55 protein-coding genes and 1 pseudogene (1 of these 56 only partly in view) are annotated in these 55770 nt (G+C 70.5%); 39 read left to right on the top strand and 17 right to left on the bottom strand.

The annotated features are described in order from the left end of the window. Positions 1 to 42, bottom strand: partial view of a hypothetical protein gene (locus MKL09_RS14765; protein ID WP_244021184.1) — the start only. 597 nt of this gene lie to the left of the window's left edge; only the first 42 of its 639 coding nucleotides appear in the window; its start codon is at positions 40 to 42; its stop codon lies off the left edge, out of view. A 2-nt stretch (positions 43 to 44) separates the two neighbouring features. Further along, entirely contained in the window at positions 45 to 269 is a 225-nt protein-coding gene (locus MKL09_RS14760; RefSeq protein WP_244021183.1) for a DUF2188 domain-containing protein, read from the bottom strand. Positions 270 to 488: 219 nt separating this feature from the next. Between MKL09_RS14760 and lipA the strand changes: the two genes are divergently transcribed. Both lipA and MKL09_RS14750 read left to right on the top strand, forming a co-directional pair. Next, positions 489 to 1484, top strand: a complete 996-nt coding sequence (gene lipA / locus MKL09_RS14755; protein ID WP_244021182.1) for a lipoyl synthase — start codon at positions 489 to 491, stop codon at positions 1482 to 1484. Positions 1485 to 1500: 16 nt separating this feature from the next. After that, a complete protein-coding gene (locus MKL09_RS14750) occupies positions 1501 to 1956 on the top strand; it encodes a type II toxin-antitoxin system RatA family toxin (protein WP_244021177.1) in 456 nt (151 codons plus the stop codon). Between the two features lie 5 nt (positions 1957 to 1961). On the opposite strand, the gene MKL09_RS14745 is transcribed toward MKL09_RS14750, so the two are convergent. Together MKL09_RS14745 and MKL09_RS14740 are read right to left on the bottom strand one after the other, a co-directional pair. Continuing rightward, entirely contained in the window at positions 1962 to 3179 is a 1218-nt protein-coding gene (locus tag MKL09_RS14745; protein WP_244021174.1) for an FAD-dependent oxidoreductase, read from the bottom strand. A gap of 21 nt (positions 3180 to 3200) precedes the next feature. Next, positions 3201 to 3698, bottom strand: a complete 498-nt coding sequence (locus MKL09_RS14740; protein ID WP_244021172.1) for a CinA family protein — start codon at positions 3696 to 3698, stop codon at positions 3201 to 3203. Between the two features lie 101 nt (positions 3699 to 3799). On the opposite strand from MKL09_RS14740, the gene MKL09_RS14735 reads away from it, so the two are divergent. Next, on the top strand, positions 3800 to 4198 hold the full coding sequence (locus MKL09_RS14735) for an MAPEG family protein (RefSeq protein ID WP_244021170.1): 399 nt from the start codon (positions 3800 to 3802) through the stop codon (positions 4196 to 4198). Between the two features lie 337 nt (positions 4199 to 4535). Here the strand turns inward: MKL09_RS14735 and MKL09_RS14730 are convergent, their stop codons facing one another. Further along, positions 4536 to 5867: a bifunctional 2-C-methyl-D-erythritol 4-phosphate cytidylyltransferase/2-C-methyl-D-erythritol 2,4-cyclodiphosphate synthase gene (locus MKL09_RS14730; RefSeq protein ID WP_244021168.1), complete on the bottom strand. Its 1332-nt coding sequence runs from the start codon at positions 5865 to 5867 to the stop codon at positions 4536 to 4538. Between the two features lie 170 nt (positions 5868 to 6037). Here MKL09_RS14730 and dusB point away from each other — a divergent pair, with 170 nt between their 5' ends. The 3 genes from dusB to ntrC are packed head-to-tail and all read left to right on the top strand — an operon-like array spanning position 6038 to position 9708. Beyond that, the gene (gene dusB / locus MKL09_RS14725) at positions 6038 to 7060 is read left to right on the top strand and encodes a tRNA dihydrouridine synthase DusB (protein ID WP_244021159.1); all 1023 of its coding nucleotides are present in this window, start codon (positions 6038 to 6040) and stop codon (positions 7058 to 7060) included. Next, entirely contained in the window at positions 7057 to 8199 is a 1143-nt protein-coding gene (locus MKL09_RS14720) for a two-component system sensor histidine kinase NtrB (protein ID WP_244021157.1), read from the top strand. Before dusB ends, MKL09_RS14720 begins: the two co-directional genes overlap by 4 nt. A 48-nt stretch (positions 8200 to 8247) precedes the next feature. Next, entirely contained in the window at positions 8248 to 9708 is a 1461-nt protein-coding gene (gene ntrC / locus MKL09_RS14715) for a nitrogen regulation protein NR(I) (RefSeq protein ID WP_243965482.1), read from the top strand. Positions 9709 to 9771: 63 nt separating this feature from the next. Here the strand turns inward: ntrC and MKL09_RS14710 are convergent, their stop codons facing one another. Next, the gene (locus tag MKL09_RS14710) at positions 9772 to 10107 is read right to left on the bottom strand and encodes a hypothetical protein (protein ID WP_244021155.1); all 336 of its coding nucleotides are present in this window, start codon (positions 10105 to 10107) and stop codon (positions 9772 to 9774) included. 41 nt (positions 10108 to 10148) lie between these two features. Here MKL09_RS14710 and MKL09_RS14705 point away from each other — a divergent pair, with 41 nt between their 5' ends. Next, a complete protein-coding gene (locus MKL09_RS14705) occupies positions 10149 to 10322 on the top strand; it encodes a hypothetical protein (RefSeq protein WP_244021153.1) in 174 nt (57 codons plus the stop codon). On the opposite strand, the gene MKL09_RS14700 is transcribed toward MKL09_RS14705, so the two are convergent. Continuing rightward, entirely contained in the window at positions 10280 to 10513 is a 234-nt protein-coding gene (locus MKL09_RS14700) for a type II toxin-antitoxin system HicB family antitoxin (protein WP_244021151.1), read from the bottom strand. The two genes, MKL09_RS14705 and MKL09_RS14700, sit on opposite strands and share 43 nt — an antisense overlap. Before the next feature lie 348 nt (positions 10514 to 10861). Between MKL09_RS14700 and metC the strand changes: the two genes are divergently transcribed. The 9 genes from metC to MKL09_RS14655 all read left to right on the top strand — a co-directional run bounded on the left by metC (position 10862) and on the right by MKL09_RS14655 (position 21275). Beyond that, positions 10862 to 12052 carry a cystathionine beta-lyase gene (metC, locus tag MKL09_RS14695; protein WP_244021150.1) on the top strand — a complete coding sequence of 397 codons (1191 nt, stop codon included), beginning with the start codon at positions 10862 to 10864 and terminating at the stop codon, positions 12050 to 12052. Between the two features lie 84 nt (positions 12053 to 12136). Further along, positions 12137 to 13858: an ArnT family glycosyltransferase gene (locus MKL09_RS14690; protein ID WP_244021148.1), complete on the top strand. Its 1722-nt coding sequence runs from the start codon at positions 12137 to 12139 to the stop codon at positions 13856 to 13858. Then, positions 13855 to 14622, top strand: coding sequence for a glycosyltransferase family 2 protein (locus tag MKL09_RS14685; protein WP_244021146.1), 768 nt, complete (start codon positions 13855 to 13857; stop codon positions 14620 to 14622). The genes MKL09_RS14690 and MKL09_RS14685 overlap by 4 nt, the downstream gene beginning before the upstream one ends. Further along, the gene (locus MKL09_RS14680) at positions 14616 to 14951 is read left to right on the top strand and encodes a lipid-A-disaccharide synthase N-terminal domain-containing protein (RefSeq protein ID WP_244021144.1); all 336 of its coding nucleotides are present in this window, start codon (positions 14616 to 14618) and stop codon (positions 14949 to 14951) included. The genes MKL09_RS14685 and MKL09_RS14680 overlap by 7 nt, the downstream gene beginning before the upstream one ends. Next, positions 14948 to 15550: a pyridoxamine 5'-phosphate oxidase family protein gene (locus MKL09_RS14675; RefSeq protein ID WP_244021142.1), complete on the top strand. Its 603-nt coding sequence runs from the start codon at positions 14948 to 14950 to the stop codon at positions 15548 to 15550. Before MKL09_RS14680 ends, MKL09_RS14675 begins: the two co-directional genes overlap by 4 nt. Before the next feature lie 260 nt (positions 15551 to 15810). Further along, positions 15811 to 17520: a methyl-accepting chemotaxis protein gene (locus MKL09_RS14670; RefSeq protein ID WP_244021140.1), complete on the top strand. Its 1710-nt coding sequence runs from the start codon at positions 15811 to 15813 to the stop codon at positions 17518 to 17520. Positions 17521 to 17659: 139 nt separating this feature from the next. Then, the gene (rarD, locus tag MKL09_RS14665; protein ID WP_244021137.1) at positions 17660 to 18559 is read left to right on the top strand and encodes an EamA family transporter RarD; all 900 of its coding nucleotides are present in this window, start codon (positions 17660 to 17662) and stop codon (positions 18557 to 18559) included. A gap of 50 nt (positions 18560 to 18609) precedes the next feature. Then, positions 18610 to 20997, top strand: a complete 2388-nt coding sequence (locus MKL09_RS14660) for a response regulator (RefSeq protein ID WP_244021135.1) — start codon at positions 18610 to 18612, stop codon at positions 20995 to 20997. Continuing rightward, entirely contained in the window at positions 20994 to 21275 is a 282-nt protein-coding gene (locus MKL09_RS14655) for a hypothetical protein (RefSeq protein ID WP_244021134.1), read from the top strand. Before MKL09_RS14660 ends, MKL09_RS14655 begins: the two co-directional genes overlap by 4 nt. Before the next feature lie 31 nt (positions 21276 to 21306). Here the strand turns inward: MKL09_RS14655 and MKL09_RS14650 are convergent, their stop codons facing one another. Continuing rightward, on the bottom strand, positions 21307 to 22332 hold the full coding sequence (locus MKL09_RS14650; protein ID WP_244021133.1) for a P1 family peptidase: 1026 nt from the start codon (positions 22330 to 22332) through the stop codon (positions 21307 to 21309). Between the two features lie 110 nt (positions 22333 to 22442). Here MKL09_RS14650 and MKL09_RS14645 point away from each other — a divergent pair, with 110 nt between their 5' ends. Both MKL09_RS14645 and MKL09_RS14640 read left to right on the top strand, forming a co-directional pair. After that, the gene (locus tag MKL09_RS14645; RefSeq protein WP_244021132.1) at positions 22443 to 23312 is read left to right on the top strand and encodes an NAD(P)-dependent oxidoreductase; all 870 of its coding nucleotides are present in this window, start codon (positions 22443 to 22445) and stop codon (positions 23310 to 23312) included. A 302-nt stretch (positions 23313 to 23614) separates the two neighbouring features. Next, the gene (locus tag MKL09_RS14640; RefSeq protein WP_244021131.1) at positions 23615 to 25333 is read left to right on the top strand and encodes a methyl-accepting chemotaxis protein; all 1719 of its coding nucleotides are present in this window, start codon (positions 23615 to 23617) and stop codon (positions 25331 to 25333) included. Between the two features lie 267 nt (positions 25334 to 25600). Here MKL09_RS14640 and MKL09_RS14635 read toward each other — a convergent pair whose 3' ends face one another. Both MKL09_RS14635 and MKL09_RS14630 read right to left on the bottom strand, forming a co-directional pair. Further along, positions 25601 to 27310, bottom strand: coding sequence for a methyl-accepting chemotaxis protein (locus tag MKL09_RS14635; RefSeq protein WP_279605881.1), 1710 nt, complete (start codon positions 27308 to 27310; stop codon positions 25601 to 25603). A 616-nt stretch (positions 27311 to 27926) separates the two neighbouring features. After that, the gene (locus tag MKL09_RS14630) at positions 27927 to 28778 is read right to left on the bottom strand and encodes a S49 family peptidase (protein ID WP_244021130.1); all 852 of its coding nucleotides are present in this window, start codon (positions 28776 to 28778) and stop codon (positions 27927 to 27929) included. A 226-nt stretch (positions 28779 to 29004) separates the two neighbouring features. Between MKL09_RS14630 and MKL09_RS14625 the strand changes: the two genes are divergently transcribed. The 8 genes from MKL09_RS14625 (at position 29005) to MKL09_RS14590 (ending at position 35261) form a co-directional block, all read left to right on the top strand. After that, positions 29005 to 29307 (top strand): hypothetical protein, encoded by a 303-nt coding sequence (locus MKL09_RS14625; RefSeq protein WP_244021129.1) that lies wholly within the window; start codon positions 29005 to 29007, stop codon positions 29305 to 29307. 176 nt (positions 29308 to 29483) lie between these two features. Continuing rightward, positions 29484 to 32267 (top strand): DNA gyrase subunit A, encoded by a 2784-nt coding sequence (gene gyrA, locus MKL09_RS14620; protein ID WP_244021128.1) that lies wholly within the window; start codon positions 29484 to 29486, stop codon positions 32265 to 32267. Positions 32268 to 32328: 61 nt separating this feature from the next. Beyond that, positions 32329 to 32832, top strand: coding sequence for a pantetheine-phosphate adenylyltransferase (gene coaD, locus MKL09_RS14615; RefSeq protein WP_244021127.1), 504 nt, complete (start codon positions 32329 to 32331; stop codon positions 32830 to 32832). Positions 32833 to 32859: 27 nt separating this feature from the next. Beyond that, positions 32860 to 33408, top strand: coding sequence for a peptidylprolyl isomerase (locus MKL09_RS14610; protein WP_244021122.1), 549 nt, complete (start codon positions 32860 to 32862; stop codon positions 33406 to 33408). 9 nt (positions 33409 to 33417) lie between these two features. Next, a complete protein-coding gene (locus MKL09_RS14605) occupies positions 33418 to 33915 on the top strand; it encodes a hypothetical protein (protein ID WP_244021117.1) in 498 nt (165 codons plus the stop codon). 66 nt (positions 33916 to 33981) lie between these two features. Then, positions 33982 to 34443: a peptidylprolyl isomerase gene (locus MKL09_RS14600; protein ID WP_244021116.1), complete on the top strand. Its 462-nt coding sequence runs from the start codon at positions 33982 to 33984 to the stop codon at positions 34441 to 34443. 130 nt (positions 34444 to 34573) lie between these two features. After that, positions 34574 to 34960 (top strand): type II toxin-antitoxin system RelE/ParE family toxin, encoded by a 387-nt coding sequence (locus tag MKL09_RS14595; protein WP_244021115.1) that lies wholly within the window; start codon positions 34574 to 34576, stop codon positions 34958 to 34960. Further along, positions 34938 to 35261: a helix-turn-helix domain-containing protein gene (locus MKL09_RS14590; RefSeq protein ID WP_244021114.1), complete on the top strand. Its 324-nt coding sequence runs from the start codon at positions 34938 to 34940 to the stop codon at positions 35259 to 35261. Before MKL09_RS14595 ends, MKL09_RS14590 begins: the two co-directional genes overlap by 23 nt. Here the strand turns inward: MKL09_RS14590 and mobA are convergent. Together mobA and apbC are read right to left on the bottom strand one after the other, a co-directional pair. Next, positions 35212 to 35868 carry a molybdenum cofactor guanylyltransferase MobA gene (gene mobA, locus MKL09_RS14585; RefSeq protein WP_279605880.1) on the bottom strand — a complete coding sequence of 219 codons (657 nt, stop codon included), beginning with the start codon at positions 35866 to 35868 and terminating at the stop codon, positions 35212 to 35214. The genes MKL09_RS14590 and mobA overlap by 50 nt on opposite strands. 7 nt (positions 35869 to 35875) lie before the next feature. After that, positions 35876 to 37024 (bottom strand): iron-sulfur cluster carrier protein ApbC, encoded by a 1149-nt coding sequence (apbC, locus tag MKL09_RS14580; protein WP_244021113.1) that lies wholly within the window; start codon positions 37022 to 37024, stop codon positions 35876 to 35878. Positions 37025 to 37199: 175 nt separating this feature from the next. Here apbC and MKL09_RS14575 point away from each other — a divergent pair, with 175 nt between their 5' ends. Together MKL09_RS14575 and MKL09_RS14570 are read left to right on the top strand one after the other, a co-directional pair. Beyond that, on the top strand, positions 37200 to 37517 hold the full coding sequence (locus tag MKL09_RS14575) for a DUF1778 domain-containing protein (protein WP_244021112.1): 318 nt from the start codon (positions 37200 to 37202) through the stop codon (positions 37515 to 37517). Continuing rightward, positions 37514 to 38038 carry a GNAT family N-acetyltransferase gene (locus tag MKL09_RS14570; RefSeq protein ID WP_244021111.1) on the top strand — a complete coding sequence of 175 codons (525 nt, stop codon included), beginning with the start codon at positions 37514 to 37516 and terminating at the stop codon, positions 38036 to 38038. The genes MKL09_RS14575 and MKL09_RS14570 overlap by 4 nt, the downstream gene beginning before the upstream one ends. A gap of 23 nt (positions 38039 to 38061) precedes the next feature. Here the strand turns inward: MKL09_RS14570 and MKL09_RS14565 are convergent. Continuing rightward, positions 38062 to 38283, bottom strand: a pseudogene (locus MKL09_RS14565) (hypothetical protein); the annotation flags it as partial. A 143-nt stretch (positions 38284 to 38426) separates the two neighbouring features. On the opposite strand from MKL09_RS14565, the gene MKL09_RS14560 reads away from it, so the two are divergent. The 8 genes from MKL09_RS14560 (at position 38427) to MKL09_RS14525 (ending at position 49838) form a co-directional block, all read left to right on the top strand. Further along, complete coding sequence (locus MKL09_RS14560; protein ID WP_244021110.1) at positions 38427 to 38930, top strand: pyridoxamine 5'-phosphate oxidase family protein; 504 nt, start codon at positions 38427 to 38429, stop codon at positions 38928 to 38930. Positions 38931 to 39071: 141 nt separating this feature from the next. Then, positions 39072 to 40364: a nicotinate phosphoribosyltransferase gene (locus MKL09_RS14555; RefSeq protein ID WP_244021109.1), complete on the top strand. Its 1293-nt coding sequence runs from the start codon at positions 39072 to 39074 to the stop codon at positions 40362 to 40364. 354 nt (positions 40365 to 40718) lie between these two features. Further along, a complete protein-coding gene (locus MKL09_RS14550) occupies positions 40719 to 42170 on the top strand; it encodes an MmgE/PrpD family protein (RefSeq protein ID WP_244021108.1) in 1452 nt (483 codons plus the stop codon). A gap of 458 nt (positions 42171 to 42628) precedes the next feature. Continuing rightward, on the top strand, positions 42629 to 44650 hold the full coding sequence (locus tag MKL09_RS14545; RefSeq protein WP_244021106.1) for an AI-2E family transporter: 2022 nt from the start codon (positions 42629 to 42631) through the stop codon (positions 44648 to 44650). A 95-nt stretch (positions 44651 to 44745) separates the two neighbouring features. Continuing rightward, complete coding sequence (hisN, locus tag MKL09_RS14540) at positions 44746 to 45534, top strand: histidinol-phosphatase (protein WP_244021105.1); 789 nt, start codon at positions 44746 to 44748, stop codon at positions 45532 to 45534. A gap of 46 nt (positions 45535 to 45580) precedes the next feature. After that, the gene (locus tag MKL09_RS14535; protein ID WP_244021103.1) at positions 45581 to 46678 is read left to right on the top strand and encodes a hypothetical protein; all 1098 of its coding nucleotides are present in this window, start codon (positions 45581 to 45583) and stop codon (positions 46676 to 46678) included. 462 nt (positions 46679 to 47140) lie between these two features. After that, a complete protein-coding gene (locus tag MKL09_RS14530; RefSeq protein ID WP_244021101.1) occupies positions 47141 to 48586 on the top strand; it encodes a YcjX family protein in 1446 nt (481 codons plus the stop codon). A 223-nt stretch (positions 48587 to 48809) separates the two neighbouring features. Beyond that, a complete protein-coding gene (locus MKL09_RS14525) occupies positions 48810 to 49838 on the top strand; it encodes a YcjF family protein (protein ID WP_244021099.1) in 1029 nt (342 codons plus the stop codon). Between the two features lie 10 nt (positions 49839 to 49848). Here the strand turns inward: MKL09_RS14525 and MKL09_RS14520 are convergent, their stop codons facing one another. The 4 genes from MKL09_RS14520 to MKL09_RS14505 all read right to left on the bottom strand — a co-directional run bounded on the left by MKL09_RS14520 (position 49849) and on the right by MKL09_RS14505 (position 52161). Beyond that, positions 49849 to 50079, bottom strand: coding sequence for a hypothetical protein (locus tag MKL09_RS14520; protein WP_058194309.1), 231 nt, complete (start codon positions 50077 to 50079; stop codon positions 49849 to 49851). A 75-nt stretch (positions 50080 to 50154) separates the two neighbouring features. Further along, positions 50155 to 50343, bottom strand: a complete 189-nt coding sequence (locus MKL09_RS14515; RefSeq protein ID WP_244021097.1) for a hypothetical protein — start codon at positions 50341 to 50343, stop codon at positions 50155 to 50157. Positions 50344 to 50426: 83 nt separating this feature from the next. Beyond that, positions 50427 to 50978 carry an RBBP9/YdeN family alpha/beta hydrolase gene (locus MKL09_RS14510; RefSeq protein WP_244021095.1) on the bottom strand — a complete coding sequence of 184 codons (552 nt, stop codon included), beginning with the start codon at positions 50976 to 50978 and terminating at the stop codon, positions 50427 to 50429. Positions 50979 to 51087: 109 nt separating this feature from the next. After that, entirely contained in the window at positions 51088 to 52161 is a 1074-nt protein-coding gene (locus tag MKL09_RS14505; RefSeq protein WP_244021093.1) for a UV damage endonuclease UvsE, read from the bottom strand. 121 nt (positions 52162 to 52282) lie between these two features. Between MKL09_RS14505 and MKL09_RS14500 the strand changes: the two genes are divergently transcribed. From MKL09_RS14500 to MKL09_RS14490, 3 genes are all read left to right on the top strand, one after another. Further along, positions 52283 to 53467, top strand: coding sequence for a YihY/virulence factor BrkB family protein (locus MKL09_RS14500; protein ID WP_244021091.1), 1185 nt, complete (start codon positions 52283 to 52285; stop codon positions 53465 to 53467). Positions 53468 to 53585: 118 nt separating this feature from the next. Then, positions 53586 to 53996, top strand: a complete 411-nt coding sequence (gene msrB / locus MKL09_RS14495) for a peptide-methionine (R)-S-oxide reductase MsrB (RefSeq protein WP_244021089.1) — start codon at positions 53586 to 53588, stop codon at positions 53994 to 53996. A 320-nt stretch (positions 53997 to 54316) separates the two neighbouring features. Next, a complete protein-coding gene (locus MKL09_RS14490) occupies positions 54317 to 55309 on the top strand; it encodes a hypothetical protein (RefSeq protein ID WP_244021087.1) in 993 nt (330 codons plus the stop codon). Positions 55310 to 55770 lie beyond the last annotated feature (461 nt).

Genomic DNA, 55770 nt, shown 5'->3' with positions numbered 1-55770 from the left:
ACAGTTGATGAAAACCGAGCGCTCAAAGGCAGCTTCGGCCACGGTCAGCCATTCGGCTGGCCGGACTCGGCCCTGTAGGAGTCGCGCTCGCGGATCCGACCATCCGGACCATGGATGAACAAAATGGTCCTCTGCTTGCGCGCGACCTCGCGGCCCTTCGCGATCGCCTCCGCCTGGGTCTCGAAGGTCTTCGACGCCTTCGCAGCCCCTGCACGGCGGAGGCTCCAGCGCGATCCACTCGGCGAAACGTGCTGACTCGGCTTGCCCATTCTAGAAGGCCCCTTCGATCGGGATGCATCATAGGGATGATTCCCTCACCGTTGAAGATCTGGCTTCGGCTGGGCGTTGAGTCGTCGGACAAGCTGTCTGCGCGAAGGCGCGCTGCAGCGTCGCGCCGGTTTGCGGGAGGGCGGTAGAACCTCTAAGTCAGTCCTCTCTGAACGACCGCGCCTCCGGGCGCTTCCCCGCGGTGTGGCAGCCCTCGACCTATGGCCGTCGTCCTCGACATCCTGAAGAACGATCCGCGCTCCGCGCGCCTGCGCCACCCCGAGAAGGCGCACCGGCCGGACCAGCCGGTCCAGGCCAAGAAGCCGGACTGGATCCGGGTCAAGGCGCCGGGCTCAAAGGCCTGGACCGAGACCCAGAAGATCGTGCGCGAGCACGGCCTGGTCACGGTCTGCGAGGAGGCCGGCTGCCCGAATATCGGCGAGTGCTGGGAGAAGCGGCACGCCACCTTCATGATCATGGGCGACACCTGCACGCGGGCCTGCGCCTTCTGCAACGTCCGCACCGGTCTGCCCAACGCGCTGGACGCCCTGGAGCCCGAAAAGATCGGCGACTCGGTGGCCAAGCTCGGCCTCCACCACGTGGTGATCACCTCGGTGGACCGGGACGACCTGAAGGACGGCGGCGCCCAGCATTTCGCCCGGACCATCGCGGCGATCCGCCGGGCGAGCCCCGGCACCACCGTGGAGATCCTCACCCCCGACTTCCTGCGCAAGGACGGCGCCCTGGAGGTGGTGGTCGCGGCCAAGCCCGACGTGTTCAACCACAACCTGGAAACGGTGCCGGCCAAGTACCTGACGGTGCGGCCGGGCGCCCGCTACTTCCACTCGGTGCGGCTGCTGCAGCGCGTGAAGGAACTCGACCCGACGATCTTCACCAAGTCCGGCATCATGGTCGGGCTCGGCGAGGAGCGCAACGAGGTGCTCCAGCTCATGGACGACCTGCGCTCCGCCGAGGTCGACTTCCTCACCATCGGCCAGTACCTGCAGCCGTCGAAGAAGCACCACGAGGTGGTGCGCTTCGTGCCGCCCGACGAGTTCAAGACCTACGAGACCACTGCCTACGCCAAGGGTTTCCTGCTGGTCTCGGCCACGCCGCTCACCCGCTCGTCGCACCATGCCGGCGAGGACTTTGCCAAGCTTCAGGCGGCCCGGCTCGCCAAGCATGCTGCCTCGCACGCCCCCGCCCTCTCGGCCTGAGCACGTCGGAACAGAAATGCCGTCTTTCCGGGTTACCCGTACGGTGCGGCATTCGCCGCAGCAGATGTACGATCTCGTGGCCGATGTGGAGCGCTACCCGGAATTCCTGCCGCTGTGCGAATCCCTGCGGGTGATCCGCCGCCAGGATATGCCGGAGGGCGGGCAGGTGCTGATCGCCGAGATGGGGGTCGGCTACAAGGCGATCCGCGAGCGCTTCACCACCCGGGTCAGCCTCGATCCAGGCCACCACAAGATCGTCGCCGAGTATATCGACGGCCCGTTCCGGCACCTCGAGAACCGCTGGTCGTTCAAGGAGGCGCCGAACGGCGGTTGCGCCGTCGACTTCTTCATCACCTATGAGTTCAAGAGTCGGACCCTCGGGCTCCTGATGGGCACGATGTTCGACCGCGCCTTCCGCAAGTTCACCGACGCCTTCGAGGGGCGGGCGGACCGGATGTACGGCACCGTCTGAACACGTCAGCTCTGGACCGGGGCGGACACATGCTCCGGCCGCACGCCCATCCCGATCATCCGGGCGGGCAGGGCCTGGAGCATCGGCAGCCGGTCGAGGATGCGCAGGGCCAGCGGCGCCCGGAACGGCGCGTCGGCCCTGAGCGCGGTGGCGATCACCCGAGCCTGGATCATCCGTTGCAGCGCCTGCGTGGCCCGGACCGGAAAGAGCCGCCGGGCCTGAACGCGGGCGAGGTCGGCCTCGGCGACCGGCCCCGCCCGCAGGGGCCCGGCCAGGATGTTAGCCGCCGCCACCGCGTCCTGGATCGCCAGGTTGATGCCGACCCCGCCGACCGGCGACATCGCGTGGGCGGCATCGCCGATGCAGAGCAGGCCGGGACGGTGCCAGCGCGCCAGCCGGTCGACGGTGACGGTCAGGAGCTTGACGGCCTCCCAGTCGGCGATGGCCTCGGTGCGGTCGGCCAGGAACGGCGCGATCTCGGCGACCGCCGCCCGGAAGGCCGGCAGCCCCTTGGCGCGGAGCGCCGCGTCGCCGCCCTTCGGGACCACGTAGGCGCATTGCCAGGTGTCGCCCCGGTCCAGCGTGATCAGGATGCGCCCGGGCCCGAACCGGCCGGCCGCCGCCTCCGGGTCGCCGTCCCGGCGGGGCAGGCGGAACCACAGCACGTCGATCGGCGCCCCGAAGGCCCGGGGCACGAAGCCGGCGCGTTCGCGCATCGCCGAGTGGCGCCCGTCCGCGCAGAGCACGAGGTCGGCCCGGATCTCCATCGGCCCGTCCGGCCCCTCGGCCCGCACGCCCGCGATCCGGCCCTCCGCCTCGATGAGGTCGCGGGCCTCGGTCCGGCGGATCAGCCGGAAACCCGGATAGTGCTCCGCCTCACCGGCCAGAAAATCCAAAAAGTCCCATTGCGGCATGAAGGACAGGAAGCGGTTGCGGGTCGGCAGCCGGCTGAAATCGGCGACCCGGTAGCTCCGGCCGTCCACGACCCCCGAGAAGCTCTCGACCCGCCGCTGGGGGAGGGCGCGGAAGCGCTCGGCGAGGCCCAGCTCGTCCATCAGGTCGAGGGTGGAGGGGTGGATCGTGTCGCCGCGGAAGTCGCGCAGGAAATCCCCGTGCTTCTCCAGAACCGTCACGCCGATCCCGGCCCGGGCGAAGAGCAGGCCGGCCATCATCCCGGCCGGGCCGCCGCCGACGATGCAGAGCTGGGTCTTCAGGCTGTCCATCGGACCCTCCCTGCGAATGGATCAGTCCGCCAGCGCCCCTTCGAGCAGGCCGAGCGCGTCGGCAACCGCCGCGCGGCGGATCTGTCCACGGCCGAGATCGCCGTAGCGCCGCTCCAGGTGGCGGCGTCCGCCCTCGCGCTGGGCCAGACCGAAATGCACCAGCCCGACCGGCTTGTCGGCACTGCCGCCGCCGGGGCCGGCGATGCCGGTGATCGCCACCGCGACCGCGGCGCGCGAGGCGGACAGCGCTCCGCAGGCCATGGCCCGGGCCACGTCCTCGCTGACGGCGCCGTACCGCTGGATCAGGTCCATCGGCACCCCGATCGCTTCCGCCTTGGCCTCGTTCGAGTAGGTGACGTAGCCGCGCTCCAGGACGGCCGAGGACCCGGGCACCGCGGTGAGCAGCCCCGCCACCAGGCCGCCGGTGCAGGATTCGGCGGTGACGATCGTCCGCCCGGCCGCCGCGTAGGCCGCGACCAGCGCCTCGGCGCGTTCGAGAAGCTCCGTGTCGTCGATCATCGCGCGAGGCTCGCCCTGGGCCGGAGCGCCCTATCTCGTGTTGTGCCGCAAGGTAGGCCCCGGCTCAAGGACCGGCCGCCCCAACAGGAGACCCCAACCCGATGATCTTCCCCGCGACCACGGCCTTCTACGCTGCGCTGCTCGCCCTCGTGTATCTCGGCCTGTCCGGCTGGGTGATGGGATCACGCGTCGCCGGCAACGTCCTGTTCGGGGACGGCGGCGACGAATCCATGCTCAAGCGGGTCCGCTCGCACGCCAATTTTTCGGAATATGTCCCGCTGGCGCTGATCCTGGTCGGCCTGCTCGAAGCCGGCGGTAGCGGCCACGGCCTCGTCCAGGGGCTTCTGATCGCCCTGCTGGTCGGCCGCATCCTCCACCCGATCGGCATGTTCGCCGCGCCCAACTCCCCCCGCCAGTTCGCCTGCCGGGGCGGCGGGATTTTGCTGACGCTGGCCGTGCTCGCCATCGCGGCGATCGCGCTGCTGCTGCGGGCGGCGTGATTTTCTTTTTTGAGAGGGGATTCGCCTGGTCACGACTGGCGCCCCTCCAACCAATCCCCTCATCCTGAGGCGACGGAGCGAAGCGAAGGCCTCGAAGGAGGCCTCCAGCCGGCCGCGCGATCTCTGGAGGGCTCCTTCGAGGCTCGCTGCGCTCACACCTCCGGATGAGGGAGTGAGTGGGATAGACCTTGTGGGGCGCGCCAGCCGGCATAGCTGGTTGGCCGGGCTTCCGCCCACGCCAAGCGGTCGCGAACCGTGACAGGCGCATAAGGGCAGAGGCAGGATCCACGCTCGTCTTCCCTCCCCGCAAAGGGGGGGAGGAAAGCGTCGGCGCCCCTCACCCCTGCCGCATCGCAGTCTCGGCCTCGGCGTCGAGCGCGGGGCCGTCCTCCTCGGGCAGGCGGATCGTGGCGGCGGCCTGGGCGGCGAGGCCCTCGGCGCGGCCGACGAAGCCGAGTTTTTCCGTGGTGGTCGCCTTGATCGAGACGGCGGTCAGCGGCACGCCGGCGATGGCGGCAATGCGGGCGCGGATCGCCTCCCGGTGCTGGCCGATCCGCGGCGCCTCGGCGAGCACCGTGATGTCGAGGTGGTCGATCCGGCCGCCCCGCGCCCGGACCAGCCCGCAGGCATGGGCCAGGAACTGGTCGGACGAAGCACCGCGCCAGCGCTCGTCGGAGGGCGGGAAATGGGTGCCGATATCGCCGTCCGCGATGGCGCCGAGCAGCGCGTCGGTGAGCGCGTGCAGCGCCACGTCGCCGTCGGAATGCGCGAGCACGCCGCGATCGGCCGGGATCTTGATGCCGCCGAGCCAGACATGGTCGCCGGACGTGAAGGCGTGGACGTCGAAGCCGGTGCCGAGGCGGGTGACGTAGGCGGTCATGGCGCGGGCTCCGGGCGCGGGTAATTCGGATGGGTCGGACGCGAAGGCCCGGTCCGCCTCGATCAGGTCGGCGGGCTGGGTGATCTTGCGGTTGGCGATGTCGCCGACGAACACCACCACCGGCAAGCCCGCCCATTCGGCGAGCGCCCCGTCATCGGTGAAGCCGTCGAGGCCTTGCACGGCGGCGTCGCGATGGGCGCCGAGCAGCGGCGCGAAGGCGAAGGCCTGGGGGGTCTGGACCGCGCGGAGATGCTCCCGAGGCGGGGTCTCGTGCACCCGGCCGATGCCGGGGGCGATCTCGGCGACGCGCTTGACCGTGTCGGTCACCGGCACGCCGGGCACCGCGGCGCCGTGGTCGCGCCCGGCCGCGATCGCCCGGGCGATCAGGGCGGCGTCGACATAGGGGCGGGCGGCGTCGTGGACCAGCACGATCTCCGGCGCCGCGCCGGCCGCCAGGGCTTCGAGCCCGGCGCGAACCGAGAGCTGGCGAGTCGCCCCGCCCTCGACCGGGGCGCCGATTTTTGTTCGGAGTTCGGGAGCGAGCTCGTCCAGGCAGCTGAGGAAGAAATCCGCGGCGTCGGCGGCGATCACGGGCTGGATCCGGTCGATCGCGTCCTGGGCGGCCAGCGCGGCGAGCGTCCGGGTCAGGACCGCTTGGCCGCCGACCCTGCGGTACTGCTTGGGGGTGCCGCCGCCGATGCGGATGCCGCGGCCAGCCGCGACCACCACCGCGGCGACGCCGGACCCCGTCTCGACGGGTCCGGTGGCAGGCGTGCCGGTGGCGGGCATGGGCGGCGAACTCGTGGAGACCGGGAAGCGGACGGCAGCGGGCGCGCGGGCCTGCCGTGCTGCCGAACCTCTGCCGGTGAGGGTGCCCGTCGTTTAAGCGGGGGAGGGCGCGAAATCAACGCGCGGCCCCCGCTTGCCAGCGGACCGCATTTGCCTCATTGTTGTGCAGAATGGCGACTGATCATTATTTAAGCGCGCTGCGCGGGGGACGAACGGCAGGTAGGGGGGATTCTTCCGCCCCGCTCTGCCTGCTCGCGCCCCTGTCGGGAGTCACCGACCTGCATATGCGCCGGATCGCCCTACGGTGCGGCGCCGACGCGGTGGTGTCCGAGATGGTGGCGGCGCGCGAGTTCGCCCGCGGCGCCGGCGAGGCGACCCTGCGGGCGGACGGCTCGGGCGTCGACCTGCACGTGGTCCAGCTCGCCGGCTGCGAGGCAGAGCCCATGGCCGAGGCCGCCCGGCTCGCCGAGGCGGGCGGGGCCGACGTGATCGACGTGAACATGGGCTGCCCGGCCAAGATCGTCACCGGGATCGCCTCGGGCTCGGCGCTGATGCGCGACCTCGACCATGCCGAGCGGCTGCTCGCGGCCGTGCGCGGCGCGGTATCGGTGCCGGTCACCGTCAAGATGCGGCTGGGCTGGGACGACGCCACCCGCAACGCCGTCGATCTCGCGACCCGGGCCGAGCGGCTCGGGCTCAACGCCGTCACCGTCCACGGCCGGACCCGGCAGCAATTCTACACCGGCGTGGCCGACTGGGCCGCGATCCGCCCCGTGGTCGAGGCTTTGTCGATCCCGGTGATCGCCAACGGCGACGTCGTCGACCTCGCAAGCGCTCGGGCGTGCCTCGCGGCCTCCGGCGCGGCCGGGGTGATGATCGGGCGGGCGGCCACCGGGCGGCCCTGGCTGGTCGGACAGGTGGCGGCGGCGCTCACCGGCCGTCCCGCGGAGCCGCCGTCCCGGGCCGAGCAGGCCGCGCTGGCGGCCGCGCATTACGCCGGCCTGCTGTCGCTCTACGGCCTCCGCATGGGCGTGCGCCACGCCCGCAAGCATCTGGCCGCCTATGCCGAGACCGGCGGGGCGCTGGAGCCGGCCGAGCGCACCGCGCTCCTCACCACAACCGATCCCGAGGTGGCGCTGGCGTTGCTCGCCCGCGCGTTCGGGGTTGCCGAGATCGTCCGGGAGGCCGCGTGAGCGAGGACGCCTTTCCGCACGATCCCGGCGGCCGGCGCGCCCCGGCCGGGGAGGCCGTGCTCAACGCCCTGCCGCTGCCGGTCCTGACCATCGGCGGCGACGAGCGGATCCTCCATTGCAACCACGCCGCGGAGGCGTTCTTCGACTATTCCGCGCGCCTGATGCAGCGCCGCCGCCTGCGCGACATCATCCCGTTCGCCTCGCCGATCATCGCGCTCGTGGCCGAGGTCCGGCGCCGCCGCGCCAGCGTCAGCGAGTACCGGGTCGAGCTGACCCAGCCCCGCCTCGGCCTGGAGCGCAGCGTCGACGTGTTCGCGACGCCGCTCGCCGACGACGACGACGCCGTGGTGATGATGCTCCAGGAGCGCACCATCGCCGACAAGATGAACCGCCAGCTCACCCACCGCGGCGCCGCGCGCTCGATGGTGGCGCTCGGCGCGATGCTGGCCCACGAGATCAAGAACCCGCTCGCCGGCATCCGCGGCGCCGCGCAGCTCCTGGAGGGCACCGGCGCCGAGGAGGACCGGATGCTCACCCGGCTGATCTGCGACGAATCCGACCGGATCGTCCGCATCGTCGAGCGGATGGAGCTGTTCGGCGACGAGCGCCCGTCCGATCGCGGCGCCGTCAACGTCCACGGGGTGCTCGATCAGGTGAAGCGCTCGGCGCAGTCGGGGTTCGCGCGCCATATCCGCTTCGTCGAGACCTACGATCCGTCGCTGCCGCCGGTGCTCGGCAGCCGCGACCAGTTGATCCAGGTGATCCTGAACCTCGTGAAGAACGCCGCCGAGGCGATCGGCCCCGACGCGGTCGAGGGCGAGATCACCCTGTCCACGGCGTTCCGCACCGGCCTGCGCCTGCAGGTGCCGGGCTCGCGCGAGCGGGTCAGCCTGCCGATCGAGGTCGCGATCCGCGACAACGGTCCGGGCATCTCGGCCGAGCTGCTGCCCGACCTGTTCGACCCGTTCGTGACCACCAAGGCCCAGGGCTCCGGCCTCGGACTTGCATTGGTGGCCAAGATCGTCGGCGACCACGGAGGCATCGTCGAGTGCGATCCCGCCCCCCGCCGCACGACGTTCCGCATCCTCCTGCCGATGTCCAGCGCCCGCGACGGGCGCGAATCGGCGGTCGATCCGTGATGTCGCCTTGTGTTTCGGCCACCCGGCCGGAGGTCTGAGTAGAGAGTCATGCCGAACGGCCACATCATCGTCGCCGACGACGACGCCGCCATCCGCACGGTGCTGAACCAGGCACTGTCCCGGGCCGGCTACGAAGTCCGCTCGACGGGCAATTGCGCCACCCTCTGGCGCTGGGTCGCGCAGGGCGAGGGCGACCTCGTCATCACCGACGTGGTGATGCCGGACGAGAACGTGTTCGACCTGCTGCCCCGCATCAAGCGGGTGCGGCCGGAACTGCCGATCATCGTCATGAGCGCGCAGAACACCTTCATGACGGCGATCCGCGCCTCGGAGCGGGGCGCCTACGAGTACCTGCCGAAACCCTTCGACCTGAAGGAGCTGATCGCCATCGTGGGCCGCGCGCTGTCGCGGCCCCGCGGGGCGCCCGCGGCCGGCGCGCCGCCCGACAACGAGGACATCCCGCTGGTCGGGCGCTCGCCCGCCATGCAGGAGATCTACCGGGCGCTCGCCCGGCTGATGCCCACCGACCTCACCGTGATGATCACCGGCGAGTCCGGCACCGGCAAGGAGCTGGTCGCCCGGGCGCTGCACGATTACGGCCGCCGCCGCACCGGCCCGTTCGTGCCGGTCAACATGGCCGCGATCCCGCGCGACCTGATCGAGTCCGAGCTGTTCGGCCACGAGAAGGGCGCCTTCACGGGCGCGCTCCAGCGCTCGGCCGGCCGGTTCGAGCAGGCCGAGGGCGGCACGCTGTTCCTCGACGAGATCGGCGACATGCCGATGGAGGCCCAGACCCGGCTGCTGCGCGTGCTCCAGCAGGGCGAGTACACCACGGTCGGCGGGCGGGTTCCGATCAAGACCAACGTCCGGATCATCGCGGCGACCAACAAGGACCTGCGGATCTCGATCCAGCAGGGCATTTTCCGCGAGGACCTGTTCTTCCGCCTCAACGTCGTGCCGCTGCGGCTGCCGGCCCTGCGGGAGCGGTCCGAGGACGTGCCGGACCTGATCCGCCACTTCTTCGTGCTGGTCGAGCGCGAGGGCCTGACCCGCAAGTCGCTTGACGGCGACGCCATGGAGCGGCTCAAGCGCTACCGCTGGCCCGGCAACGTCCGCGAGCTGGAGAACCTGGTCCGGCGGCTGGCCGCGCTCTATCCGCAGGAGACCATCACCGGCCCGGTGATCGAGGCCGAGCTCGACACCCTGCCGCTCGCCGCCCCGGCCTCGGCCAACGGCAGCGCCCGCAAGGCCAATGGCGAATCCGAGAGCCTGTCCAGCGCGGTGGAGCGCCACCTGTCGGATTATTTCTCGGGCTACCGGGACACGCTGCCGCCGCCCGGGCTCTATCACCGGATCCTGCGGGAGATCGAAGGCCCGCTGATCGGCGCGGCTTTGGCGGCCACGCGGGGCAACCAGATCCGCGCGGCGGAGCTGCTGGGGGTCAACCGCAACACCCTGCGCAAGAAGGTCCGCGACCTCGACCTGCAGGTGTTCCGCACCGCCCGGTAACGGGTTCCCAAAGGGCCTGCGGCCCTTTGGCGGGGGTGTCGGGGCGCGCAGCTCCGAACGCGCTCAGCGCCGCGGCAGGATCGGGTCGCCGCGCATCAGGGCGTTGAGCCGCTCGGTGTCGAAGCCGTTCGGGATGCTGGGCACGGCCGCCTTCGGGGCCGGCGCAGCCTTCACCGGCGCCGGGAGCGACCCGGTCGCCGAGGGCTCGGCCTGGGCGGCGCGCACCACGGCCGGCGGCGCCAGATGGGCGAGCCGGTCGGCGCTGACGAGGGCGACGATCGCCGTCGAGACCAGCACGAGGACGCCGCCGAAGAGAGAACGCAGGATACGCACGCAGACGACCCGGAACGCGACTTGAGACGGCAACAGATTACCCGCCGGCCCGTTAACGAAGCTCACCCCATGTGTCCGGGATGGGTGCCAATGTTCGGGAGGCGATATTGACGAACGTCCAGGCCACCGCGAGCGACAGCCCGTTCATCCAGGGCCGCAACGCCCGCCTCTACGGTAAGCCGGCGAGCGAATGTCCCTATCCGGAGGGCTCCGAAGAGCATGCCGGCTGGATGCAAGCTTACGAGGAGGCCGCCACCTCAGATCCGGCGGAGAAGCCGTGAGCGGTGGGACCGGGTGGGCGCAGCGCGATATAATCGTCGACCGCTTCGCGGAACGCGGCCTCGAGCGCGCGTCTGCTCTCGCCGTGGAAGCTGATGACGTCGTTGATATGGGCGATCTGGCCGAAGAGCAGCCCATCCTCGGCGTCGAATTCGACGCGGGCTGAGAAGCCCCGATAGGTCAGCATGTCCACGGCGATACTCCTGGCGGGCGTCGTTGAAACTATCGCTTCCGCACGGTGTGAAAAGGGCAGCGTACCTTCAAACCACCGCGTCATTCCGGAGCCGCATAGCGGAACCTGGAATCCAGAACCGCAGGTCGATCAGAACTTTGCACTGTCAGCGGCTCTGGATTCCGGGCTCGCCTGCGGCGCCCCGGAATGACAAAGCGGGTTTGACAGCCGTCCGGTGCGTCCCAGAGTTCCAACGGAATGCACAACCTCCGTGTCGGCCGAGAAAGCCTCTCGATCGCGCCTCAGGCTTGACCTCGCCCGAACCGGCGGGCTTCGTGCATTGCAGCGCAACGCGATCGTCGAGCCCCAATGTCCCTGACGCCCAAGCCCGAGTCGAAGCAAACATTCGGGGCGGCGACTTGCCTCGTCCATGCGGGCCGGGATCCGGGCGCGCAGCACGGCTTCGTCAACACGCCGATCTATCGCGGCTCGACCGTGCTCTACCCGACCTACGACGCGATCAAGCACCGGCGCGGGCGCTACAATTACGGCACCTCGGCGACGCCCACGATGGACTCGCTCACCGACGCCTGGACCGAACTCGCCGGCGCCGCCGGCACGGTGGTGACGCCCTCGGGTCTCTCGGCACTGACCGTCGCCCTGATGGCCGCGGTCTCGGCCGGCGATCACCTGCTGGTGACCGACTCGGCCTACCGCCCGACCCGGCAGTTCTGCGACGGCGTCCTGGCCCGGTTCGGCGTCGCGGTCACTTATTACGACCCGACCGTGGGGGCCGGCATCGCGGAGCTGATGCGCCCGAACACCAAGGCGGTGCTGGTCGAGGCGCCCGGCTCGCAGAGCTTCGAGATGCAGGACGTCCCGGCGATCGCGGAGGTCGCGCATGCGCAGGGCGCCTGCGTGATCATGGACAACACCTGGGCGACGCCGCTGCTGTTCCCGCCCCACGCGCGCGGGGTCGACATCGCGGTCGAGGCGGGGACCAAGTACCTGAGCGGCGGGTCCGACCTTCTGATCGGCCTGGCCTCGGCCAACGCCGCGTATTACCCGGCACTGCGGCGCACCTTCGATCATCTTGCCCCCTGCGCCGGTGCCGAGGACATCTTCCTGGCGCTCCGGGGCATGCGGACCATGGCGCTGCGCCTGCGCGAGCACGGACGCGTCGGGCTGGAGATGGCCCGCTGGTTTCAGGCGCGGCCGGAGGTGCTGCGGGTGCTGCATCCCGGGCTGCCGGAGGATCCCGGCCACGCGATCTGGAAGCGCGACTTTGCCGGCGCCTCCGGGTTGTTCGGGGTGATCCTCAAGCCGGTGCCCGAGGCCGCGGTCGCCGCCATGCTGGACGGGCTGGAGCTGTTCGGGATGGGTTTTTCCTGGGGCGGCTTCGAGAGCCTGGTGATCCCGTTCGACTGCGCCGGCTACCGGACCGCCACCCAGTGGGCCCCGGGCGGCCCGGCCCTGCGCTTCCACATCGGGCTGGAGGACATCGCCGACCTCCAGGCCGATCTCGACGCCGGCTTCGCCCGCCTGCGGGCGGCGTCCTGACGGCCTGCGCCGTCGTCGCGCGCGATGACGGAGGGATGACGGCGCATTTGACCTTCCCGTCCGATCCTGATTGACCGGCCGGGCATGAGCACGAGCCTCTCCGCCGACGGCGTCCCGCGCCTCGCCTCTGTCGACCGGACCGGCCGCGGGCTCGACGCGCTGAGCCTGACCCATGCCCGCGCCGTCCTGGCCCTGCTGGCTTTGTGCCTGCTGCTGTTCCTGCCCGGCCAGATCTCGCTGCAGCCGATGGACCGGGACGAGCCGCGCTTCGCCCAGGCCTCGAAGCAGATGCTGGAGAGCGGCGACCTCGTCGACATCCGCTTCCAGGGGGAGGCCCGGCACAAGAAGCCGGTCGGGATCTACTGGGCGCAGGCCGCCGCGGTGGCGGCGGGTGAGGCGCTCGGCGTCCCCGACGCACGCCGGCAGATCGCCCTGTACCGGATCCCGTCGCTGATCGGCGCCACCGCTTCGGTGCTGCTCGCCTACTGGGCGGCCCTGGCGTTCCTGCCCCGCCGCCTCGCGCTGCTGGCCGCCGCCCTGTACGGCGCCGGGCTGATGCTCGCGGCCGAGGCGCATCTCGCCAAGACCGACGCCCTGCTCGCCGCCTGCGCCACCGCCAGCCTCGGGGCGCTCGCCCGGGTGTGGCTGGCATACCGGGCCAGCGGAACCGTGGGCCGCGCGGTCTTCCCGGCCTTCTGGCTGGGGATGGCGCTCGGCATCCTGGTCAAGGGGCCGATGGTGCCGCTGTTCGTCGTGCTGCCGGCGCTGATCCTGTCGGTGGTCGCGCGCTCGGGCCGCTGGCTGCTCGCCCTGAAGCCATGGGCGGGGCTGGCGCTGACGCTGCTGCTGGTGGCGCCGTGGTTCGCGGCGATCGCCTGGAAGAGCGGCGGCGCCTTCTACGCCGAGGCGGTCGGGCACGACATGCTCGGCAAGGTTGGCGGCGCGGCCGAGCGCCACTGGGCGCCCCCGGGGGCCTACACGCTGGCGTTCTTCGCGACCTTCTGGCCGGGCGCGGCCTTCGCGGCGATGAGCCTGCCGCTCGCCTGGCGCGCCCGGCGCGAGCCGGCCTTCGCGTTCCTGATCGCGGCGGTGCTGCCGGCCTGGCTGGTCTTCGAGGCGGTGCCGACCAAGCTGCCCCATTATGTCCTGCCGCTGATGCCGTGGCTCGCGATCCTCACCGCCCTGGCCCTCTCGCGCGGCGCCCTCGACCCGCGTCTGCGGGGCGCGCGGGCGACCGCCCTGCTGGTGCCGGCGATCCCCGTGGGCCTGACGCTCGGCCTGTGCCTGGCCGGCTGGCGGCTGGACAGCCATACGCTCCCCTGGACCGCGCTGCCGCTGCTCGCTGCCGCCTGCGCGGTCGCGGCTCTGGCCTGGATGGCCTTCGCGGGCGGCAGGCCCGAGCGCGCCCTGGTGCTCGGAATCGTCGCCTCCTGCCTGCTCGGGCCGGCGGTGCTGGGCGTGGCGCAGCGTGCGCTCCCGGCCCTGAAGGTCTCGCCGCGGCTGGCCGCCCTGCGCGACCGGATGAGCTGCCCGAACCCGCAGGTCGCGAGCCTCGGCTACCGGGAGCCGAGCCTCGTCTTCCTCACCGGCACCGACCTCGCCCTGCCGCCGGACGGCGCCGCCGCTAGGCAGTTCCTGGAGGCGGGCGGCTGCCGGCTGCTGTTCGTCGAGGCCCGGGACCGGGACGACTTCAACGCCGCCTGGCCGGTGGCGCGGGGTGCGCCCGCGCCGCTCGCCGAGGTCGAGGGTTTCAACCTCAATACCGGCCGGCGGGTGTTCGTGACCGCCTACGCGGTGGCCCCATGACCGGCGCCCCGAACCTCAGCGTCGTCGTGCCGGTGAAGAACGAGGCCGGCAACATCGCCCCCCTGGTGGCCGAGATCGAGGCCGCCTGCGCGCCCCTCGGCTTCGAGCTGATCTACGTCGACGACGGCTCCACCGACGCCACGCCGGTCGCCCTGGCGGCGGCCCGCGCCGGCCGGCCGTGGCTGCGGGTGGTGCGGCACGCGCGGGGCGGCGGTCAGTCGGCGGCGGTGCGCAGCGGCGTCCTGGCGGCGCGGGCGCCGATCGTCGCGACCCTCGACGGCGACGGCCAGAACGACCCGGCCTTCATCCCGGCCCTGCTCGCCGCCCTGGAGGCGGGCGGCGCGCAAGCCGGCCTCGCCCAGGGGCAGCGGCGCGGGCGCAAGGACGGGCGCTTCAAGATGCTGCAATCGCGCATCGCCAACGGGGTGCGCGGGCGCATCCTGAAGGACGCCACCCGCGACACCGGCTGCGGCTTAAAAGTGTTTCGCCGCGCCGTGTATCTCCGGCTGCCCTATTTCGACGCCCTGCACCGGTTCATGCCGGCCCTGGTGGTGCGCGAGGGATTTCTTGTGGTCCACCACGACGTGATCGACCGGCCCCGGCTCACCGGACTCTCGAATTACGGCCTGTTCGACCGCCTTTGGGTCGGGCTCCTCGACCTCGCCGGGGTCTGGTGGCTGATCCGGCGCAAGCGGGCCGATCCGCAGCCGCAGGAACTCTTCGCTCCGGCCGCCGCGCCCGCAGACCAGGATGTCGGATGCTGATCCAGCTCGCCCACGATCTGCCGGACTATTTCTACGACGTGTTCGTCACCCGGCTCGATTTCTGGGTGGTGTTCGGCATCGTCGCCCAGATGGTGTTCGGCTCGCGCTTCATCCTGCAATGGATCGCCAGCGAGCGGGCCGGGCGGAGCGTGATGCCGCTCTCGTTCTGGTTCCTGTCGATCCTGGGCGGGCTGATGACCCTGGTCTACGGGTTCGTCCGCCGGGAGCCGGTGATCATCATCGGCCAGGGCCTGTCCACCGGCATCTATCTGCGCAACCTCGCGCTGATCTTTCGCGAGCGCCAGCGGCGGCGGGGCGGCACCGCATGACCCGCGCACCCCTGCCGGATTTCTACGACGACCTCGACGCCACCTTCGGCGAGCTGTGGCGGCTCCTGGCAGAGGGCGCCGCGCAGGGTCGGAGCGGGTTCCACCTGCCGGTGCTGGCGACCCTCGGGCCCGGGGGCGGCCCGCGGCTGCGGACCGTGGTGCTGCGCGCCGCCGATCCCGACGCCGGCACGCTCCGGTTCCACTGCGACCGCCGCTCCGACAAGGCCGCCGAGATCGGGGCGAATCCCGCCTGCGCGCTCACAGCCTACGACGCACCCGCCAAGATCCAGATCCGGATCGAGGGCCGGGCGGTGCTCCATACCGACGACGCCGTCGCGGAAGCCGCCTGGGCGGGCTCCCGGGCGATGAGCCGGGTCTGCTACGGCGCCGACCCCGCGCCGGGCACGGCCCTGCCCACGGGCGGCGCCTACACGCTGCCGGACGAGGAGACCGCGGCCACGCTCGGCCGACCGCACTTCGCCGCCGTGGTGGTGCGGGCCGAGCGCCTGGACTTCCTCTATCTCGACCGCCGCGGCCATCGCCGGGGGGCTTGGCGGAGGGTTCTAGCCGGCTGGACCGGCGGCTGGATCGCACCCTGACCGACCCCGGCGCGCGACCTGCGGTCCGGCCGTCGCGGGGCGGCAAAAATACAGATGAAATTAAAATAACGATGCAATTATACTTGTCGATTTCAATAAATAATGCAAATTTTTTGCTTTTCCCAGTTCAATAATAAGTGAATGCGCCGGATCACGTGCAATTTATTCTCGATTCTGATCAATAATATTTTTATGATGAGGAAAAAATTTAATATGCGCTATGATAGTACGATCATTGCAAGCAGCACGCAGGTTGTGCCATGAAATCGATCTCTAATATTGGCATCACGCCAAAACTTATTTCAATCATTGCTATTATTAGCGTGATATTTTTCGGATGTGCCTGGTATACGTCTCAAAAGATTGCAGCGATCGACGATGCGTACACGAGCCTGCTCGCGCAGGATGCCAGGGCGGCCGTCAAGATGGCGCGCGTGAACCGCAGCGTCATGCACCTCAGCTACGTCGCTTTCCGCGCCGTAGCCGAAGCCGGCACGCCGGAGGGGAGCCGCGCCGGCGACACCCTCGACAGCCTCGACAGCGCCGACGTCATCGTGCCGGAAGCGACAAAGCTGCTCGAAGGCGCACGTCAGGACGCCCCGGTCTTCCGTGAGCGCATGGACCGCGTTGCGACGCAGTTCGACGCCTATGCCCGGATCATCCGCGACATCCGCGACCTGACCGCCAAGGGCCAGATCGCCGAAACGTTGACGCTGGCACATCGGACGGCAGACCCCCTCCGGACGGAACTGATCGCGTCCGTCCGCTCACTGGTGCGCGATATCGATGCTTCGGTCCAGAAGCGGTCCGACGACCTGACCACCGAGACCAACGCGACGCGCTCCCTGCTGCTGAACGTGTCGCTCCTCGGCATCGCGGCGGGCATCGTCGGCGGTATCCTGGTCGTGGTCTTCGGCGTGACGCGCCCGATCCACCGGCTGACGGCCGTTCTGCGGCGCATGGCGGACGGGGAGATCGACGCCGAGATCCCCGAAGCACGGCGCGGCGACGAGATCGGCCTGATCGGCCGGGCCGTGGAGGGCATCAAGGCGCTGGTGGCCCAGAAGGCCGCCGAGCAGGCCGAGATCCGGCGGCTGGCCGACGAGGCGGCCGCGGAGGCGCGCCGCCGGGCCATGCTGGACCTCGCCGACGGCTTCCAGGGCACGGTCGGCCGGATCATCGGCCAGGTCTCGTCCTCGGCGACCGAATTGCAGGCCACCGCCCAGACCATGACCGCCACCGCCACGCAGACCGCCAGCCAATCCACCACCGTGGCGGCCGCGGCCGAGGAGGCCGCCTCCAACGTCAACACCGTGGCGAGCGCGGCCGAGGAGCTGGGCTCGTCGGTCCAGGAGATCGGCCGGCAGGTCGATGGTTCGGCCAAGCTCGCCCAGGGCGCGGTGTCCGAGGCCGACCAGACCGCGACCCTGGTGCAGGAACTCAGCGCCGCCGCCGCCAAGGTCGGGGACGTCGTCAGGTTGATCACCGACATCGCGGCCCAGACCAACCTGCTGGCCCTCAACGCCACCATCGAGGCCGCCCGGGCCGGAGAGGCGGGTCGCGGCTTCGCGGTGGTCGCCGCCGAGGTGAAGGAATTGGCCAACCAGACCGCAAAGGCCACGGAAGAGGTCGCCGGGCAGATCGGCCAGATCCAGAGATCCACCGGCGCGGCCGTCTCGGTCATCGCGGGGATCACCAACCGGATCCGGGAGATCGAGACGGTGGCGACCTCCATCGCGGCCGCGGTCGAGGAGCAGGGCGCGGCGACCCAGGGGATCGTGCGCAACGTCGGACAGGCGGCGCAGGGTACCGGCGCGGTGACCAGCACCATCGTCGGCGTGGCCTCGGCCGCCGAGGAGACCGGCAGGGCGGCGGGCCAGGTGCTCGACGCGGCCTCCGAGCTGTCGCGCCAGTCCGAGCATCTCAGCGGCGAGGTCGGCCGCTTCCTGGCGACGATCCGGGCCGCCTGAGCCCGTCGCCGAACCGCCTCCGTCCGCCCGGGATGTCAGCCCTGCACCGCCCCCCCTGTCGGGCGGGGGCGGCCGGGCGTAAAGCCTCGGCACCGTCCGCTCGCCCGGGTCCGATCGGCGGGTCGACCGGGAGGACACTGTGGGCCTCGTCTACGCGCTCGCCGCCTATCTGAGCTGGGGCCTGCTGGTCCCGGTGCATTTCCGTATGCTCGGGGCCTTCGGCCCGAACCACATCCTGGCCGAGCGGATCGTCTGGTCGAGCCTGTTCGCCGGTGCGCTGGCCCTGGCGCTCGCGTCGCGCAGGCGCCTCAACCTGCCGCTGCCCCTGTGCCGCCGCCACGCCCTGCTGGCGGTCTCGGCCGCGATGATCGGGGTGAACTGGCTGCTCTACCTCTACGCGATCGACCGCGGGCACCTGCTCGACGCGAGCCTGGGCTACTACATCAATCCCCTGGTCAGCGTGGCGTTCGGGCGCATCGTGCTCGGCGAGCGGCTGCGGCCGCTGCAGGCCGTGGCGGTGGGGATCGCGGCGGTGGGCGTCGCGGTCGCGGTCCTGTGGGCGGGGGAGTTGCCGGCCCTGTCGCTGTCGCTCGCGGTGAGCTTTGCGCTCTACGGGCTCGTCCGAAAGATCGTCGGGGTCGACGCGCTGGTCGGGTTCCTGGCCGAGACCCTGCTGCTCCTGCCGCTGGCGATCCTGTGGCTCGTGTTCTCGCCCGAGCCGTTCCTGCCGGCGGAGCCCAAAAGCCTCGCGCTGCTGATGCTGACGGGGGTGACCACCGCGCTCCCGCTGATCTGGTTCGCCGCCGCCGCGGTACGCCTGCGCCTGACCACGCTGGGCCTGCTGCAATACGTCGCCCCGACCTGCCTGCTCGGCCTGAGCGTCCTGGCCTATGGCGAGCACGTGGAACCGCCCCGGGCGGCGATGTTCGTCCTGATCTGGGCGGCGCTCGCCCTCTACAGCGTCGACGCGCTGCGCGGCCGGCGGCCGGTCGAACCTGTGGTCGAGGTCCGGTCGGATCCCGACCCGATGCGTGTATAAGGCAGTCCATGCGCCCCGCGGGGCGCGCGAGACGGGATACCGGCGGGCCGATGAGCGAATCCGAGGGCGGCCGAGGCGTCGTCACCGATGCCGATTACAGGAATCTCGCCGAGACGCTGCCGCAGCTCGCCTGGATCGCCGAGGCCGACGGGACCATCGTTTGGTACAACCAACGCTGGTACGACTACACGGGCAGCACCCTGGAGGAGATGCGCGGCTGGGGCTGGCGCGCCGTCCACCATCCCGACCACGTCGAGGCCGTGACCGAGCGCTTCCGGGCGGCGATCATGCTCGGCCAGTCCTGGGAAGACACGTTCCCGCTGCGCGGCAAGGACGGGATCTACCGCTGGTTCCTGTCCAAGGCCCTGCCGCACCGGGACGCGGCGGGCAACATCCTGCGCTGGTACGGCACCAACACCGACATCTCCCGCCGCCGCGCCGTCGAGGACCGCCTGCGCGATTCCGAGCAGCGCTTCCGGGCCCTGGTGGACGCCTCCGCGGCGGTGATCTGGAACACCAACGCGGTGGGCGAGCTGATGCCGCCCCAGGTCCGCTGGAGCACCTATACCGGCCAGAGCGAGGAGGCTTACCAGGGCTGGGGCTGGGTCGACGCGGTCCATCCCGACGACCGGGGCCACGCCGCCGATGCCTGGGCCGCCTGCGTCGAGGCGCGCAAGCCCTACGAGGTCGAGTATCGCCTGCTCCGCTACGACGGCGCGTGGCGCACCATGGAGGTGCGCGGCGTGCCCGTGCTCGCCGAGGACGGCACCCTGCGGGAATGGGTCGGCACCTGCGTCGACGTCACCGACCGCAAGGAGGCCGAGGAGGCGGTCGAGCGGGCGCGCCAGGCGGCGGAAGCCGCCAACCGGGCGAAAAGCCAGTTCATCGCCAACATGAGCCACGAGCTGCGCACCCCGCTCTCGGCGGTGATCGGCTATTCGGAGATGCTCGGCGAGGAGCTGGAGGATATCGGCCAGGCCGCCCTGCTGCCGGACCTGCGCAAGATCGAGGCGGCGGCCCGGCACCTGCTGTCGCTGATCAACGACGTGCTCGACATCTCCAAGATCGAGGCCGGGCGCATGACCGCCTCGGCCGAGACGTTTTCGGTGTCGGACCTGCTCCGGGACGTCTCCGACGCCACCGGTTCGCTGGTGGAGAAGAAGGGCAACCGCTTCGTCCTCGACGCGGACGGTGCCGAGCTGGGCGCGATGCACCAGGACCAGACCAAGATCCGCCAGTGCCTCCTGAACCTGATCGGCAACGCCGCCAAGTTCACCGAGACGGGGACCGTCACCCTGGCGGTGCGCCGCCACCGGGAGGACGGGGCGGACTGGCTGTCCTTCGCGGTGACCGATACCGGCATCGGGCTGAGCCAGGAGCAGATCGGCCGCCTGTTCGAGCGCTTCGTGCAGGCCGACGAGTCGACCACGCGCCAGTTCGGCGGCACCGGCCTCGGCCTCGCGATCACCCGGGCGTTCTGCCAGACCATGGGCGGCGACATCGCCGTGACCAGCACGGAAGGGCAGGGCGCGACCTTCACGGTCCGCCTGCCCGCGGTGCTCAAGGCCGAGGACGAGCCGCAGGAGATCGCCGCCGAGGCCGCGGCGGCCGCGGTCGAGCCGCACGAGCAGCACGAGACGGTCCTGCTGGTGGACGACGACCCGGCCGCCCGGGAGCTGCTCCAGCGCTTCCTCGAGCGCGAGGGATTCCACGTCCGCACCGCCAATGACGGGCGTGCCGGCCTGACGCTCGCCCGGGCGCTCAAGCCGCGGGCGATCCTGCTCGATGTCGAGATGCCGCGCATGGACGGCTGGGCGGTGCTGCACGCCGTGCGCAACGATCCGGATCTCGCCGGCACGCCGGTGATCATGACCTCGGTGGTGGCCGAGCAGGGGCTCGGCCAGGCGCTCGGCGCCACCGACTACTTCGTCAAGCCGATCGACTGGGACCGGCTGAAGGGCATGATGGAGCGCTACCGCCCGGAAGGGCCCGGGGAGGCGCGCGTCCTCGTGGTCGACGACGACCCGGATGCCCGCGAGCGCCTGCGCCGGTCGCTGGGCCGCGAAGGCTGGACCGTGGACGAGGCCGAGAACGGCCGGATCGCCCTGGAGCGGGTCAGCCAGACGCGCCCGAGTCTGATCCTGCTCGACCTGATGATGCCCGAGATGGACGGGTTCAGCTTCCTGCGGGCCCTGCGCGCCCGGCCGGACGGCGACGTGCCGGTGGTGGTGCTCACCGCCAAGGAGATCACCAGCGCCGAGAAGGCGAGCCTCGGCGCCCACGCCGACCGGGTGATCGCCAAGGGCTCCATGAGCCTCGCCGAGATCGGCCGGCAGTTGCGGGTGCTCTACGCGCGCTCGACCGCCGAGCCGGTCCCGGGCCGGCTCCAGGGCCTGATCGAGCGGCTCGCCGAGAACGATGTGGGAGAGACACCATGAGCGACAACGGGATCGATCCGGACAAGGCGGCGGCGATCCGCCTGCGGGCGCGGCTGGCGGTGGTGGAGCGGGCAGCGTGGTTCGGCCTCGTCCACGCGATGAAGACGCAGCCCGCCGAGACCGAGGCCTACATCGCCTCCGAGCGGGCGCGCTGCGCGGAGGGCTTTGGCGGCACCAGCTGGGCCAAGGATCTCACCGACGCCGAGCGCAAGATGCTCGGCGAGGAGGTCGATGCCGGGCTGGCGCAGCTGATCGCGGATGCGCGCGGGGAGATCTGACCATCGCATCGGCGCAGCGCCCGCGCCGGGCTCATGCTCCGCCAAACAGATCCCGCCAGGCCGGCGGCAGGCCCATGATCGACAGCGGCGCCACCGCCGCGTAGCCCGGCAGGCTCGTCGCGCAATAGACCCCGCGCGCCACACTCCGCGCCAGCACCCGCGCGGCGGCGTCGCCCAGGCGGGCGAGATCGGCCACCGGGTCGGCCAGCGGCACGGCGCCGGTCGCGACCGCGAAGACGAGGTCGCCGTCGAGGGGCGTATGGGCCGGCACCAGGGCGCGGGCGAGGCCGTCCTGCGCGGCCACCGCGAGGCGCCGGCATTGGGCCTTGGTCAGGGCCGCGTCGGTGGCGACCACCGCGAGCGTCGTCGCCGCGCCGGGCAGCGTCCGGGCCGGGAAGGCGAGGGCGTCGGCCGGCACCCGGGCGAGCGAGCCGAGGCCGCCGAATTCGTCCGCCTGCTCGAACGGCGCGGCCCAGAAATGCGGCCCGTCGCCGATGGTCGCATTGCCGAAGGCGTTGACCGCCGCCAACGCGCCGACCGAGAAACCGGTGCCCGGCACGGTCGCCGAGGCCGAGCCGACCCCGCCCTTCAGGCGCCCGGTGCGCGCGCCCGTGCCGGCCCCCACGGAGCCGAGGGCGAAGTCGTCCGACGCGGCGGCGGCGGCCAGAAAACCCAGCTCGCGATAGGGCGGGTAGCGGCCCCAGTCCTTGTCGCCGCCGTTGAGCAGGTCGAACAGGATCGCGCCCGGCACGATCGGCACCCGCATCGGGCCGACCGGAAAGCCGCGCCCGGCCTCGGCGAGCCAGGCGGTCACGCCGGCGGCGGCGTCGAGCCCGAAGACCGAGCCGCCCGAGAGCACCAGGGCGTCGATCCGCTCCACCGTGCGCTCGGGATCGAGCAGGTCGGTCTCGCGGGTGCCCGGGCCGCCGCCGCGCACGTCCACCGAGGCGATGACGGGGGCGTCGAACAGGATCGCGGTGACCCCGCTGGCGATCCGGAGGTCGCTGGCGTGGCCGACCCGCAGGCCGGGAATGTCTGCAATGCAATTGCGCGCCATCGATCCAGCTTGCCACGCTCGGCGTTCCGCGCAAATCCCCGCTGGCGCCGTTGAAACCCGGTCCGGGTGATCCATACGGCATGGCGGCAGATCGCGTCGAGGAGCACGGCATGGACGTCGGATTCATCGGATTGGGGCGGATGGGCCGCGGCATGGCGGCCAACCTCGCGCGGGCGGGCCACCGGGTCCGGGCCTGGAACCGCTCGCCCGAGGGCGCCCGCGGCATCGAGGGCGTGACCCCGGTGGCGAGCGCCGCGGAGGCGTTTGCCGGGGATGCGGTCGTCACCATGCTGGCCGACGACGCGGCGCTGGAGGCGGTGATCGTGGCGGGCGGCCTGCTCGACCGGCCCGAGCGCCCCGGCCTGCATATCGGCATGAGCACGATCTCGGTGGCGCTGGCCAGGCAGCTCACCGCCGTGCACGAGCGGGCCGGCGTTCCTTACGTCTCCGCGCCGGTCTTCGGGCGGCCCGACGTGGCCGAGGCGGGCAAGCTCAACATCGTGGCGGCCGGCGATGCGGCCGCGCTGGAGCGGGCCGCGCCGCTGCTCGACGCCATGGGCGCCAGGATCTGGCCCTTCGGCGACGCGCCGTCGCGGGCGAACGCGGTCAAGCTCGCCGGCAACTTCATGCTGATCTCGGCGATCGAGGCCATGGGTGAGGCCTGCGCGCTCACCAAGGGCCACGGGGTCGCGGGCGCCGACTTCCTCGACCTGATGACCAACACGCTGTTCGCCTCGCCGGTCTACAAGGGCTACGGCGCCTCGATCGCCCAGAACCGCTACGAGCCGCCGGGCTTCGGCCTGAAGCTCGGCGCCAAGGACGTGCGGCTGGCCCTCCAGGCGGCGGAGGGCGCGGGCGTGCCGATGCCGTTTGCCAGCGTCCTGCGCGACGGGCTGATCGAAGCGATCAGCCACGGCGACGGCGAGAAGGACCTCGCCGCTCTGGCCCGGGTCTCGGCGCGACGGTCCGGGCGCAGCTGAAACGGCGCGGACGGTGCCTCGCATCTGAGATACAAGTTCGATAGATAAAGTGACTTCGAGAGTCTCCTTCCGAAAGCTGATCGCCGCCGTTCGGAAAGAGACGCACCAAAACCGAAGACCCGGCGCATCGTCCTGGATCCGGTATCCAGGACGATGCGCTGACGACAGGGTCGACCGACGATCGCGGCGGTGGAGCGTATGCCGAAGAACGTCTCACAAAACGCCCTCTCCGCCGTCCTGCGCGGAGAAAAAGCTTTGGGGTCCGGGGCGTTTCGTGAGGTGCTCTCAATCGGATCAGGCCCATGATTCACCGCCGTCTGTCGCTGCACGCGATGATGCTGTCCACGAAGGTGATTCTCCTTGCGATGCTCGCGGTCGCGCTGACGACGGCGGCACTCTGGATCACCGTTTCCCATCAGACCTGGTCGCAGATGGAGCAGCAGCAGCGCACCAACGGCGAGCACAACCTGCGCACGCTAGCGCTCCTGATGGCCGGGCACGTGCCCGGGACGAAGGCTGACCTGACGGGCTCGCGGGTTGCCAGGGTGGTGACGCCGAGCCTTTCGGACTTCGCGGACGCGACCGTCCCGGACGACGCGGTGGCCTATTCCGGCGGCGTCGCCACGGTCTTCAGCTACGAGCCGGCCTCCAACACCTTCGTGCGACGCCAGACCACCGTGCGCCGCGAAGACGGCACCCGCGCCGTGGGCACCAATCTCGCGGCGGATCACCCGGCCCAGGCCGCGATGCATGCCGGCCAGACCTACGAGGGCCCGGCGACCCTGTTCGGGCGCCGCTTCTACACGGTGTACCAGCCGACCGTGGATGCGGCCGGGACGGTCAACGGCATCCTGTTCATCGGCCTGCCGATCGAGATGTATTTCGACGCCTATACGGGGACGATGACAACCGTCAGCATCGCCGCCCTGGCCATCGCGGTGCTCGCCTGCGCGCTGATCGGGCTGATCGCGCCGCGCCTGTTCCGGCCCTTCACCGCGATCTCCGCCCGGATCGAAGCGCTGGCGACGGGCGATCTGGAGACCGCGATCCCCCATGCCCAGCGCGGCGACGAGATCGGCACCGTCGCCCGGTCCCTCGAAGTGCTGCGCAGCGTCGGCCTGCGGACGCGGGACCTCGAGCAGAGGCAGAGCGCGGCGGCGGCGGACGTGGCACGGCGCCGGGCGGATCTCGACCACGCCATCGAGGCGTTCCGCGGTCAGGTGGTGGTGCTCAAGGATTCGCTGACCACGAGCACCGGCGAGATGCGCATGCGGGCCGACGAGATGGTGGCCAGCTCCGCCGAGGCCGAGGTCGCCGTGGCGAAGACCGAGCGGAGCTCCCACGAGACCTCGGCCAGGATTCAGACGGTGGCGAGCGCGGCCGAGGAATTGTCCGCCTCGATCGGCGAGATCGGCACGCAGCTCGACAAGGCCGAATCGCTGGTGGCCGATGCGTCGGCGGAAGCGGACGCGATGAGCACGAAGATCGGCGCGCTGTCCGTTGCCGTGGGCCGCATCGGCGACGTCGTCGGGCTGATCCGCCAGATCGCCGGCCAGACCAACCTGCTGGCGCTGAACGCCACGATCGAAGCCTCCCGGGCAGGTGAGGCCGGCAGGGGCTTCGCGGTCGTGGCCGCCGAGGTGAAGGCGCTGGCGGACCAGACCGCTCGGGCCACGGAGGAGATCGGCGGCCAGATCGCCGCGGTGGAATCCTCGACGGCGGCGACCGTGGCGGCGATCGGCCAGATGGGCGCGCGCATGCGGACGGTCCGCGAGACCACGGGCGGGATCGCCATCTCGGTCACGGCCCAGGGCGCGGCGACCGCGGAGATCTCGCGCAACGTCGCCGATACGGCCGGCGCCACCGAGGTGATCGCCGCCGGACTGATCACGGTAGCCGATGCCGCGAAGCGTTCCGCCCGGATGGCGGCCACGGTGACCGTGGCGGCTCAGAGCGTCGACACGGTCGCGGCCGACCTCGAAGGGGAGATCGAACGGTTTCTCGCGCAGGTGGCCGCGTAGCGCACAGGATGAACCGGTTACCCGTGTTCGTTGCCTGTCCGGGCAGCGGACGGGCGAATGCGCCTCCCTGCATGCCTGCGCGAGCGCTCGCCGCCGACGTGAAGGCCGGTTCGGCGTCAGAGAGCGCTGACGGAACCCCGCTTGGCTTCCGCTTCGATCGAGCGGCGGCCGTATCATTCCGGACCGATCCCACCTCGCGTCGCCCCCGCGGTCGGGATTGCGGTGCACGCTCCGGACGCGACGAAGGGTGCGGCAGGGTCGAGGGTTTCAGCGATCCAGGGCCCGAAGCAGGCCGATGTTCTGCTTGATCTTGTCGGTCAGCTCTCGCTGCTGCTTGATGGCGCCGCTGAGGCCGCCGAGGGACCGTTCGATCACGTCCGAATGCACGAAAATGTTTTCCACCTCGCCGATCGTCTCCTTGTAGCGCTGTGCCTCGGAGGCGAAGGCCTGCCGCGTGTCGGCGATGATGCCGCCGAGCTTCGAGAGGGACACCTCCATGTCGCTGATCGAGCCCTCGGATCGCTTGAGGATCGTCCTGGTATCGCCGGCGAGTTTCTTGACCTCCCCGGCGACCACGCCGAATCCCTGTCCGGCCGATCCCGCGCGGGCCGCCTCGATGGTCGCGTTCAGAGCCAGGAGGTTGGTCTGGCCGGTGATCCCGCCGATCACGCCGAGCACCGCGCGCAGTCCGGTCATGGCGTCGTTGAGGGCGCGAAACTCGTCCGCGAGCAGGGCGGCGTTGTCACCGTTCGTACTCCCCTGCGCCCCGTGGGCCAGGATCGTGCGGCGGATGCCGTCCATCAGCGCGGTGATGCCGGTCACCTCTTGCAGCGAGCTCTCGATGGTGCCGATGAAATCGAGATAGCTCGTGATGTTGCCGATGATGTCCGATCGGAGCCGATTGAGGATCTGCAGCCGGTTGAGGCGGCAGAGCGTAAAATAGTTTTGGTACCGCCCGTAATGCACGGGAAAGATATCCATCATCGGGTCATGGAACGACGCGTCGCCGGGGTCGAAGAACACGATCGCCGAGAGCGTCTGATTGATGTTGATCCCGTACAGTTCGCCGAAGGTCGAGAAGCCCGCAGCCGGCATGTCCCACAGGCCGGCCATGTCGGCCAGTTGCTCCGGATTGTTGACCCGGCGCAGCATGCAATCGTTGAGGATGGCGCCAACCGGATTCGGCTTGTCGCGCAGGAAGGCCGCGATCGCCTTCTGCGTCTCGCCCACGAAGTCGTTCGCATCGAGGAGGAACAGCTCGTCGCCGATGTTGATGTCGCAGTAGAATGAGACGGAGCCGGTCTCCACGTCGATCACGCCCACCGAACGCACGAACAGCTCGCCCTCGATATCGATCCCGAAGGTTCGCTTGCCCAAGCGTGCCAGCAGGTCGGTCGGCTTCGCCGCGAGCGCCTTGCTCAGCGCCGCGACGAACGGCACGACGTCGCCCGTTTTCGGATCGATGATGGCCCGGACGGTTCGCGTCTCGGCGACGGCATCGACCACCGTGAAGGACAGATCCGACTTGCGGAAGTTTTGGGTCTTGAAGATGCTGTAGCGCTTGCCGGGCCGCATCTTCAGAAAACAGAAGACGGCGTGGTTCTCCAGCACCTTCTGTCCATCGAAGATCAGTGTCTGGACCAGATCGAACTTTCCGGCGGCGGAACCGCCCACGAACGGACAGGGAAAGCGTCCGACCTGGTAGATCGCCTCCATCACGTATTCCTCGCTCACGGCGAGACCGTCGATGAAGGTCAGGGCCAATGTGTCGGCGTAGTTGACCGGGAAGGGAAGGTCGATCGCCTTCAGGGCCGTCGAAATCCGTCCGACCCGCTCGTCGCGCGTCAGGGCGACGCGCCCGGAACGGATGTCTTCGCTGTTGAGGGGGACGCTGTGGATGCTCACCCGGCCGACGAGCCCGGCCGAGAGCACCTGGACGACCACGGTCCCCCAGGTCTCGGGCGCGGGATGGTACAAGCGCGAGCCGCCGGATTGGACAATTCGCCCGCCGTCGTCACGGCGACGACCGGCGTGGTCCCCGCCTTGGCGGCGAGTTGCGTGACGATTCTCCGGAAATCGACATGCGGCGAGAGATAGGCGATCACGAGGGCGGCTGCGGTATCCCCGAACCGGAACGAGGCGTCGTCGATACCAGACAAGCTGGCATCCGCATCCAAAACACGCATGTATTCGGCCGGAGTATCCGAGGAGTAATCCCCTGAGGGTGCAAAGACACCATCCTGCGGCGCCGCCGTTTCGACGGGCGTATGCTGCTTACGCCGATTGAACAATTTAGTCACCGAAATCAAAATTGCTCTATTGTTGACATCATACAGATTAATAAAATTGAATCAAGGCAACGCCTGCGCCCAATCAATACAATATACATCGGTTTTAAAACAAATATTTATGACAACTGTGAGCTTTTTGCCCGTTTTATGCTTATCTGGGCATCAAGCATGCAAACTCGACCCTATAGATGCACGCCGAGATATCATTATAACCCGTGCAATCTTTGATTATGCGTCAATCGCGGGTCGCCCAGGGAGACGAGCCCGCACCCTGCGCGTGTCGAAGAATCGACGCCCCGGCGTCACAGCCCGAAGCGGGCGAAGGCGGCGCGCTCCTCCAGCGCGGCCATCGCGCCCTCGGCGATCCCGCCGGGCGCCCCGCCCCGGCGCAGCAGGCGGGACAGGAGCCCGCCTCTGGCCTCGGCGACGAGCCGCAGGTCGACCGTGTCGCCGAAGCGCGCCCGCATGGTCGAACGCACGTCGCCGAGCGCGTCGACCAGCCCGAGGGGCAGCGCCTGGCGGCCGGTCCAGACCGCGCCGGTGAACAGGTTTTCGGATGTCGACAGGGTCGGGCGCCGGGATGTGACGAGGCCGGTGAACAGGTCCTGGATGTCGGCCTGGAGGCGCTTCAGGCGCTCCACGTCGGCCGGGTCCTCCGGGCGGAACGGGTCGAGCATCGACTTCGCCTCGCCCTGGGTGTGCACCCGGCGCTCGACGCCGATCTTCTCCAGGAGGCCCTGGAAACCGAAGCCGGCGGAGACCACGCCGATCGACCCGACGATCGAGGTCGGGTCGGCGACGATCTCGTCGGCCGCGCAGGCGATCATGTAGCCGCCCGACGCCGCGACATCCTCCACGAAGGCCACGACCGGGAGCTTCTTCTCCTCGGCCAGCGCCCGGATGCGGCGGTGGATCAGGTGCGACTGCGCCGGCGCGCCGCCCGGCGAGTTGATCACGATCGCCACCGCCTTGATGCCGGGCATCGTGAAGGCCCGCTCCAGGCTGCCCGCCACGCCGCCGATCGAGAGTCCCGGGCGGATCGGCGAGACCGCCCCGATCGTGCCGGAGAGCCGGACCACGGCGACCCGCGGGCGACGGTCGCGGAAGCGGCGCGGCAAGAAGGCTCGGAGGGCGTTAGGAAGGGCGAACGGCATGGAGGCTCTTGGACAGCGCGGGAAACGGGAGTGCTGCCGCCCGAATTGGGTTTTCCGGCGCCGCGCGCAAGGGAAACGAGACAGGAGGTCCCGGTAACCCTGTCCGTCTGCGCAGTCAGAGCGGATCGAACCGTTTGCCGACCTTGGCGGTTCCTGCCTGCGGCGCGCGGTTCGTGCCGGCCCGGATCGGCTGCGCGCCGCCGGGGGCTCACACGGGAGAGAGACGATGCGACCCTGGCCTATCCTGGTCCTGCTCGCCGCGCTGATCGGGGGCCTTGCCGGCGCCCCCGCGCGGGCGGCGCCCCTGCCGGTCCCGGCCGCCGCCGAGGCTGCGGCGCCCGCTCCGGCGGTGCAGCTCGCCCGCTGGCACTACCGACGCCACTGGCACCGGCACCATCATTGGCGGCGCCACTGGCATCACCGGCGCCATTTCTGGCACCGCCGCCACCATTGGCACCGTCACCACGGGCACCGGCGGCCCATCGCGTATCGCCGCCATTTCGGCCCGCGGCACCCGACGTTCTACTGAAGCGTGCAGCCCGCGCCCCGGCCGGAACGGTCCGGGGCGCAGCCTTGTGCGCGGGCGCGGAAAAGCTTATTTAACCACCTGATATCACTGCTGTTCCGCAAGGCCGTCCGGGCGCTCCGCGCGTCACCGGGACGGTCGCCAGCACCGCCCCTCCGGGCCTGATAACGGGTACTTCCTTGGCCGAGACCGATCCGACGGGCACCACCCCGCCCGCCAGCGACATTCGCCCCGTCTCCATCACCGACGAGATGCGCCGCTCCTACCTCGATTACGCCATGAGCGTGATCGTGAGCCGCGCGCTTCCCGACGCGCGCGATGGCCTGAAGCCGGTGCACCGCCGCATCCTGTATTCCGCCTTCGAATCCGGGCACCTGCCGGAGCGGAAATACGTCAAGTCGGCGCGCATCGTCGGCGACGTGATCGGTCTCTACCACCCGCACGGCGACCAATCGATCTACGACGCCTTGGTGCGGATGGCGCAGGACTTCTCCATGCGCCTGATGCTGATCGACGGGCAGGGCAATTTCGGCTCGGTCGACGGCGATCCGCCGGCGGCCATGCGCTACACCGAATCGCGCCTGGCCAAGCCCGCCACCGCGCTCCTGTCCGACATCGACAAGAACACCGTCGACTTCCAGCCGAACTACGACGAATCGCGGGAGGAGCCCAAGGTCCTCCCGGCCCGGTTCCCGAACCTCCTGGCCAACGGCGCCGGCGGCATCGCGGTCGGCATGGCGACCAACATCCCGCCGCACAATCTCGGCGAGCTGATCGACGCCTGCATGGCGCTGATCGACGATCCGGGGCTCACCATCGAGCAGCTCACCGAGATCGTCCCCGGGCCGGACTTCCCCACCGGCGGCATGATCCTCGGCCGGGCCGGCACCCGGCTGGCCTACGCCACCGGCCGCGGCTCGGTGATCATGCGCGCCAAGTCGCATGTCGAAGAGCTGCGCAAGGAGCGCGAGGCTCTGATCTTCACCGAGATCCCGTATCAGGTGAACAAGGCGACGCTGGTCGAGAAGATCGCCGAGCTCGTGAAGGAGAAGCGGGTCGAGGGCATCTCGGACCTGCGCGACGAATCCGACCGCAGCGGCATGCGCATCGTGGTCGAGATCAAGCGCGACGCCATGGCCGAGGTGGTGCTGAACCAGCTCTACCGGTTCACGCCGCTGCAATCCTCCTTCGGCTGCAACATGGTCGCCCTCAACGGCGGCCGGCCGGAGCTGATGAACCTGAAAGACCTGCTCCAGGCCTTCGTGGACTTCCGCGAGGAGGTCGTCTCCCGGCGCACCAAGTTCCTGCTCGGCAAAGCCCGGGAGCGCGCCCACGTGTTGTGCGGCCTAGCCATCGCGGTCGCCAATATCGACGAGGTGATCCGGCTGATCCGCACCTCGCCCGATCCGAACACGGCCCGCGAGGCCCTGATGGGCCGCGACTGGCCGGCCCATGACATCGCGCCGCTGATCGCGCTGGTGGACGACCCGCGCCACCGGGTCGCCGAGGACGGCACCTACCGCCTGTCCGAGACCCAGGCCCGCGCCATCCTCGACCTGCGCCTGCAGCGCCTCACGGCGCTCGGCCGCGACGAGGTCGGCGACGAGTTGAAGACCCTGGCCGACGAGATCGCCGACTATCTCGACATCCTGCGCTCGCGCGCCCGCATCCAGACGATCGTGAAGGACGAACTCCTCGAGGTGCGGCAGCAATTCGCCACGCCGCGCCGGACCGAGATCGTCGATTACGATTCGAGCGTCGACGACGAGGACCTGATCGCCCGCGAGGACATGGTGGTGACCGTGTCCCATGCCGGCTACGTCAAGCGCGTGCCGCTCTCGACCTACCGGGCCCAGCGCCGGGGCGGGAAGGGCCGTTCGGGCATGGCGACCCGCGACGAGGATTTCGTCACCCGCCTGTTCGTGGCCAACACCCACACGCCGGTGCTGTTCTTCTCCAGCCAGGGCCAGGCCTACAAGGAGAAGGTCTGGCGCCTGCCGATGGCCGCCCCGAACGCCCGCGGCAAGGCGCTGGTGAACATCCTGCAATTGCAGGACACCTCCGAGCGCATCACCACGATCATGCCGCTGCCCGAGGACGAGGCGTCCTGGGAGACCCTCGACGTGATGTTCGCCACCGCCAGCGGCAACGTCCGGCGCAACAAGCTGTCGGACTTCGTCCAGGTGAACCGCAACGGCAAGATCGCCATGAAGCTCGATCCGGGCGACCACATCGTCCATGTTGAGATCTGCCGGCCGGACCAGAACGTGCTGCTGACCACGGCGATGGGGCAGTGCATCCGCTTCCCCGTGGAGGACGTGCGCGTGTTCAAGGGCCGCGATTCGACCGGCGTGCGCGGCATCCTCCTGGCCAAGGACGACCGGGTCATCTCGATGACGATCCTGAACGCCTTCGACGCCAGCGCCGAGGAGCGGACCGGCTACCTGAAGATGCGCCGGGCCGTCACCGGCGAACAGGAGGAGGGCGTCGAGGTGGAGGCCGAGGAGGGCAGCACCGAGGCCGCCGCGATCTCCCAGGAGCGCTACGCCGAGATGGGCGCGGCCGAGCAATACGTGCTCACCCTGTCCGAGCGAGGCTACGGCAAGCGCTCCTCGTCGTTCGAGTACCGGACCTCGGGCCGCGGCGGCAAGGGCATCACGGCCATGCGGGTCAACGACCGCAACGGCAGCCTCGTCGGCTCCTTCCCGGTCGAGGCCACGGACCAGATCATGCTGGTCACCGACCGCGGCCAGCTGATCCGGGTGCCGGTGGACGACATCCGCATCGTCGGCCGCGCCTCGCAGGGCGTGACCGTGTTCAACACCGCCAAGGACGAGAAGGTCGTGTCGGTGGAGCACATCGTGGGCGAGGACGAGACCGAAGCCGGCGCCGAGGGCGGCCTGGACGGCGGCATCGAGGGCGGCCCCGAAGCTGGTCCGGAGGACGGCGCCGAGGCGGTGTGAGGCTTCGGCCCGCGCACCCCGAGGTTCCGTCCCGCGCAAAAATGCTCTAGGTCGGGCCTCGATGACCCGCACCGCCCTCTATGCCGGCTCGTTCGATCCGGTCACGAACGGCCATCTCGACGTGGTCCGCCAGGCCTGCCGGCTGGTGGACCGCCTCGTGATCGCCATCGGCGTCCATCCCGGCAAGGCGCCGCTGTTCTCGGCCGAGGAGCGCGCCGCCCTGCTCGCCGAGACCTGCGGGCCGGTGGCGCAGGCCGAGGGCGCGACGCTGGAGATCGCGACGTTCGCGGACCTCGCGGTCTCGGCGGCACGGCGCTGTGGGGCTTCGATCTTCATCCGCGGCCTGCGCGACGGCACGGATCTCGACTACGAGATGCAGCTCGCCGGCATGAACGGCGCCATGGCGCCCGGGGTGCAGACCGTGTTCCTGCCCGCCTCGACGCAGGCGCGCCCGATCACCGCGACGCTGGTGCGCCAGATCGCCGGCATGGGCGGGGACGTCTCGCCCTTCGTGCCCGCGGCCGTCGCCGACCGCCTCCGGCAGCGCTTCGCCGCCACCGCCTGATCCCCTGACGTTTCTGGAAGGAACCCGATGAACCGCCGCCACGCCCTCCTCGCGCTCGCCCTCACGCTCGGCTCCGTCCCGGCCGCCCGGGCCGCCGACGCCAACACGGTCTATCTCGAGACCAAGGACGGGCGCATCACGATCATGCTGCGGCCGGACCTCGCTCCGAAGCACGTGAAGCAGATCAAGACGCTGGTCTCCCAGGGCTTCTACGACGGCCTGAAGTTCCACCGGGTGATCGACGGCTTCATGGCGCAGACCGGCGACCCGAAGGGCAACGGCACCGGCGGCTCCAGCCTGCCGAACATCCCGGGCGAGTTCTCGCAGACCGCCGAGTTCCGCCGCGGCACCGTGGGCATGGCGCGCTCGTCGGACCCGAACTCGGCCAACTCGCAGTTCTTCATCTGCCTCGGCGACGCGCCGTTCCTGAACAAGCAATACACCGTCGTGGGCAACGTCACGGACGGGCTCGACGTGCTCGACAGGATCAAGAAGGCCGCCCCTGGCGCGCTGGGCGGCGCCGTGCAGGACCCGGACAAGATCGTCCGCATGACGCTCGCCGAGAAGGCGAAGTAGCGCCCGCCGATGTGGCGCCGGCTGGCCGTCCTCGGCGCGCTCGCCCTCGCCCCGGCGGCGGCGCGCGCCTATGACGGATTCTATGCCTATGGCGGCTACGCGTACGAGCCCGGGGGCGGCTATCCGCTGAGCCTGCCGCAGACCCTGCGGGGCACCGTCGCGGTGCCGCTCGCGCATCGTCCGGCCCGGGCGGCCGACACCCTGGCCGAACTCTATCTGGTGCTGGCGGCCTGCTGGCAGCCGCCCGCCGGCCTCGGCCGGCCGGAAGCGGGGTCCGACGACGTCGAGATCACCGCACGGCTGTCGCTGCGGCGCGACGGCAGCCTGATCGGCCCGCCGCGGATCACCTACGCGGCGGGGTTCGCGCGCGGCCAGCGCGGCAGCCTGATGCGGGCGACCCTGGACGCGCTCGCCGGCTGCACGCCGGCCAAGATCACCCCGGGCCTCGGCCGGGCGATCGCGGGGCGGCCGGTGGCCCTGCGGTTCGTCTACCGCCCGCCGGCCTGACCGTTTCGCCGCGCTCGCCGGATCGGGCGGGCGCCGCTACATTCCCACCAACTGGAAGGACCTACCATGGCCGACACCGAAACCCTCATCCTCGAGACCACCAAGGGCCGCGTCGTGATCGCGCTGCGCCCCGACCTCGCCCCGGGCCATGTCGAGCGGATCAAGACGCTGGCGGCCCAGGGCTTCTACGACGGCGTGCCGTTCCACCGGGTGATCGAGAACTTCATGGCCCAGACCGGCGACCCGACCGGCACCGGCTCGGGCGGCTCAGAGCTGCCGGACCTGAAGGCCGAGTTTAACGCCGAGCCGCACGTGCGCGGCACCTGCTCGATGGCCCGCACCAACTTCCCGCACTCGGCGAACTCGCAGTTCTTCATCTGCTTCGACGACGCCCGCTTCCTCGACAAGCAGTACACGGTCTGGGGCCAGGTCGTGGAGGGCATGGACGTGGTCGACACGATCAACAAGGGCGAGCCGCCGCGCTCCCCGGACAAGATCGTCAAGGCGAGCGTGGGCGAGGCGGCTTAATTTCAGACCTGGCCGCCCGTGTCCGCGATGATCGCGAGCGTGGGCGGCCGGCCCCGGAAGATCGGGGCGTGTCGGCTGCGCTGCGGAGTCTCAGCTTTGCAGCATCGGCACGGAACGCTACGCTTCGTCCGTGTCCGAATCTCGCAGACGCGCGCGAACCTTCAAGACGGCTTGGTTCGCCAAGACGGCGCGGAAAGCTCATATCGCCGATCGAGACTTGTGCGCGGCGATCCTGGAGGTCGAGCACGGCCAGGCTGACGATCTCGGCGGCGGTGTCTTCAAGAAGCGCTTGAACAAAAACATGCACCGGAGCGTCATACTGGCCAAGATCGGTCATTACTGGCTCTATCAGTACCTGTTCGCGAAAAAGGATCGCGCCAACATCGAAGACAACGAGCTGAAGGCGTTTCGCTTGCTCGCCAAGGACCTCGGCAGGACAACGGATGCCGACATTGCGCGGCTCATTGCGGCCGGCCACATCACGGAGATCTGCGATGACCGGGAAACGGGCCTTTAAGAGCGACGCCTTCGAGTCGATCCATGCGACCGCGATGGCCTTGCGCGCGGTTGGCGTGACCGATGCGGTAACGATGCGCAGCTTCGACGAGATCTGCCTCGCCGTGCCGCCAGCGATCGAGCCCGCGCAGATCAAGCAGTTGCGCGAGAGCCTCAACGTCAGCCAGCCGGACTTCGCCCGCTATCTCAACACCAGCGAGAGCACTGTGGAGAAGTGGGAAACCGGCGCCAAGAAGCCCAGCGGCACCGCGCTCAAGCTTCTGGCAGTCGTTCGGAAGCACGGTCTGCAAGTTCTGGCTTGAATTCGAGTTCTGCTGCCGTGGCCAGATCCTCCGGCGTGTTGACGTTCAGGAACGGATCGACCCGCCCGATGGGCCATTCCACGATGGCCGCGCCATGACGCGCGATGAACGCCCCCACCCGCCGCTCGTCCCGCTCACCCAGCGCGCGGCGCAGATCGTCCCGCAGCCCGACCGGCCAGAGCGCCACGGTGTAGTGCTCGCGCCCGCCCGAGGCGGCGAGCGCGATCGGCGCGTCCTTCTGCGCCGATCCGAGCCGCACGGCGAGATCGCCCGGCAGGAATGGCGCGTCCCCGGGCACGCTCAGGACATGGGTCACGACCGGATGATGCGCGGCGGCGTGGTCGAGCCCCGCGAGAAGGCCGGCGAGCGGACCCGGGAAACCCGGCACCGTGTCGGGTAGCACCGGCCCCGGAAACCCGGCGAACCGGGCCGGATCGCCGTTGGCGCTGAGTGCGAGCCCCGCCCCGCATTGCGGGCAGAGGCGCTCGACCACGCGCTCCAGCAGCGTCCGCCCGCCCAGCCGCATCAGCGGCTTGTCGGTGCCGCCCATCCGCCGGCCGAGGCCGCCGGCCAGGATCAGGCCTAGGATCTGCGGGCGGTCGACCAAGAAACAATCACTCGAAGACGATCTTGGGCGCGGTGCGCCCGGCCGGGGCGCTCGAGAGGTTCGCCCACAGAGACGCGGCGATGTCGCGGTAGATCTTGGCGTGCGGGCCGTCCGGATCGGTCGCCACCACGGGCCTGCCGGAATCCGAGGTCTCCCGGATCGTCATGTCGAGGGGCACCTCGCCGAGGAACGGCACGCCGAGGCGCTGCGCCTCGATGCGGGCGCCGCCATGCCCGAAGATGTGCGAGGCGTGGCCGCAATTCGGGCAGACGAAGGTCGCCATGTTCTCGATCACCCCGAGGATCGGGACCGCGACCTTCTTGAACATGGTCACGCCCCGGCGGGCATCGATCAGCGCGAGGTCCTGGGGCGTCGAGACGATGACGGCGCCGGACAGCGGCGTCGCCTGGGCCATGGTGAGCTGCGCGTCGCCGGTGCCCGGCGGCATGTCGACGATGAGCACATCGAGTTCGCCCCACAGCACGTCGCGCAGCATCTGGGTGATGGCCGACTGCACCATCGGCCCGCGCCAGATCATCGCCGTCTCGGGCTCGATCAGGAAGCCGATCGACATGACCTTCAGGCCGTAGCCGACCATCGGCTCCATGGCCTTGTTGTCGACCACGGTGGGCTTGCCCGACAGGCCGAACAGTTTTGGCACCGACGGCCCGTAGATGTCGGCATCGAGCAGGCCGACCTTGAGGCCCTGCGCCTGGAGGGCGAGGGCGAGGTTGCAGGCGGTGGTTGACTTGCCGACGCCACCCTTGCCGGAGGCGACCGCCACGATGTGGCGCACGCCGGCGATCTGCGGCCCCTGGTTCGGGGGCGCGCCCGGCCGCGGCGGCGCGACCGGCGGCGGCGTCACCGGGCGGGGCGGGGCGTCGCTCTGGGCCGGCATGCCCGGACCGCGCTCGGAGGTCAGGCTCGCGAACACGCCGGAGACGCCCGGCATCTGCAGGACGCAGCCCTCAGCCTGCCGCCGCACCGGCTCGAACCGCTCGGCCTCGCTCGGATCGACCAGGATGGAGAACATCACCCGGTTGCTCGGATCGACCACGACCTGGGACAGCCGCCCGGAGCCGGGCAGGGTGGTGCCGGCGGCATCGACGGTGACGGATTGGAGCGCGCGCAGCACGTCGTCGCGGGTAATCGCCAAATCGTCCTCCCCCGGGAGCAAGCAGGTCTAATACCCGCTGCATGTAACCGAGCGCCGTGAGAACACCAGACCCCGCCCCGGCTATCGAGATCCCCCACGGTCCGCGACGCGTAGCGGTTTTCCCTCGAAATTGCCGGCCACCGGCCGTACATTCCGGGCCAGTATGGAGATGGCGATGCGCAACGCTCGACGGTCGGAAGGCAGCCCGAAGATCCGGCGACGAGCCGATCGCTTGGAGGCCCGCGTGACGGCGGAGCAGAAGGCCCTCGTCGCGCATGCCGCAGCGCTCGAAGGACGCAGCATCACCGACTTCGTCCTGACGAGCGTCCAGGATGCCGCCAAGCGCGCCATCGCGGAGCATGAGGTAATCCAGCTCAGCGTTCGGGATTCCCGCGCCTTCGTGGAGGCGCTTCTCGCGCCGCGCGAACCCAGTGAGCGGATGCGGGATCGCGTCGCCACGTACCGAACGCTGATGGGTGGCTCGGAGACGTGACCGTCGGCGCAAGGCCGGCCATCGAGTTCTTCGATGCCGGGCGGCACGATCGGTCCCGCTTCGCGTGCGGCGTCGATGCCCTCGATCGCTATCTCCGCTCGCAGGCCGGTCAGGATGCGCGCCGCCGGGTGGCGGCACCCTATGTCCTGCTGGAGCCTCCGGAACCCGCCATCCTGGGCTTCTACACCCTCGCCAACACCGCGATCCGGGCTGCCGAATTGCCGGCGGCGTTCGTTAGGAAACTGCCGCGCTACCCTGTCCTGCCGGCGACGTTGCTCGGCCGGCTGGCGGTCGATGCGACGCGGCGCGGCAAGGGGTTCGGCACGCTTCTCCTCTTGGATGCGCTGCTGCGCTGCCTCAGGAGCGAGACGGCCTCCCTGGCGGTGGTGGTCGACGCGAAGGATGAAGGAGCGGCCTCGTTCTACGAACGCCATGACTTCCTTCGGCTGCCGGATCAGCCCCGCCGTCTGTTCAAGCCGATGGCTGAGATCGAGATGCTGTTTGGCAATCGCGATTCGTGAATTGTGCCCCCGGTGTCACCGCCGCCCAGCGGAACCGCGATCAGATTGCATTCCTCCATCGGCCCCCGCACCACGCTACCGTCGCCGCGCTGGTCGAAGCCGTGGCGGACGCGGCGGCAGCCGAGCGGGCCGCGCAGGCGCTTCGCGCGCGCGATATGGACGCGGCCGGCGCGCGGCCCGGAGAAGTCGCGGCCGCCGGCCAGGCCGATCCGATGAGCACCGCCAGGCCCCGACCGGCTCTCCATCGCCCGTTCGCCCCCATCCCGACACCGCCTGAACCAAGCGGGCCTTCGCCCGTTGTCGAGGCGACTTGCGGGCGGCGCCTCACCGGAGGGGTCCGCCCGCGCGACTCGAACGCCACCTCGGCGACAGCAAGGAGATCGGTTTCATGCATCAGGGCAACCACCGCGACCACGAGGGCGCCAAGAAGCTGTTCGAGCTGGTCAAGGACGTGAAGATCGCCATGATGACCACGGTCGATGCCGAGGGGACGCTCAACAGCCGCCCGATGTGGAACAACGACGCCGACGAGAACGGCGATCTGTGGTTCTTCACCAAGCTGCACTCGCCCAAGACCACCGAGATCAGCAAGGACAACCAGGTGAACCTGGCCTATTCCGACCCGTCGAGCCAGACCTACGTGTCGGTGGCCGGCAAGGCCGAGATCGTGCGCGATCAGGCCAAGATCGACGCGAAGTGGAATGAGAGCCTGAAGACCTGGTTCCCCAACGGCAAGAACGATCCCGAGGTCGCGCTGATCCGCGTCCATCCGGAGAAGGGCGAGTACTGGGACAGCCCCAACAGCACGATGCTGCACCTCTACGGCTACGTGAAGGCCTCGCTCACCGGCGAGAGCCCCAAGACCGACACCAAGAAGGTCGACCTCGCCTGATCTTTTGTGACTTGGCTTTGTGATTTGGCGACGTGGGTAACGGGGGGCGGCGCGTCGTAGGGACGGGCCGCCCTTCTTCTTGACGCGGCCGCGCCCGGCATGCGCTCTGCGCCGTGAGACGCGCGGACGAGTCCGAAACACATGATTGATCTGGCGAAGCGGGTCTACGATCACAGCTTCCGCATCGACCCGATCGTGCGGTCGCTGCTCGACACCGATTTCTACAAGCTGCTGATGGCGCAGACGATCCTGCGCCGGCACCCGCAGATCGACACCACCTTCGGGATCACCAACCGCACCAAGCGCATCCGCATCGCCGACGAGGTCGATGCCGGGCTGCTGCGCGAGCAGCTTGACCATGCCCGCAGCCTCCGGCTCAGCAAGGGCGAGGTGACCTGGCTGCGCGGCAACGTGTTCCGCGGCCAGGGACGGATCCTCGGCCCCGAATTCGTGGCGTGGTTCGAGGGTTTTCAGCTGCCCGAGTACGAGCTCGCGGTCCATGACGGCCAGTACGAGCTGACCTTCCACGGCCCCTGGATCGAGACCACGATGTGGGAGGTCCCGGCGCTGGCGATCCTGAACGAGTTGCGGGCACGCGCCGTGCTGAAGGGGCTCGGCAAGCTCGACCTGCAGGTGCTCTACGCCCGGGCGATGACCCGGGTCTGGGAGAAGATCCAGCGGCTGCAGACGCTGCCCGACCTGTCGGTGGCGGATTTCGGCACACGGCGGCGCCACGGCTTCCTCTGGCAGGATTGGTGCGTGCAGGCGATGGCCGAGGGGTTGGGCGGCGCGTTCCTGGGCACCTCGAACTGCCTGATCGCGGCCCGGCAGGAGGTCGAGCCGGTGGGCACCAACGCCCACGAACTGCCGATGGTCTACGCGGCGCTGGCCGGGGACGATGCGGCGCTCGCCGCCGCGCCCTACGCGGTGCTGGCCGACTGGCAGGAAGATTACGACGGCAACCTGCGGGTGATCCTGCCCGACACCTACGGCACCACCGGGTTCCTGGCCAACGCCCCGGACTGGGTGAGCGACTGGACCGGGATCCGCATCGATTCGAAGGACCCGATCGCGGGGGGCGAGGAGGTGATCCGGTTCTGGCAGGATCGCGGATACGATCCCGGGGAAAAACTCGCGATTTTCTCCGACGGGCTCGACATCGACGAGATCGAGCGCATCCACGGCCATTTCCACGGCCGCATGCGCATCGGCTACGGCTGGGGCACCCTGCTCACCAACGATTTTCGCGGTCTCCTGCCGGACGGCAAGCTCGATCCGGTATCCGTGGTCTGCAAGGTCATGGCGGCCAACGGCCGCCCGACGGTCAAGCTCTCCGACAACCCGACCAAGGCCCAGGGACCGGCCGACGAGATCGCCCGCTACCGCCGGGTTTTCGAGGTCGGCGAGCAGGAGGCGCTGCCGGTCCTGGTGTGAGGGACGACGCTTCGCCGCCGGCACAGGAAACGCGGCCCTTTCCCGGGCGCATGCAGCGCCAGCGGCATGCGACCCGGGACCTAGCGCAAGACGACGCGTAGCGTCCGTGTTGGCTTGAAAGGTGCCGTTGCACGGCGCTTTTTCCGCTGGGTCCCGGATCACCTTCCACTGACGTTCCAGGTGTCCGGGAAAGGGCGGTGCGCGCGCGGAAACGGTCTGCCGTAGGGCTTCCCTTAAGAGCAGGCTTCATCTGAGCGAGGCTGTAAAGGCACCCGCTGACGGACCACCACCTTATTCAGTATGGTGTCGACCAACAGGGCCCGCCGCGCGCGGCCGGCTCGACGGGAGAACGCCATGACCATGAATCGCCGCTCGCTCATCGGCGCCGCAGGGCTCGCCCTGGCCGCACCGGGCCTCGAAGGCGCACAGGCCGCCGAGGCCGCGAAGCCGGCCGCCAAGGCGCCGCCGCCCGTCACGAAAATCCTGGCGCAGTGGATCCTGGCCTCGTCCTACGACACCCTGCCCGAAAACGTCCGCCGCGAGGGCGTGCGCAGCTTCCTCAACTGGGTCGGCGTGGCGATCGGCGGCTCGCACCACGAGACCGTGGACGTGGCGGTCTCGGCGCTGCAGCCGTTCTCGGGGCCGCCGCAGGCCGGTCTGTTCGGCCGGGCGGAGCGGTTCGACATCATGAACGCCGCCTTCCTCAGCGGCGTGGCGAGCCACATCTTCGACTTCGACGACACCCATCTCAAGACGATCATCCACCCGGCCGGCCCGGTCGCCTCGGCGATCCTGGCCTATGCCCAGATGAAGCCGGTCTCGGGAACGGACTTCCTCGACGCGCTGGTGGTCGGGATCGAGACCGAGTGCCGGATCGGCAACGCCGTCTACCCGAACCATTACGATGCCGGCTGGCACATCACCGGCACCTGCGGGCCGTTCGGCGCCGCGGCGGCCGTCGGCAAGCTGATGGGGCTCACCGAGCCGCAGATGGTTTACGCGCTGGGGCTCGCCGCCTCGCAGCCGGTGGGCCTGCGCGAATCGTTCGGCTCGATGAACAAGAGCTTCAACCCGGGCCGGGCGGCCTCGAACGGCCTGTTCGCGGCGATCCTGGCGGCCAAGGGGTTCACCTCGTCGGACGGCATGATCGAGGCCAAGCGCGGCTGGGCCAACACCATCTCGACCAAGCAGGACTGGTCCGAGATCACCGACGGGCTGGGCACCCGCTACGAGGCCCTGCTCAACACCTACAAGCCGTTCGCCTGCGGCATCGTCATGCACCCGACGATCGACGCCGGCGTGCAGATCCGCGACCAGGACCATGTCCGGCCCGACGACATCGCCCGGGTCGACCTCAAGGTGCACCCGCTGGTGCTGGAACTGACCGGCAAGACCGCGCCGAAGACCGGCCTGGAGGGCAAGTTCAGCATCTACCACGCCGCCGCGATCGCGCTGGTGGAGGGCGCGGGCGGCGAGAAGCAGTTCAGCGACCGGGCGGTGAACGACCCGCGCGTCGTGGCGCTGCGCCAGAAGGTGGTGCCGGTGATCACCCCGGGCATCGACGCCGCGCAGGTCGACATGACCGTGACGCTCACCGATGGGCGGAGCTTCCACCGCCGGATCGAGCACGCGATCGGCAGCGTCGAGACGCCGATGTCGGACGCGCAGCTCGAGGCGAAGTTCACCGACCTCGCCGCCGGCGTGCTGCCGGAGGCCCAGGCCAAGCGGGTGATGCGGATGTGCTGGTCGCTCCCGGAGCTCAAGGATGTCGGCGAGGTGGCCCGGGCCGGTTTGCAGGGGGCGTAAGACGGCAGCGGACCGACATTGACGCGTTCGTGCACTTCCTCTGGCGCGACGACTGGAACGCCCGGGCCGGCGCTCGACCCGCTTGAGCTGCTCGCAGCGGCCCGTGCGCTGGCATCGGGACCGCCGCCGGGCGATGCCGCGCTTAGACCGACACAAAATCTTCAGACGCAGTCGCTCGCGAGGCTCGACGCGCCCCCTCTCCCGCACGGGAGAGGGGACCTGCGCTTTATCCGGGCATGCCGTGACCGCGCCTGGCGCGCAATCTTCTGAGGGCCGCCGCCTACAGTTCCGACGCGCGGCCCCGACCACTGCATGAGTCCGACGCTCCGCCGCTGAAGCCCCTTCACGGATACGCGACCGGCGCGGGATCGTTTTCCGGCCCCGTGCCGTTCCCCTGCCGCGAGGCCCCGCGACCCCGGCGGGCGCCCGCCTGTGGCGTTCGGGGCGTGGATCGCAGCATGGGTACCAAAACCCCGGTCGGGGTGCAGCCTGGACAGGCGCTGGTTCCGCCGCGTCCGACCCGGGTCGCCGCGGCCGAGACCCCGCGGGCCACGATGGCGTCGCCGATCCTGGTCGGGGCCACCATCGTGGCGATCCTGTATTTCGGCCGCGAGATCTTCATCCCGATCGCGATCGCGCTGCTCCTGTCCTTCGTGCTGACACCGCTGGTGAGCCGTCTGCGACGCCTTCGGCTGCCGCGGCTGGTGGCGGTGGGCGTGAGCGTCCTGCTGACGCTCGGCATCGTGGGCGCCCTGGGGACCCTGATCGGCATCCAGGCGGCCGACCTCGTGGACGATATCCCGCGCTACCGGGCCACCATCGAGCGCAAGATCGAGGGACTGCGCACCTCGCCGGTGGGCCACATCACCGACTACGTCGCCAATATCGGCCGGGCGCTCCATACCGGCGGCCAGGAACAGGCCAAGGAGCCGGCCCAAGAAGCGCCCCAAGCCGCAGCCAAGCCGCCCGAGCCCGCACCCGGGCTGGACCCCGCCAAACCCGGACAGAAGCCCGTCGTGGTCGAGGTGGCCTCGACCCAGCCGGGGCCGCTGGAGATGCTCGGCACCCTGCTGTCGCCGGTCCTGCAGCCGCTGGCCACGGTGGGCATCGTGTTCGTGGTGCTGCTGTTCGTCCTGATGCAGCGCGAGGACCTGCGCGACCGGATGATCCGGCTCGCGGGGTCGAGCGACCTGCACCGCACCACCGGGGCGATCGACGATGCCGCGGGGCGCCTCAGCCGCTACTTCGTGGTGCAGCTCGCCCTCAACACCGCCTTCGGGGTCGTGATCGGGATCGGCCTCTACGTCATCGGCGTGCCGAACCCGGTACTTTGGGCGATTTTCTCCGGCCTGATGCGGTTCGTGCCGTATATCGGGGCGTTCCTGTCGGCGCTCCTGCCGATCGTCCTGGCCGCCGCGGTCGATCCCGGCTGGAACATGATGATCGCGGTGACGATCCTGTTCCTGATCCTGGAGCCGCTCACCGGCCAGGTGTTCGAGCCGATCGTCTACGGCCAGTCCACCGGGCTCTCGCCGTTCGCGGTGCTGGTCTCGGCCCTGTTCTGGACCTGGCTGTGGGGGCCCGTCGGCCTGCTTCTGTCGACGCCGCTCACCGTCTGCCTGGTGGTGCTGGGGCGCCATGTCGAGCACCTCGAATTCCTCGACGTGCTGTTCGGCGACCGGCCGGCGCTGACGCCGGTGCAGAACTTCTACCAGCGCATCCTGGCGGGCGATTCCGAGGAGGTGCTCGGCCATGCCGAGCTGATCCTGCAGCAATGCTCGCTGTCGTCCTATTACGACGAGGTCGTGCTCAAGGGCCTCGAACTCGCCGCCCGCGACGCCGCGCGCGGCGTGCTGACCGCCCAGCAGAAGGGCGCCATGCGCACCGCCCTGGGCGAGCTGATCGCCGACCTGTCCGGCCGCAGCGACGCAGGCACCGAGACGGCGGGCGAGGGGACCGAGCAAGCCTGCAGCCCCATGCCGATCGGCCCCGCGCCCGAGACCCTGCCGGAAGCCTGGAGCCGCCAGGGCGCGGTGCTGTGCGTCTCCGGCCGCGGTTTCCTCGACGAGGCTGCGGCCGCGATCCTGGCCCAGATCCTGGAGAAGCGCGGCATCGGCATCCGCACGGTGCCGTTCTCGGACGCGTCGTCGGCGCGGATCGGCCGGTTCGAGCCGGGCGCTGCCCGGATGGCCTGCGTGGTCTCGCTGGCCCTGACCGGCGAGCCGACGCATCTGCGCCGGCTGGTCGGGCGCCTGCAGGAGCGAATGCCGGGGGTGCCGGTCCTGCTCGGCCTGTGGCTCGCCCAGAACGGCCAGTCGGAGCGGGTGGCCCGGGCCAAGGTGGGCGCGACGGATGCCGCCGGGCAGGTCGCCTCCCTGCGCGAGGCGATCGAGGCGGTGCTGGCCGCGGTCCAGGCCGATATCGCCGCCGCCCCGGGGGCCGACCGAGCGGCGCGCGCGCCGGAACCGGCCGACGCATGAGCGGAGGGGGCTTGACGGCCGGGGGGCCGCCCCGGTTTCGTCGCGCACCAGCCGGATTACCGGACGGGTCGCGGGCAGAGCAGGGGACAGGGCCGATGAGCGTCGTCGAACTCGGGCGGTTCATGGACGAACTCGCGGACGCGTCCGGCCAGGCGATCCTGCCGTTCTTCCGCGCCCCGTTCGGCCTCGACGACAAGGCGCGGGGCGGCGCACCGTTCGATCCGGTCACCGAGGCGGACCGGGCCGCCGAGGTGGTGCTCCGGGCGATGATCGGGAAAACCTTTCCCGGCCACGGCATCCTGGGCGAGGAATTCGGCGCGGAGCGGCTGGACGCCGAATGCGTCTGGGTGCTCGACCCGATCGACGGCACGCGCGCCTTCATCGCCGGCCTGCCGACCTGGGGCACGCTGATCGGCCTCACCCGCACCGGCGTGCCGGTGCGCGGGCTGATGCATCAGCCCTATCTCGGCGAGCGCTTCACCGGCGACGGCCGCCACGCCCGCCTGCGCGGCCCGGCGGGCGAGCGCACCCTGCGCACCCGACGCTGCGCCGATCTCGGCCAGGCGATCCTGGCGACCACCGACCCGCGCCTGTTCGCCGACGGCGACGAGGCCGAGCGCTTCCGCGCCCTGGAGGGTCAGGTGCGGATGTCCCGCTACGGTGCCGATTGCTACGCCTATTGCATGCTGGCGGCCGGCCAGATCGACCTCGTGGTCGAGGCCGGCCTGAAGCCCTACGACATCGTCGCGCTGATCCCGATCGTCGAGGGCGCCGGCGGCCGGGTCACGGCCTGGGACGGCGGCTCGGCGGCCAACGGCGGCCGCATCGTGGCGGCGGGCGACCCGCGCCTGCACGAGGCGGCGCTGAAGGTGCTGAACCCGTGAGGGTGCGCGGGCTCACGGAGAATCGAGACGGCCGGAGCCCGCCCGCGTGCTGCTGAACGCCCTCGTCCTGCTGGCGAGCCTGACGCCCATCCTGGAAAACCGGGCCGCCGCGCTCCTGGCCGCGCCGCCGGCAGCAATCGCCCGGGCCGAGGCTGCGCCGCCGCGCTTCGATCCCGCCACCCGGTCGGTATCCAACTGGCACGAACAGGCCGGCGAATTCCTGCTGCCGCGGTCCCTGGCACTGACAGCGCAGCTCGCCGAGGACCCGCCCTACGTCGCCCGCTGCGTCCGGCTCAACAACGGCTGGTGCATCAAGTCCGCCCGCTGGTCGGGGGAGATCGGGGCCGATGCCGAGGGCCACACCGCCTTCGCCACGATGGCGGACGGGGCGGACGCCGCCGCGAGCCTGCTGCGCCGCTACTTTCGCGATTTCAACCGGCGCAACGCGCTCGCCATCGTACGCCGCTGGGCGCCGGCCGAGTGCCGGGTCGCCACGGCGGCCCGGGTGGGTCGGGGCGTCTCGACGCCCGCCGTGTCGGCGACCCTGGCACCCCGGGGGCTCGGCCGGACGCTGCGCGCCCGCTTCCTCGCCGCCCACCGACCCGGCGGCGTGCCGCGGGCGCGGGCCAGGGCCCTGCGGGTGCAGCCCTGGTCCCCGCTCGCCCGGATGGCGGGACGGCGGCCCGTCGCGCGTCCGGCCCCCGCCCGCGTGTCGCGCGTCGCGACGCTCCAGCCGGTGCCCGACATCGCCGCCGGGATCGCGGCCGAGCCCGGCCGGGCGACCATGGCCCGTGCCGCCGATCCCGCGGCGCTCCTCGATCGCAAGGTGCCGAGTCCGGACCGGATGGTCGCGGAATCGGCGCTGCTGCCGGCCATCGCCGCTGGGCTGCCCCTGCTCGACCTGCGCCTGCCGGCACCGCTCTGCATCGGCGACGAGGGCCGGATCCAGGCCTATGCCGCGCGGATCAGCGGCAGCGTCGGGCTGAAGCCCGGCGACGACCTCGACCTGTTCGGGCCGGACGGGGCGCCGCGGCCCAATCTGGCGCCGGTGATGCTGGCGATGTCGGCGGTGGAGCTCGGCACGCTCCGGGCCGGCCCGGACCTCGTCGAGGCCGCCATCGCCCGGCTGAAGCCCGCCCCGTAAAGTCCCGGTTTCAAAAGGTCTCGGACTCAGCCCTTTCAGGGTGTTGGGATGGGTCGCGTTCGGGACGTTTCGCCAACGGGTTCACACGTCTGCACGTGACGCCAACGCTTTGAAAAAGCTGGCGCTTTCCCCGCCTCCTTGCGGGGAGGGGTCAGGGGTGGGGGTGGTGCAGGATCGAGCCTAACGGTGCCTTCTGAACCACCCCCACCTCCAGCTCCTCCCCGCAAGGGGGAGGAGAGCGCGTCGCGTCTCGCCTGAATTGCTGCGCCAAACACCTTGAAAGCGCTGGGTCGAAAACCTTTTGCGGGTGCAGAGTGGAACCCTGCAAGTCTCAGGGGCTCCGCCCCCGAACCCCGCCAAAGGGCAAAGCCCTTTGGAAACCCCGAGCCGGCCAAGCCTTGCGGTTCGGCCCGAACCGCGCCACCTGTGCCCGGCCTGTTTCCCGAGACGACGAGCCCGCCCGTGCCCCTGACCGACCTTGCCGCACGCGCCGGCTCGGCCGTCAAAGCCTTCGCCGAAGCCTCGCACGACCTGCTGATCCAGCCGACCTTGCGGCTCGGGGTCACCGGGCTCGCGCGCTCGGGCAAGACCGTGTTCACGACGGCGCTGATCCACCACCTCGTGGAGGCGCACGCCCTGCCGGCCTTCGCCCCCGCGCAGGAGGGCCGCCTGCGCCGCGCCCGTCTGGTGCCGCAACCCGACGACGACGTGCCGCGCTTTCCCTTCGAGGAGCATTTCGCGACGCTGACCGAGGCCAGGCGCTGGCCGCGCTCCACCGACCGGATCAGCCAGTTCCGCCTGGAGATCGCCTACGAGCGCGCCGCCGGCTGGCGCAGCGGCCCCGCGACCCTGATGCTCGACGTGGTCGATTACCCGGGCGAATGGCTGCTCGACCTCGCGCTGATCGAGACCAGCTACACCGCCTGGTCGCGGGCCACGATCAACGGCACCCGCCGGCCGGGCCGGAGCGCGGTGGCGGCGCCGTGGCTCGAGGCGCTCAAGAGCTTCGATCCCAACGGCCCCCTCGACGAGGTCGCAGCCGAGCGGGCCAGCGACGCGTTCAAGGCCTATCTGGCGGCCCTGCGCGCCGGCCCGGAATCGGTCGCCACGACGCCGCCAGGGCGCTTCCTGATGCCCGGCGACCTCGCGGGCTCGCCGGCTTTGACCTTCGCGCCGCTGGACAATCTCACCGGCAGCATCGCCCCCGACAGCCTCGCCGGGCTGATGGAGCGGCGCTTCGAGGCCTACAAGGCCAAGGTCGTCACGCCGTTCTTCCGCGACCATTTCCAGCGGGTCGATCGGCAGCTCGTGCTGGTGGACGTGCTCGCCGCCGTCGATGCCGGGGCCACCGCCCTGGCCGAGCTGGAGGAGGCGCTGGACGCGGTGCTGCTCAGCCTCAACATCGGCCGCAACACGGTGCTGTCGAAGCTGTTCGCGCCCCGGGCCGACCGGGTGCTGTTCGCCGCCACCAAGGCCGACCATCTCCACCAGACCAGCCACGACCGGCTCGACGCGCTGTTGCGCCTGCTCGTCTCCCGCTCGATGCGCCGGACCGAGGCCGCAGGCGCCCGGGTCGGCACCGTGGCGCTCGCGTCCGTGCGCGCCACCCGCGAGACCACGGTCCATGACGGCCCCGAGATTTTACGCGCGGTCGCCGGGACGCCGGAGGCCGGCGAGACGGTGGGCGACGAGGTGTTCGACGGCAACAGCGAGGCCGCGGTGTTCCCGGGCGAGCTGCCGGCCCGTGCGGAAGCCGTGCTGGAGGGCGCCGTCGCCCCGGGCTCGCTCCGCTTCCCCCGCTTCCGCCCGCCGCTGATCCGCCCGGACGGCCTCGGCCGCCCCGGCCACCTGCCGCAGATCCGCCTCGACCGGGCGATGCAGTTTCTGATCGGCGACAGGCTCGGGTGAAGGGAGATGGTGCCTGCTGGCGCTGGCCGTGAGGCTCACACAACGCGTTCCGGTTCCTCCGAGGCTCGGCGAGACGCCCGGTCCGGACATCGCGCGTGCCATCCCTCCCCCCTCTGCGGGGGAGGGACGTGCGCGTGCATTCGACCGCGGCCCTCATTTGTCGCCTGACACGCCAACAGCCGTGAGGGCAAAACCGAAAACACCTCTCTGGAGGCCGTAAGCCATGTCCTCAGGCCAGAAACCCCGCGCCTTCCGGATCAATCCCGAGCCGCCGCCGGGTCCCGGCGTGACCACGACGCCGCTCGCGGCCCGGCCGGAGCAGGCCCGGATCGTCGAGGAGCCGTTCGAGATCGTCGATGCGGCCGACGGCGTCGCGGTGCCGGTGGCGCCGCGCCGGCGCTCGCCCTGGGGGGCGCTGTTCCTGTCGGCGGCCGGGGGGCTGGTCTCGCTGGGGATCGGGCTGTCGGTCGAGCGGATGATCGCCGACCTGTTCCAGGCCGCGCCCTGGCTCGGCTGGGTGGCGCTCGCCCTGCTGGGTCTCGCCGGGCTGGCGCTCCTGGCGATCGTCGTCCGGGAGCTGGCCGGGCTGCGGCGGGAGCGGAAGATCGAGCGGCTGCGGCAATCGGCGGTCGATGCGCTCGCCACCCGCGACCATACCGGCGCGCAGGCGGTGGTGCAGGCGCTCTCGGCCTTCTACGCCGACCGCGAGGTCCTGGCCCCGGGCCGCGCCCGGATCGACGCGGCGGCCGACGCGATCCTCGACGTGGACGACCGGATCGGGCTGGCCGAGCACGAGCTGCTGGCCGGCCTCGACCGGCAGGCACGCAACGCCATCGCGACCGCCGCCAAGCAGGTTTCGGCGGTCACGGCGCTCAGCCCGCGGGCGATCGTCGACGTGGCGTTCGTAGTGTTCGCCGCCGTCCGGCTGCTACGCCGGATCGCCGCCATCTACGGCGGCCGCCCGGGCTTCCTGGGCTTCCTGCGGCTGGCGCGGGCCGCTGTGGCGCATCTCACCATCACCGGCGGGATGGCGGTGGGCGAGAGCGTGATGCAGCAGGTGCTGGGGCTTGGGATCGCCGCCCGGGTCTCGGCCAAGCTGGGCGAGGGCGTGCTCAACGGGCTGATGACCGCCCGATTCGGGCTGGCCGCGCTCAATGTCTGCCGGCCGCTGCCCTTCGTGCGCGAAGCCCCGCCGCGCCTCGCCGACGTGGCGGGCGAGCTGCTGCGCGCGGCAGAGCCCGAATCAAAATAGGCCGGACCGGCTATTTGGCGGCGGCCGTGGCGGCGCGGCGATTGGCGATGCGTGTGAACATGTTGCCGGTGTAGTCGGCGACCTTGGGCTTCTCGACCTCGCCGACCTTCGCCTCGAAGGCCTCGATGCGCTTCAGGAGCGCGACGTCGTTGAACAGCGAGCTGTTGAAGTTGATGTGGGCCCGGGGGCCGAGGGCGGCCTGGACCGCGTCGAGTCGTTCCAGAAGCTCTTTACGCGTCACGGTGCTCTCCAGGGGCGCCTTCGGGGCGAAGGTCCGCCCAAGCCGACACTGGAGGCCGCGAGGGTAAACGACGCGTTAACGGAACACCGGTGCCGGAAGGCCGAACGCCGCCGCAACCTCATCGTCGCTGGCGAAATCACCGGCCTCGGCCTCCCGCAGGGCGGCCTCAATCTCGGCGCGCTGCCAGGCGTCAACGGCGTCGGTGAGTGGGTCTGCCGGTGCCGCGACGGGGACGGCGCGAGAATCCGGGCCGAGCTGCGACAACGGACGGGCGGTGCGATCCGGGGAGACCATATCGGCAGCGTAAGCGCGCGCCCGCCCCTGTGCAATTCCCGACGCGGTCCGTCCTACAGCCCCTTCATGAACCCGGCGAGCCGCATCAGCCCCTCGGGCCACGGCCCGTGGCCGCTGGCGACGTTGATGTGGCCCGATTCACCGGCATCGACCGTCAGAGAGCCCCAGCTATGGGCGAAATCGTCGGCCCGGTCGTAGGTGCAATACGGATCGGTGCGGCTGGCGACGAGGAGCGAAGGGAAGGGCAGGGGGTCCCGGGGCATCGGTGCGAAGGCGCGCACCGCTTCGGGCAGGTCGGGTGCCTCCTCGACATCCGGGCAGGCCACGAACAGGGCGCCGCGCACCACACCCGGGGCGAAGCGCGGCGCCGCCGCGACGCAGGCGACGACGCCGAGGCTGTGGGCGATCAGGATCACCGGCCGGGTCGCGGCCGCCACCGCCTCGGCGATCCGCGCGCACCAGGCCTCGGGGGTCGGCGCGTGCCAGTCGTCCTGGGCGACCACCTGCGCGGTGGCGAGGCGCCCGGCCCAGCGGGCCTGCCAGTGGTCCTCGTCCGAGCCTCCGAGCCCCGGGACGATGAGGATGTCGCAATCGGCGGTCTTCATGCCGGCTGCCTAGCGCATGACGCGGAAAAGTGGAATCCGGTTTTCCGAAATCATCATGCGCGAACAAGGCGCTAGCGCAGCCGTCCGCGGAAGGCGTCGAGACTACCCGTCACTCGGCGGCGATCGGGGCCGCCCGGGCCGGATCGGTGATGTGCCGGGCGATCTGAGTCGAGGCGTGGTTCTTGGCCTTCGCCTCGATCTCGAAATCGGCCCAGACCATGTGGCGGGCGACGAGGTCGTTCACGGCCCGGTTCCACATCATGTCGGAATGGGCGGCGAGGTCCCGGACCGCGTGGCCGGCGGCGCGCAGCGCCGGGAAGTCGGGCAGGGCATCCGGGTCGCATTCGCCCGCGACCGCCTCGCGCGAGACGCTGATATGCGCCACCGGCCGCACCCCGCGCCAGGACGCCCGCACCTGCGCGATGCGGGGATCGTCGGGCTCGATGTATTCGCCGCCGCTCTGGACCCAGTGATGGTGCAGGTCGAGCACCACCGGCACGCGGTCGGCGAGCTGGAGCACCGCCTCGACCCCAAAAACGTTCTCGTCGTTCTCAACGGTGACGAGGTCGCGCGCCACCTGGCTCGCCCGGGGCAGGGTCTCGCGGAACCCCGCCACCCCCGGGTCGCCGGCGCCGACATGGATGTTGATGTGGGCGCCGTGCGGATGCCAGCCGCCGCCGTAGCCCATCCGGTCGAAGATCTCGGCGTGGTAATCGAGCTCGGACAGGCCGTTGGCGATGGCCGCCGGGTTGCGGCTCGCCAGCAGGCAGAACGGGCCCGGGTGGAAGCTCAGGCGCACGCCGAGCCGGCGGGCCAGCGCCCCGGCCTCCGCCAGCCCGCGCTCGACCAGGGCCGCCACCTCGGGTTCGGCGTAGATGTCGCGCGCGATGGCGTGGGTGTAGCCGGGCAGGACGTTGCTCGCCATGCGCAGCAGGCGCTCGATCGGCGGCCGGGCTCCGACCCAGGCGATCTGCCGGGCCAACGCGTCGAGGTTGTGCGCGACGAGACCGGCGAGCTTCGCCCGCCTGGCGACGGGGTCCAGCTTGGCGAGATGCGCCATGGTCACGCTGGTCAGGTTCATGTGGAGCGTCGCCTCGCGCTCCGCCTTGAGGGTGGCGTAGGTGCCGGGCGGCTCGTCCAGGACGAACTTGCAGCAGAATCCGAGGCGGGGCTGATCGCGCATAGGATGCACAACGCGCGTCGGCGCCGCGCGTGCCCGAAATCGGGCGCGGAACGGCCGCGCTTCGGCGACGTTTGAGCCTTCGAGCGCGGCAGTTCCGCGCGGACGGCCCTCTCGTACCATCATGCCCGCGTCGCCCCCCCGCCCGAGTTCCCAACCGGATGCCGGCTCGATCCTCTGGATCCTGATGCTCGGCTCGGCCCTGGTGGCGCTCGCCGCGACGCCGGCCCGTCGGCGTGCGCCGGACCTGCCCGAGCTTTTGGAGCCGACAGCAGATCAGGACGAAGCCGACCCCGCGCGCAAAAAGGCCGTCAATGCCGGCGCGCGCTCGATCGCGGGCCGTGCCGCGCAGCTGACGGCAGCGACGCAGTCCGAGCGCGGCCGCGCCGCCGACAGTCCCGCCGAGATGACCCGGGCCGGCTGGAAGGACATCGCGGTTCGGGTCTACCTGGAATTCAACAAGGACCGGGTGCTGGCGGTGGCCGCCGGGGTGACCTTCTACACCCTGCTGTCGCTGTTCCCGGCCATCGCCGCGCTGGTGAGCTGCTACGGCCTGTTCGCCGACGTCAACGCGATCAACGAGCACCTCGCGCAGCTGCACGCGGTGCTGCCGGCGGGGGCGGTCGAGCTGATCGGCGACCAGATCAAGCGCATCGCCGCCAAGGGCAGCAGCTCGCTCAGCGTCACCTTCTTCACCAGCCTGCTGCTGTCGCTGTGGAGCGCCAACGCCGCCATGAAGGCGATGTTCGACGCGCTGAACGTCGTCTACGAGGAGGAGGAGAAGCGCAACTTCTTCTGGCTCAACATCCGCTCGCTGACCTTCACGGTCGGCGCCCTGATGTTCATCATCATCGCGCTCAACGCGATCGTGGTGGTGCCGGTGGTGCTGAACTTCCTCGGCCTCGGCTCGGGCGCGTGGCTGCTCGCGGCCCTGCGCTGGCCGGCGGTGCTGGTGGTGCTGCTCGCCGGGCTCTCGGTGCTGTACCGGTTCGGCCCGAGCCGGGAACACGCCCGCTGGCGCTGGGTCGGATTCGGCAGCCTCGTGGCGGGGCTGCTCTGGCTGATCGCGTCCCTGTTGTTCTCCTGGTACGTGGCGAGCTTCGGCACCTACAACGAGACCTACGGTTCGCTCGGCGCCGTGATCGGCTTCATGACCTGGATCTGGATCTCGTCGACCATCGTGCTGCTCGGCGGCGAGATCAACGCCGAGCTGGAACACCAGACCGCCCGCGACACCACCACGGGCGCGCCCCTGCCGATGGGCCATCGCCGGGCCCGAATGGCCGACACCGTCGGGGCGGCGGCGTAGCGGCACAGCCGCTGAACCGTGAGCGACAGGATGCCGCCGGTGCAGCCGTTTTCCGGCCTGCGGGACTGCCGGGTCTCGCGCGCGATGCCTATATCTCTCATCGAAAAGGGAGATGTTCATGGCTGACAGCGCGACCACCAACCCCGATACCCGCAGCGACGCCGAGTGGCGCGCCACGCTCACGCCCGAGCAGTACCGGGTGCTGCGCGAGCACGGCACCGAGCGCGCCGGCACGAGCTGCCTGCTCGCCGAGAAGCGGCCGGGCACCTTCACCTGCGTCGGCTGCGGCCAGCCGCTGTTCGAGCAGGGCACCAAGTTCGAATCCGGCACCGGCTGGCCGAGCTTCTTCGAGCCCCTCGAAGGCGCCGTCGAGACCACCGTCGACCGCAGCCACTGGATGGTCCGGACCGAGGTCCATTGTTCCCGCTGCAACGGCCATCTCGGCCACGTCTTCGACGACGGCCCCGCCCCCACGGGCCTGCGCTATTGCATGAACGGCGCCGCGATGACCTTCGAACCCGCAGCGTGAGGCTGCCCGGATCCGGGTTAACGCCGGTTGAAAAATTCGGCTCGAAAGACGGGATATCGGGGACAGGCGCGGTTTTCAGCGAATCGCGCCCGTGCTCCGGTCTTGATTTCGTCGTGTTTTTGCTTAGCGCTTAACGGTCTCAGTGTGTCGCCGTCCGGTATTGGCGATGGATGCGGTATGTACGACTCAATACGGCACTGCGGTCGAGCTTATACGCCGCCTGGGCCGGATCGACTTACCGGTTCCATCCAGGCCGGCATCTCTGAGGGCAGTCCGCCGGATCGGCGCACCGCCGACGAAGCGGGAGGGGTTTTGAGTTCATGAGCACCATTCGCCGATTCCTGGTCGCGCCATCCCTGGTCCGCCTGATCCGCAAGGAGCGGGGCGGCGCCCGGATCACCGAGGGCCATTTCGCCGCGCAGGGGGGCCGCAGCTCCTACGTGCGGGTCGACGGCCAGGTCTGCCAGCTGGTGCTGGTGAACAAGGGGCCGGACGGCATCCCGGCCGAGGAGCGGACCGACGTGCCGCGCGCCCACGGCGACGCGCTGCTCGACGTCTGCCCCGGCAAGGCCGCCTACGACCGCACGGCCGTCACCATCGGCGGCCGCGAGGTCACGATCGACCGCTACGTCACCCCCGGCAATCTCGACCTGATCAGCGTCGTCTTCGACAACGACGGCGACGCGGCCGGCTTCCAGGCTCCGAACTGGTTCGGCCGCGAGGTCAGCAGCGAGCCGGCCTTCGAGCGCCAGGCGCTGGCCATCCAGGGCGTGCCGGCCGCCGAGGAGGTGCCGCTGAGCAACGCGGCGCTCGACGCGGTCCTCGACCTGATCGAGCCGCGCTTCGGCTTCGGCCGCTACGGCAGCAGCGCCCGCGCGAGCGAGCCGTCCGATGACGGCGCGATGAGCGCCATGCGCCGGATCGTGACCCCGGCCGCCGCGGCAGCCCCGGTCGCCGCACCGGCACCGGTCATCCCTGAGGCCGTCGAGCCGCCCCCGGTCGCGCCGGTCGCCGAGGCTCCCCCGGAGCCCGAGCACCATCCCGAGCCGGAGCCGGCTCCCGCTCCGGAGCTTGTTCATCACGCGGCGCCGGTGGCGCAGGAGCCGAGCCCGCCCCAGCCCGCCGCCCATGAGAGCATTCACAGCGACGCCCGCATCGACGACGTGATCGAGAGCCTGTCCCAGGCGCTCGGCGCGGCGATCCACCAGCATCCGGAACCCGCCGCCGAGCCCAAGGACGGGAAGGCCGACGAGTCGGCCGGCGTGTTCGAGCGCTGGACCGTGCGGCCCCGCCGGACGCAGCAGCAGACCTGATCGGCCGAGCCATCGAGAAGGCCGCGGGGGCAGGGCGCCGCCGCGGCCTTTTTTGTGCGCGCTTCGGGGCCGTGATGAGGTTTTCAGGTGAAGGGCTGGCAGCGGCCCTTGCCGTCATTGCGAGCGCAGGGAAGCAACCCAGCGCCGCGCGCGCTCACGGAATGAGGTGGATCCCTGGGTCGCTTCGCTACGCTCGCGATGACGGAGCAAGCGAAACACGCGACCCCGTCCTTGACAATGTTCCTATTTTGTGCTCATTAGCCGTCACCTGTCCTCCGGTGCTTCGTGAGCAATCCCGCGGCGCTCCTCGGGGGTCCGTCCGGTGGCTGACCGGCGGGTTCGGAGAGCAGGGCGATGCCCGCGTCGGTGGCTCTCAGCCGCGATCGCCCCGGGCGGCGAACCGATGCGGGGCGTGTCTCGGTGACGGGCGTGAGATCGGGCGGCAGTTTGCCCGGCGGGGT

Origin of the sequence: Methylobacterium sp. J-048, assembly GCF_022829515.1 — a bacterium.
Lineage (GTDB): Bacteria > Pseudomonadota > Alphaproteobacteria > Rhizobiales > Beijerinckiaceae > Methylobacterium.
Note: the sequence above shows the minus strand (reverse complement) of the source record. Positions and strands in the feature narration are given on the sequence as shown.

Bases quoted from the DNA above. Each gene is read 5' to 3' on its own strand.
- coaD (WP_244021127.1), top strand. From the start codon at position 32,329: ATGACCCGCACCGCCCTCTATGCCGGCTCGTTCGATCCGGTCACGAAC.
- MKL09_RS14605 (WP_244021117.1), top strand. From the start codon at position 33,418: ATGTGGCGCCGGCTGGCCGTCCTCGGCGCGCTCGCCCTCGCCCCGGCG.
- MKL09_RS14735 (WP_244021170.1), top strand. From the start codon at position 3,800: ATGATCTTCCCCGCGACCACGGCCTTCTACGCTGCGCTGCTCGCCCTC.
- hisN (WP_244021105.1), top strand. From the start codon at position 44,746: ATGAGCGTCGTCGAACTCGGGCGGTTCATGGACGAACTCGCGGACGCG.
- metC (WP_244021150.1), top strand. From the start codon at position 10,862: ATGTCCCTGACGCCCAAGCCCGAGTCGAAGCAAACATTCGGGGCGGCG.
- MKL09_RS14550 (WP_244021108.1), top strand. From the start codon at position 40,719: ATGACCATGAATCGCCGCTCGCTCATCGGCGCCGCAGGGCTCGCCCTG.
- MKL09_RS14610 (WP_244021122.1), top strand. From the start codon at position 32,860: ATGAACCGCCGCCACGCCCTCCTCGCGCTCGCCCTCACGCTCGGCTCC.
- dusB (WP_244021159.1), top strand. From the start codon at position 6,038: ATGGCGACTGATCATTATTTAAGCGCGCTGCGCGGGGGACGAACGGCA.
- MKL09_RS14660 (WP_244021135.1), top strand. From the start codon at position 18,610: ATGAGCGAATCCGAGGGCGGCCGAGGCGTCGTCACCGATGCCGATTAC.
- MKL09_RS14670 (WP_244021140.1), top strand. From the start codon at position 15,811: ATGAAATCGATCTCTAATATTGGCATCACGCCAAAACTTATTTCAATC.
- MKL09_RS14685 (WP_244021146.1), top strand. From the start codon at position 13,855: ATGACCGGCGCCCCGAACCTCAGCGTCGTCGTGCCGGTGAAGAACGAG.
- MKL09_RS14560 (WP_244021110.1), top strand. From the start codon at position 38,427: ATGCATCAGGGCAACCACCGCGACCACGAGGGCGCCAAGAAGCTGTTC.
- MKL09_RS14730 (WP_244021168.1), bottom strand. From the start codon at position 5,867: ATGCCCGCCACCGGCACGCCTGCCACCGGACCCGTCGAGACGGGGTCC.
- ntrC (WP_243965482.1), top strand. From the start codon at position 8,248: ATGCCGAACGGCCACATCATCGTCGCCGACGACGACGCCGCCATCCGC.
- MKL09_RS14630 (WP_244021130.1), bottom strand. From the start codon at position 28,778: ATGCCGTTCGCCCTTCCTAACGCCCTCCGAGCCTTCTTGCCGCGCCGC.
- MKL09_RS14750 (WP_244021177.1), top strand. From the start codon at position 1,501: ATGCCGTCTTTCCGGGTTACCCGTACGGTGCGGCATTCGCCGCAGCAG.
- MKL09_RS14525 (WP_244021099.1), top strand. From the start codon at position 48,810: ATGTCCTCAGGCCAGAAACCCCGCGCCTTCCGGATCAATCCCGAGCCG.
- MKL09_RS14675 (WP_244021142.1), top strand. From the start codon at position 14,948: ATGACCCGCGCACCCCTGCCGGATTTCTACGACGACCTCGACGCCACC.
- MKL09_RS14640 (WP_244021131.1), top strand. From the start codon at position 23,615: ATGATTCACCGCCGTCTGTCGCTGCACGCGATGATGCTGTCCACGAAG.
- MKL09_RS14500 (WP_244021091.1), top strand. From the start codon at position 52,283: ATGCCCGCGTCGCCCCCCCGCCCGAGTTCCCAACCGGATGCCGGCTCG.
- MKL09_RS14740 (WP_244021172.1), bottom strand. From the start codon at position 3,698: ATGATCGACGACACGGAGCTTCTCGAACGCGCCGAGGCGCTGGTCGCG.
- MKL09_RS14545 (WP_244021106.1), top strand. From the start codon at position 42,629: ATGGGTACCAAAACCCCGGTCGGGGTGCAGCCTGGACAGGCGCTGGTT.
- MKL09_RS14645 (WP_244021132.1), top strand. From the start codon at position 22,443: ATGGACGTCGGATTCATCGGATTGGGGCGGATGGGCCGCGGCATGGCG.
- MKL09_RS14625 (WP_244021129.1), top strand. From the start codon at position 29,005: ATGCGACCCTGGCCTATCCTGGTCCTGCTCGCCGCGCTGATCGGGGGC.
- MKL09_RS14555 (WP_244021109.1), top strand. From the start codon at position 39,072: ATGATTGATCTGGCGAAGCGGGTCTACGATCACAGCTTCCGCATCGAC.
- MKL09_RS14575 (WP_244021112.1), top strand. From the start codon at position 37,200: ATGCGCAACGCTCGACGGTCGGAAGGCAGCCCGAAGATCCGGCGACGA.
- MKL09_RS14590 (WP_244021114.1), top strand. From the start codon at position 34,938: ATGACCGGGAAACGGGCCTTTAAGAGCGACGCCTTCGAGTCGATCCAT.
- MKL09_RS14600 (WP_244021116.1), top strand. From the start codon at position 33,982: ATGGCCGACACCGAAACCCTCATCCTCGAGACCACCAAGGGCCGCGTC.
- MKL09_RS14760 (WP_244021183.1), bottom strand. From the start codon at position 269: ATGGGCAAGCCGAGTCAGCACGTTTCGCCGAGTGGATCGCGCTGGAGC.
- MKL09_RS14680 (WP_244021144.1), top strand. From the start codon at position 14,616: ATGCTGATCCAGCTCGCCCACGATCTGCCGGACTATTTCTACGACGTG.
- lipA (WP_244021182.1), top strand. From the start codon at position 489: ATGGCCGTCGTCCTCGACATCCTGAAGAACGATCCGCGCTCCGCGCGC.
- msrB (WP_244021089.1), top strand. From the start codon at position 53,586: ATGGCTGACAGCGCGACCACCAACCCCGATACCCGCAGCGACGCCGAG.
- MKL09_RS14745 (WP_244021174.1), bottom strand. From the start codon at position 3,179: ATGGACAGCCTGAAGACCCAGCTCTGCATCGTCGGCGGCGGCCCGGCC.
- MKL09_RS14510 (WP_244021095.1), bottom strand. From the start codon at position 50,978: ATGAAGACCGCCGATTGCGACATCCTCATCGTCCCGGGGCTCGGAGGC.
- MKL09_RS14505 (WP_244021093.1), bottom strand. From the start codon at position 52,161: ATGCGCGATCAGCCCCGCCTCGGATTCTGCTGCAAGTTCGTCCTGGAC.
- MKL09_RS14655 (WP_244021134.1), top strand. From the start codon at position 20,994: ATGAGCGACAACGGGATCGATCCGGACAAGGCGGCGGCGATCCGCCTG.
- MKL09_RS14690 (WP_244021148.1), top strand. From the start codon at position 12,137: ATGAGCACGAGCCTCTCCGCCGACGGCGTCCCGCGCCTCGCCTCTGTC.
- MKL09_RS14490 (WP_244021087.1), top strand. From the start codon at position 54,317: ATGAGCACCATTCGCCGATTCCTGGTCGCGCCATCCCTGGTCCGCCTG.
- MKL09_RS14650 (WP_244021133.1), bottom strand. From the start codon at position 22,332: ATGGCGCGCAATTGCATTGCAGACATTCCCGGCCTGCGGGTCGGCCAC.